The sequence below is a fragment of the Lysinibacillus sp. FW301-JW8 genome (assembly GCF_058788755.1).
This window is the reverse complement of record NZ_JBYTBB010000036.1, coordinates 1-53,348: the sequence shown is the minus strand read 5'-3', so window position 1 is coordinate 53,348 and position 53,348 is coordinate 1. Positions and strand designations below refer to the sequence as shown.

Below are 53,348 nucleotides of genomic sequence, written 5' to 3'. Positions count from 1 at the left end.
CCCTTCCAAAAAAAGTTTTGTATATATCTATACCACTTTTTAGAAGAAGTACACATTTCTTAAGTTGACAGCTATGGACCAAAGTACTTCCCGATTACTCAATCCAATCCCTCCATTACAAAAATAATATTACCTTAATTCTTTTTCGTAAAAATAGGTTCTTCAATTTGAATCGTCATTAAATAATAATGTTGTTTTTCTTCTTCATTGTTATCGCTAATTAAATCTTCTAGAAGAACTCTATATTTTTTGGTGAATTCCAGGAACTTTTCTTGGCTCACTGTAAATTCTTTTTGGAGGGATAGATTGTTCCATTCTTCAACATTTGAAGAATGTAGTTTGAATGTTTCATCATGTGGAGTTACACACGCGTTTTAGCACGACTTAACACTTCTAAAAATGATTGTCTTGTAGCTTCTTTAGACTCAACATAATTAAGCAAATGGTCTGCAGGGATAAACCCTCTTGCTATTGCTTGATAGTACTTTAATAAATTTCCTCCTCGTTCTTCGGTTCTTACTAGCTTGATAATTCCATGTTCAAGGTAGTATTTTTTCTAAGCCTGTTTCAGCTGCCAGCTTTGAGAAAATGCTTCAAAAGGGCTTTTTAACACCTCAGATCACAAAGGAGAACAAGAAACCAATTGTAGAGCGACGAGCTTATTATCGATTTAATTTTCCTGCCTATGTAGTGGGAACGATGACAATTATCGAGATTAATCAGAAGAAGGCAGACATTGGAAACACGCCGATACTAATCGAAAATATCAGTTTAGGTGGTATAAAAATCCGTTCTTCATTAAAATTACCGATAAATAGTAGGATGACATTTAAATTTAGTTTTGTATTAATGAAGCAATCCTTTGAGCTAGAAGGCACTTTACGGTGGACACTTGAGGAAAATTTTGAGGTGTACTCCTATGGTGTGGCGTTTAAAATAAAGCAAGAAGAGGAGGGGAGATTAGCTCCTATCATAAATCGTATGACTGCCTTGCACAATAATCATGAAAAAATACAGGATATACCATTTACCTTTGAAGATATAGAAGCTTTTTTTAATAAAATATAGAGCCTATATAAAAGATGGGGTTGGGACAGAACTCAATAATTTTTTTAAATAACGAAAATGGATAATAACTTTTCCGTTTCACTGAGCTGAGTGATCCTTCTTGGGTCAAAAAATGTTAGACCGAGATACAATCGATCTAACATTTTTTCTTTTGGTCCCAGACTCATCTTGTAGAGAATATATATATAGTTTCATTGAGAAGTTCGACTATACTTCAATGCAAGAAGCTCTTTAATCGTAGTTTTAATTACTTCATCATTTAATTCAATCAGAACAAAACAGTCTGTAGCATAGTCTGCGATTAACTCTCTACACATACACCACCCGAATACTCTATCTATTTCATCGGAATAAGGGTGTCTCACTGCTACAATTGTATCAAAATCCTTTTCCCCATTCGAAATTGCACTACCAATTGCAATAGCTTCTGCGCAAACTGTTACTCGTCCTATGTATGCTTCAATATGTACAGCCGAAATGATATCGCCTGCTTTTGTGCGTATGGCTGCACCTACATGATGTCCTGGTAAAGCGTTGTAATTTTTTTAGTTGCTGCTTCTACCAATTCTAAATCCTGCTGAGATATAAGAAATGTTTTCATATAATTTTGACCTCTGCTTCCAATATTTGAATCAAGTTCTTTCAACGTAAAATGGAATAATTATTTTTAAGCTGACAATCACTCTATCACTAATCATTCAAGATGGCAACAGCTCGTACAGGGGCACCATCAGCATTTTTAAACTTAATGGGCAGGGCACAGAAAGTGAAGAGTCCATCACCAATTTCCCCAAGTCTCGTTAAATTCTCAATAATAACAAAATCGACATCAGCTAAAACCTTTTTATGAATTGTTAAATTAGCATCTAACATCGAGTCAATGCTTATTACGTCGAGCCCAACACCTTTTTTCTTACTTTGCATCAAATAGTCTGCGACTTCTTCTGTCAAATATGGATAGTTTCCGAAATAAGTAGCTGTGCCCCAGTATTGATCCCATCCAGTAAAAAATAATAGGAAGTCCGCTTGATCAGCCTTTTCTTTTACCGCATTAATTCGATCCATTGCAATTTCTTGACCTTGTTGTAAATCGCTACAATCAATGACTAGCCCAGAACCTATAAATTGTTCGGCTGGTATGTTATCGAGTGTAGTTCTATCGGCAAATATGTGATTTGGAGCATCCATATGTGTTCCTGTATGAGAAGCCATCGTTAGGGAAGTTTCTTTAAATCCATCATTTTCGTGATTGCATATTATTTTTAATGATGGCTGATCTGTACCAGGGTAGACTGACATATTTTCAGTGATTGTATGCGTTAAATCAATTATTTTCATATATAAACCTTTCTTTCTTTTTTAAAGCTATTGTACCATTAAATCTCGACGTAACTAAGTTGCTGTTCGTTTGCATCACATTCATTTATAGAAAGAACGTAAAAGGAATACTGTAGGAATGCCAATCACAGCATTGGCTCAGCTATAAAGGAGATTTTTGAATTGCGATGTTTATTTCCATATAGAGACAATGTATTAGTATAGCCTATTTCAATAGGGAAAAGCTGAAAAATTAAAAGCTTCATCTATATCTTTTCATCTGCATATAGTAAAATAAAAGACTGTAAACAATAAGTAGTGATGCTACTATGGCTTTTAAGGAATAGGAGAATTTAAGTGAAACAACAAACAATCATTTTAACCGGTGGAGGGACAGCTGGTCATGTATCACTCAATCAGGCGATACTCCCTTCTTTACAAGAACTAGGTTATGATGTCCACTATATTGGCTCAGAGCAGGGCATTGAAAAGGAATTAATAGGCGAAGCATTTCCTAGTGTTCCGTTTTACGGAATTTCAAGTGGGAAATTGCGTCGTTATTTTTCGATGAAGAATTTTACAGACCCATTTAAAGTGCTTGCTGGGATGATGCAGGCTTTTCGTATTATCAAAAAAGTGAAACCACAAGTGATCTTTTCAAAGGGAGGATTTGTATCTGTCCCTGTAGTGATGGCTGCGAAATTTGCAGGTGTTCCAGTGGTTATTCATGAGTCAGATGTGACACCAGGGTTGGCCAATAAAATAGCCTTGCCCTTTGCCTCACATATCTTTACCATTTTTGAAGAGACATTACAGCATCTGCCAAAGGAAAGGGCGACTTGTACAGGTTCTATCATTCGCCAAGAGCTATTTATAGGAGAGAGAGCAGAGGGATTATCACTTTGTGGCTTTACAACATTAAAACCCGTTTTACTTGTGATGGGGGGAAGCTTAGGCTCAGTTGTCTTAAATGATGCATTGCGTCAAAATTTACCAGAGCTCGTAAAGCAATTTCAAATTATTCATTTATGCGGTAAGGGTAATTTTGATAAGGCATTGGCATCTATGCCAGGGTATAAGCAATTTGAATATGTAACAACAGAATTACCGGATTTATTGCATGCAGCAGACTTTATCGTTTCACGTGCAGGTTCTAATTCTATTTTCGAATTTTTAGCTCTTCATAAGCCGATGCTATTAGTGCCGTTATCTGCGCAAAAGAGCCGCGGTGATCAAATCTTAAATGCAAATTTATTTAAAAGGCAAGGCTATGCAGAAGTTTTAGAAGAGGAAGAACTTACAAAGGAATCCTTTAAAAAATCAGTACATGTTTTGACTGAACATAAAGAGGATATGGTAGCAACCATGAAAAAAACACAAAGACCAAAAACGCCAAAAGAAATGGCAGAATTAATCTTACATTATAAAAAGTAGTCTTTATGAATTGATAGACCAGATAACACCTATTCAACAATTACCACTAAAAAAGCTATGTGCCAGTCAAAATGACAGAACACATAGCTTATTTTATAGAGAAATTAATTTTTTTGAGTTACATTGCTTGTTCTTCGCCTTCTAGCATTTCGTTAGCTGTTGTCAGATAGAACAAGTCTTTTGGGATTTTATATAAATCAAATTGCGCTTTACCACTGTTCACCTGTGATAATAATGTAGGGTGACTTTCATTTGCACTCACGACATAAGGTAACTTTAAAGCTGCACGTTGTGATTTTTTATTTTCAACACGTATACGGAGAAAAACTGTATGGAAATTATAGTCAAAAAATAATTCGTTTAAAAATAGCATCTTTGCTTTTTGGTTATAACCTTTGCCTTGATAAGGGAGTCCAATCCATGTTCCTAAAAAGCCTGCACCTTCCTCAACATCATGAATGCTAATGGTGCCGATTGGTTGACCCCAATCATCAGTAATGGTCCTAGAAATAGCGAGTCCCTTCGCTTCTTCTTCAATCAGTTGTTTTGTCATAAACCAATATTCATCAGCAGATGTGGCTTTTTGACGAACAAATGGGAAAACAGAAGGGTGTGATAATAGCTCATAAAGCTCTGTACATTCATGTAGGTCTCGATGTTTAAGCATACGAAACGCCTCCTTTACTAGGGTAGTTAAAACAATTCCGTTGAAACATAAAGAAGAAAACTAAAATTCGTACTGGAATTAAAACCCAAAGAACTAGACGTTATAACTATGATAACCATAATTTCCCGCTGTCTTACTGATTTTCGACCATACCGAAAAAAGGCTAGTTTTTTTAATATAATATAACAATCCTACTGTTTAATGCAATCATTTTACTCGCTAAAACAAAAATTAAGTTTAATAGTCAGTTAATTCTGAAAAGTAAATAATGCTATAAATACTTAATTTTGTATGAAAATTTTTTAGGAAGATTAAGTCTATCATATCAATTTTTTCTAAAGTACAATAGTTATCCTATTTCTTTTGCATTATTTAATTTCTTGAAAAGAGGGAAACTATCAAAAAATACCCTGAAAAGGATATAATATCTGTAATTCAAACGAAGTATTTCATTGGAAATATGTTATAATAGTATTATTGATTTTTTTGTATAAATAAACATTAATATAATAATTCTTTTTCAATTTTAACGACTTTTGGGGGTGACAGCATGGAGTATCTTTTAAGCGAAGAATTATTTAATGAATTATTTATTGGCAAGGATTTTGTCTTTCTTATGAAAAAGGTAGGAGACGATTATCAATATATTCGCTTAAATCAAGCAGCTCAAGCTTTGTTATCAGATAAGGCGATTGGGAAAATGCTTTCTACCGTTACCTCAAGTCGCAATTTTTCAATAATTCAGGAATATTATTGTCAAGCCATTATGAAGCATGCTCAAATCGATTATGTGGATTATGCTTATTATAAATCGGAGATTCGAAAATATGAGACATCAGTTCGTCCGCTAAAATACATGGATGAGGACTATGTTTTAGCTATCACAAAAGAGATTCTCTATGACCGTAGTATTGAGGATAAGTTTTTATTTATGCGCTCAATGTTTGACCATGCCTTTTTCTCAACTGTCATTCTATCTGCAGAAGGGGCTGTTTATGAAGTTAATTCTAGCTTCATGGACGATTTTGGATTAGATAATGATGCGGTAAAACAGAAATTGTTTATTGATTTACCAATTGTCCCTAAAGATGAGATAGAAAATATTCAAACTTATCTACAAAGAGCAGCAATGGGTGAAAATATTGGAGAAAAACTTATCAAACTTCATACATTGGAGAAAAAAGAGCGCATTTATCTAATGTCTCTTTCTCCAGTGATGCAAGGAGATAATTCATTTGCGATATTTCTTATTATGAAAGATTTCACACAATTTACTGAGCAAAAGGCAGAATTACGTTCAAAATCGCATGGCTTAGAAGTTTTTAAGGCTGCTTTGAACTCTGCAACGGCCATTGCAATATGGGATGTTGATGGCATAATAAATGAAGTAAATGATCTATTTTTAAATGCGTCAGGCTTCACGGCGGAGGAGCTTATTGGTCAACCTTATAAGTTAATCGAACCTAGTTACCATACAGAGAATTTATTGCACCTAATTAATAAAACGCTTGGAGCGGGGAATATCTGGCGAGGTGAACTGTGTTACCGTACAAAATATCATGCAGATTACTGGGTAGAAGCAGCGATTGTTCCGTTAAAAAATGAATTTGGCAAGACAGAGCAATATTTATCCATTAACTATGATATTACGGACAAGAAAAGAATGTTAACGGAATTAAAAAATATTGAACGCACATTCCGTCTAATAACTGAAAATACAAATGACTTGATCGTTATTACGAACGAGGATGGTATTATTATTTATGCCTCGCCGTCCTATAGGATTTTCTTAGGCTATGAAAATGTAGATTTACAGGGACAGTTTTATAGTGATATTGTCGACGAGGAAAGTAAAATGGCATGGCAAACATTCTTAAATAACTATTCTGGTCAAACGGATACACAATTTGAGCTATTACTCAAGGCAAAGGATGGTACACCTGTTTGGACAGAAGGTAACGTAACCGTAGTACATGATCCTGAACGAGAAAAAGTTTCGCAAATTATGATGGTATCCCGTGAAATTACGCACCGAAAAGAACGGGAGAACGATTTATTATATTTAGCCTATCATGATACGTTAACACAGCTACCTAATCGACGTTATTTATTAAAGGAGTTTCCAAAGTTACTGGCAGAAGCGCAAGATGCGAATAATTGTTTGGCAATGCTTTATATTGATGGAGATGACTTTAAGGATGTAAACGATCATTTTGGTCATGACACCGGTGATGATTTTATCCAAAAGTTTGGGCAAGTTTTAATCAACTCTGTCAGAGGTCATGATTTAGTGATTCGTATTGGCGGAGATGAATTTATTGTTATACTTACGGGATTAACTAAAGATAATGAAAAGCGAAAGGCACAAATGATGCATATTATTCAGCGCATCCGAAATGAACTAAAAAAAGGATGGATTATTGAAAATAATTACTTTGCTCCGACTGCTTCGATTGGTGTAGCGTATTATCCCGATCATGGGAAAAATTTAGACGAATTACTGGATTTAGCGGATCAAGCGCTCTATAAAGCGAAGGAATTTGGAAAAAATAAACTTTATATTACGGAAGCTCATTGAAAAAAGTCTGTACAAACAAGTATTTGCTTGTGGTACAGACTTTTTATTTGATGTTATGCTATAACCGTGTTATGTAGGAGATACCTCCATTAAGTGATTATAGAATAGAAGGTGAAAGTAATGCCTAAGAAAATACTTTTAGTAGAAGATGAAAAGCATATCGCTCGCTTTGTAGAACTGGAATTAAAGCATGAAGGCTATGAAGTCTTGGTTGCTTTTGATGGCCGTGAAGGACTCGCCTATGCTTCAACTGAAAATTTTGATGTTCTCTTATTAGATGTGATGCTTCCAGGTATCAATGGCATTGAAATATGTCGCAGGGTTCGTACACAGTCAAATGTACCGATTATTTTATTAACTGCGCGAGATGCAGTAATGGATCGCGTAGCGGGCTTAGATGCAGGAGCAGATGACTATATTGTAAAACCTTTTGCCATTGAAGAGCTGTTAGCTAGAATTCGAACGATCTTACGTCGTGCTATGCCAGAGGAAAAAAATAGTGGGACAATACAATTACGTGATATTGAAATCGATTTAGCAGCTTATGAAGTTTCTGTCCAAGGATTAAAGCTAGATTTAACAAAAACAGAATTTGATTTATTGAAACTCTTAATTGAACATAAAAATAAAGTTTGTACAAGAGAGCTTATTCTAACTTCTGTATGGGGATATGATACAGATATTGAGACAAATGTGGTTGATGTATATATCAGACATCTACGAACAAAACTACCAGGTGAGATGAACGCCTATATAGAAACCGTACGTGGGGTTGGGTATGTGATGCGTGAATGAAAACTTTGAAAAAACATTTGGTGAATCAAACATTACAAAGAAAATGGATGCTCACATCTAGTGCCGTTATCTTTTTTAGCTATGCAATTATATGTATCGTTGTTTATATTTCCTTACATACATGGCTTTTAAATGATGAGGAAAGTAAAGTTACACGCACAAGCTATGATTTAGTATCTTTTTTAGAGTCACAAGGACCAAATCTTACGATACAGCAAATTCAACAAAACACGGGACTTTTAAATTCTATAGTAGATCGTGATCAAACTGTCAGATTATTTAATATGGATAATATTGAGATATTTAGTATTAATGATACTTCTCCAGCTGCACCGCTGACAACTTTACATGAAATTATAGAAATGACAATTGAAAAAAAGGATGTCTTTGTCATCAATGAGCCGATTCGACTCGGCTTCTTCCAGGGATATATCCAGGTGATTCATCCATTGTCAGGGTTCCAATCATTAATGCATTATTTATTGACAGCCATGCTAATAGCTGGGCTTGGAGCATTAGTGCTATCAGCTTCGATTGGCTATTATCTAGCCAACTATTTGATGAAACCGTTGCAAGAATTACGTTCTTCAATGAAAATGGTGATGGATAAGGGATTTAACGAGCCAATAAAGTTAACTTACACGTCTCATGATGAAATAGGTGATCTATTAAAAATGTATAATGCGATGATGAATGAACTGCAAATTTCATTTACCCAGCAGCAACAATTTGTTGCAGATGCATCCCATGAGCTGCGAACACCTATTCAGGCTATTGAAGGGCATCTATCATTATTGAAAAGATGGGGAAAAGATGATCCAGAAATTCTTGAGGAATCTATTAATACTTCATTAACTGAAATTGCACGGATGCGTAAAATGATTGAGGAATTACTAGAGCTTGCTCGCCGGGAAGAAAAAGACAGTAGTAGTGAGGCTAATGCAGTAGAAGTGATTGAAAGTGTAATCGAGGAAATGGAGCATCTTCATCCAGAAGCGCGAATTATGCTGTCTAAAAATGGAGAAATTGGTCTATTATTTATAACAGAAAATGCATTAAGTCAAATAGTTCGTAATCTAGTAGAGAATGCTATTCGTTATTGTGAAAAAATTCCGGAGATTCAAATCTCACTATCAGTCGCTGGAAATGAGGTACTAATGGAAATAGAAGATAATGGAATTGGTATTGCGCAAGAAAATATACCCTTCATTTTTGATCGATTTTATCGGATTGATGAAGCTAGAAATCGTCAAAAAGGCGGTACAGGCTTAGGTCTTAGTATCACAAAAATGTTGCTTGAAAAATATAATGGTTCTGTGGAAGTCAAGAGTGAGATCGATATTGGAACCGTTTTCTTCATTAAATTCCCGCTAAAATATTAAGAAAAATTCACGCTTTATTTAATTATTTTAGCCTTTGCGAAAAAAATTGCTTAATTTCCTAAAAAGAGTTGTATTTTTTGTGAAGAGTAGTAAGATTGAGATGGAAAAAACGTTCTTTAAAATATGGATAAGTTGTGTCAAACATCCTTTAAAAGAACGGAGAAATATTATATAATTAATTGTAATTTAATTAATGGAACTGCCGAAAGGCAAAATTTGGAGGTCATTTTTCATGTCGAACAACGTTACAACTGTAAGTTCTCCATGGTCAGCTTTCTCTGGTCCTAACCTAGGATATGTGATGGAGCAATACGACTTATTCTTACAGTCTCCTGAAGAAGTAGAACCGGAGTTAGTATTATTATTCCAACAATTTGGTGCACCAGTAGTAGTAGAAGGTGAAGTAGCGGTAGCTAGTAACACAGCGGCTCCTGCTGGCGATTACAAAAAAGTATTAGCAGCTGTGAAATTAGCAGATGCAATCCGTGAGCATGGTCATTTAGCGGCAGATATTTACCCTTTGAAAAACCGTGAACTACAAACAGCTCAAATTGAAGAAAGCGCGTTCAATCTAAGCGCTGCAGATTTAGCTGAAATTCCTGCAGCTGTCTTCTTCAAAGATGTGCCAGCAAACGTGAAAAATGGTAAAGATGCAATTGATTACTTAAAATCTGTTTATACAGATAAAGTGGCATTTGAATATAATCACGTCACAGCAATAGATGAACGTGATTGGATTCAAGCACAAATTGAAACAGGTTCATTTAAACAAGCACTAACTTCTGATGAGAAAAAAGCATTATTAGATCGCTTAACACGTGTTGAAAATTTTGAGAAGTTTATTCATAAAACTTTCGTTGGTCAAAAACGTTTCTCAGGTGAAGGTTTAGATACTCAAATCGTTTTATTTGATGAAATTTTAAAAACAGCAGAAGCTAATAGCGTAGAAAAAGTGCGTATTGGAATGGCACACCGTGGTCGTTTAAATGTATTAACACATATTTTAAACAAACCGTATGATATGATGTTCTCTGATTTCGCACATGTTTCCAATGAATTATTTATACCTAAGGATGGCCGACTTGAAATCACTAAAGGTTGGACAGGTGATGTAAAATACCATATGGGTGCTTCGTACAATCGCGAATCTGGTATGAATGTTAAACTTGCTTACAACCCTTCACACTTAGAAGTCGGAAATCCAGTTGTTTTAGGTTCTGCTCGTGCGGCTCAAGATGATACGTCTAAGCCAGGGCAAGCGACTTATAACCGTACAAAAGGATTAGGTATTCTTGTACACGGTGATGCTGCATTCCCAGGTCAAGGAATTGTAACAGAGGTTCTTAACTTTGCGAAAACAGAAGGATTCACAACTGGTGGTACAATCCACATCATTGCTAACAATATGATTGGATTTACAACTGAGCAGCAAGATTCTCGTTCATCTGTTTACTCTTCAGACCCAGCAAAAGGCTATGAAGTACCAGTTGTTCATGTCAATGCAGATAGTCCTGAGGCTGTAACATTAGTTGGTCGTTTTGCAGCCAGCTACCGTCAAAAATTCGGTAAAGATATTGTCGTTGACTTAATTGGCTACCGTCGTCACGGTCACAATGAAACTGATGATCCAACTGTAACAAACCCAGAGACATATAAATTAGTAGCTAAACACGAAACTGTTCGTGCTTTATATGGCGCACAATTAGTAGCAGAGGGAGTTGTTTCTGTAGATGATGTAGCAGCATTAGACACAGCAATTTATGCAGAAATGCAAACTTCTTATGATCATGTTAAAGAAATGGCTGCTAAAGATGAGCACAAACATTTAGAAATGCCAGAAGAATTAAAAGTAGAGTTCCCACAAATTGATACAGCAGTTGGTGTGGAACGTCTTGAAAAAATAAATGAAGAACTTTTAGTGTTTGAAGAGAAATTCGAGCCACAGAAAAAACTTGGTAAGATTTTAGAAAAACGTCGTGAATCATTTGCTTCTGCAAAAATTGACTGGGGTCATGCTGAAACATTAGCTTATGCTACAATTATTCAAGATGGTACACCAGTTCGTTTTACAGGGCAGGATGCACAGCGTGGTACGTTCTCACAACGTCACCTAGTGTTACACGATAAAAACAATGGTAATGTATTTACACCACTTCATCATATCTCTGGTGCAAGTGCATCGTTTACAGTACACAATTCTCCATTAACTGAAGCAGGGGTAGTAGGCTTTGAATATGGATATAATTTAGAAAATGGTAATATATTATCGGTTTGGGAAGCTCAATTCGGTGATTTTGCTAACATGGCTCAAGTAATGTTTGATAACTTTATTTCAGGTGCACGTGCTAAATGGGGACAAAAATCTGGTTTAGTGATTCTTTTACCACATGGTTATGAAGGTCAAGGTCCAGAACACTCTTCAAGCCGTATGGAACGCTACTTACAAATGTCAGCTGAAAATAACTGGTTCGTAGCAAACTGCTCAAATGCAGGTAACTACTACCACTTATTACGCCGTCAAGCAGCATTATTAGGTACAGAGGGTGTTCGTCCGCTTGTAGTAGTATCGCCGAAGTACTTACTTCGTCACCCATTAGCTGCTGCGAATGCTGAGCAATTAGCAACTGGTTCATTCCAAGAAATAATTGAGCAACCAGGTCTAGGGGCAAAATCAGACGCAGTAGAGCGCATTGTACTAGGTACAGGTAAAGTCATGATTGATATAGCTGATCACGTAAAAGATGGTGAAGGCTTCGATCACTTACACATTATTCGTGTAGAACAACTTTACCCATTCCCAAAAGAGCAAGTTGCTGGTATTATTGCTAAGTATCCGAATGTTAAAGAAGTAGTATGGGTACAGGAAGAACCGAAAAACCAAGGTACGTGGAATTATGCATTAGAGACATTATATGAACTTTCAGAAGGTAAAAAGCTTCGTTATGTAGGTCGCCCTGCAATGAGCTCAACTTCAGAAGGTGATGCTGATTCTCATAAAGCTGCTCAAGCGGCAGTTGTAGAAGAGGCAGTTGCTGAGCCTGTAAAGGTTAAATAATCACATATTAATTTTTGAAGCCGGGCTGCTTGCTTAGGCAGGTGGCCCTTCTATGTGCATTATGCACGTTAATTAAAGGAGGAAATGAAAGTGGCTGAAATTAAAGTCCCTGAATTAGCAGAATCGATTACAGAAGGAAGTATCGCACAGTGGGTAAAAAAAGTGGGCGATCGCGTTGAGAAAGGTGAATTCATCGTTGAACTTGAAACAGATAAAGTAAACGCTGAAATCATTTCAGAAGAAGCAGGTGTCTTAACTCAAATTTTAGCTGAGGAAGGCGATACTGTACTTGTTGGTCAAGTTATCGCAGTTGTAGAAGCAGGCGAAGGTGCAGCACCAGCTCCAGCGGCTCCAGCTGAAGCAACGCCAGCACCACAAGTAGCACCTGCTCCAGTTGCAGTAGCTCCAGTTGTGGAAGAAACTTCTGGTGAACGCGTAATCGCATCTCCAGCAGCACGTAAACTTGCTCGCGAAAAAGGTATTGATCTTGCTGCTGTATCTCCAGTAGACCCACAAGGTCGTGTACGTGTCCAAGACGTGGCAGCTCATGGGACAGCTCCAGTAGTAGCACCACAAGCAGCACCTGCTCCAGCAGCGCCAAAAGCGGTAGTAGCTGTTGATGAATCACGTGTGACTGTAGAAAAAATGAGTCGCCGTCGTCAAACAATTGCAAAACGTTTACTTGAAGTAAAACAATCTACTGCAATGTTAACTACATTTAACGAAGTTGATATGACGAATGTTATGGCTTTACGTTCTCGTAAAAAAGACCAATTCTTCGAGTCTACAGGCTCTAAACTTGGTTTCATGTCATTCTTCACAAAAGCTGTAGTAGCAGCACTTAAAAAATACCCTTATGTGAATGCACAAATCGTTGGTGACGAAATTCACTTAAACAACTTCTTTGATATCGGTGTGGCTGTATCTACAGAGGAAGGCTTAGTGGTACCAGTTGTACGTGACGCTGACCGCAAAAACTTTGCTGAAATTGAAGATGCTATTGCAGACCTAGCGAAAAAAGCTCGCGACAAAAAATTAGGTTTAGCAGATCTTCAAGGTGGCTCATTCACAATTACAAATGGTGGTGTATTCGGCTCATTAATGTCTACACCTATCATGAATGGTACACAAGCTGCTATCCTAGGCATGCACTCTATCAAAAAACGTCCAGTTGAAGTGAATGGTGAAGTAGAAATTCGCCCAATGATGTATCTAGCTCTTTCTTATGACCACCGTATTATCGATGGTAAAGATTCTGTAGGCTTCCTTAAAACAGTAAAAGAATTACTTGAAAACCCAGAAGATTTATTATTAAATTCTTAATGCCAAAGCCCTGCACATCGCAGGGCTTTTTCTTGTGTATAAAGGATAGAAAGTGGAAGAGACGGATAGAACGGTCGAATTAGCTGATAGAAAAGCCAAAGTGATGGATAGAACCGTATAGAGGCAAACACAACTGTGCTTATAAGGTACTTTTGGATTACTAGGCTTACTATCAATAGTAATAATTTGCGATTTTTTTCGCTGAAGCTTCAATATATTTGTTAACTTTGCAAAAGTAAATAATGAATTTAAGATAGATAAAACCCTAATATTGTCATTAATCAGAAAAATGATAAAATTACCTTGACGAATAGGCTAGTTTTATAGTAGTATCTAAATATCAATTAAATAAACAAACCTCACATTCATTCTATTGTGAGGTAGAGGCGCGGTATTTATTAGTTCATTGCTGAGTACAAGCAAGCGAAGACGCAATGGAGAAGGAAATATCGCCGAAGTATAAAAGGAGCTCGTACTTTTATACTGGGTCTGCAGTGAATAATTGCAGGACTGTCCTAGTAAATTACTTTCCACATTTACTAGGTTGTGCTATCTCAGAAACATGGAAATTATAGTGAGGATTTGGGCAACTGTCAATTAAAGGTAAGACCTAAGTTCAAAGCTTAGGTCTTTTTTAGTACAGTTGTCTTATTTTTTTACAGAAAAGGGGAGTTTTTCATGAAAAGAAAATGGTTGTTAGTAATGATCTCTATCATGACGGCAATTGTGCTAGCTGCATGTGGCACGAGCGACAAAAAAGAGGGTGGTTCAGGTGATGCTGGAGCCGACAAAGAAGAAGGCGGTGGCGAATTCCGTATTGGTATGGAGGCGGGCTATGCGCCATTCAACTGGACACAGCAAGATGATGCAAATGGCGCAGTAAAAATTGCAGATAATGCAGAGTATGCAGGTGGCTATGATGTTCAAATGGCAAAAAAAATTGCTGAGGGTTTAGGAAAAGAATTAGTGATTGTAAAAATGGAATGGGATGGTTTAGTACCAGCACTTCAATCCAATAAAATTGATGCTATTATTGCTGGGATGTCTCCTACTGAAGAACGTAAGCAAACAATTGATTTCACTGAAAACTATTATACTTCTGATTTTGTAATGGTTATTAAAAAAGGCAGTAAATATGAAAAAGCAAAATCAATCCAGGATTTCTCTGGTGCTAAAATTACTTCACAATTAAACACTTCAAACTACAAAGTGATTGACCAAATCAAAGATGTACAAAAGCAAACGGCTATGGATAGCTTCCCAGCAATGCGTGTAGCACTAGAGGCAGGAAAAATTGATGGCTATGTAGCAGAGCGTCCAGAAGGTATTTCAGCAGCAGCAGCTAATGATAAATTCACATATATAGCTTTTGAGGAAGGCTTTGATACAGATCCTTCTAATACATCCATTGCAGTTGGTTTACGCAAAGGTGATGCAGATCTTGATAAAATCAATGAAATTTTAAAAGGAATTTCAGAAGATGATCGCCAAACAATTATGGAAGATGCCATTCAGCAACAACCAGCAGCACAGTAACAGGAATGCACGGACTCTTCGCTAGTCCGTGCATGTCATTTCATCATTATTCAATGAGAACCTCTCTAAATAATGATAATGTCTTAGCTGCATTATTCATAAAATGGTAGAACAATCGTGTTCATCATGCTAGTTAGCTAGGAATATAAAGAAGAAACAAGCAACACAATGTTGTTAGGAGGAGCATCATGAGTCTTGAATGGATTATCTCTATTGTAGAGAATAACTGGCAAATGTTTTTACGAGGTGCGTATTATACCTTATTAATTTCGAGTATTAGTACAATTATTGGTGCATTTATCGGATTTTTCATCGGGATTATGCATACCATTCCGGTTCGTAAAAAGGGTGTGAAATTTTACAGTTTAAAGCTGATTAATTTTATACTTACATGCTATGTTGAATTCTTCCGTGGTACACCAATGATTGTACAAGCGATGGTTGTCTTCTTCGGATTGGATATAGCATTTGGTATCGACATGCATTTTATTACAGCAGGTATTTTAGTAGTTTCTCTGAATACCGGTGCTTATATGACGGAAATTGTGCGTGGTGGTATTGTTTCAATTGATAAAGGTCAATACGAGGCTGCTTCAGCTATTGGTATGAATCATTTCCAGATCATGCTACATGTTGTACTACCACAGGTTGCACGAAATGTATTACCTGCAACAGGGAACCAATTAATAATGAATATTAAGGATACTGCTGTTTTAAACGTTATTGGTGTAACGGAATTATTCTTCCAAACAAAATCAATTGCAGGGAATAACTTCCGCTATTTTGAATCATTCTTTGTAGCTTGTGTCCTTTACTTTATTATGACATTTACGGCATCACGAATTTTATTATATGTTGAAAAACGTCTTGATGGACCAGATGCCTATCAAAAAGAACAGAAAGAAGCAATATAGGGGGACGCACAAATGACAGTCATTAACATCAAGCATTTAAGTAAATCATTTGGTCGTAACCAAGTGTTAAAGGATGTCAATTTTCAAGTAGAAAAGGGTGAGGTAGTTTGTTTAATCGGCTCCTCTGGATCTGGTAAATCAACATTACTTCGTTGCATCAATTTATTAGAAACGCCAAGTGGTGGGCAGATTATCTACAAAGGTGAAAATATTCTTGATGATAAGCATAACATTCAAAAGTATCGTACACATTTGGGTATGGTTTTCCAGCAATTTAACTTATTTAACAACCATAATGTATTAAACAATTGTACAGTAGGTCAAATAAAAGTATTAAAGCGTTCAAAATCAGAAGCTGAAAAAATAGCTTTAGAATATTTAAAAATTGTTGGTATGGATCAATATGTAAATGCGAAGCCAAGACAGTTATCTGGTGGACAAAAACAGCGTGTGGCTATTGCGCGTGCACTATCAATGAGTCCGGATGTGATGCTATTTGATGAGCCGACATCTGCTCTCGATCCAGAAATGGTAGGGGAAGTATTAAAGGTTATGCGACAGCTTGCAGATGAAGGCAATACGATGTTAATCGTGACACATGAAATGGAATTTGCAAAAGAAGTAGCAGATCGTGTCGTATTTATGGATAAAGGTGTAATTGTAGAAGAGGGACCACCTTCACAAGTTTTAGTAACACCTCAGCATGAACGAACAAAAGAATTTTTAAAGCGTACTTTAAAATAAATTTCAAGTAGAAATGAAAAAAGTGAGTCCAATATAATTGGGCTCACTTATTTTCTAGAATTCCATTCTGCATATAAAATAAAGCAAATTGCAAATGCTACGGCAATGATAAAAAACCATTGCGGTACACCACCAAAGCTCATATGAACACCTCAAAGTAAAAATTTATAATAATAACGGATGTTTATCAAGAAAATATGGTCTTCTATGGTTTTTTTCTCCACAAAAGATCTAAAATAATATAAAATAAGCAGTAGACATTAGCTTCATGCTAGTAAAGAGAGGTAGAGATATTATGTTACATTTAAAATGGACAGATGCGCCAACACTTCGCACAGTCACGTGCAAGCATACAAATGCATCTAAATACTTAGTGTCCAATGTATTGACAGTTGGAAAAGATTATGAAGTTAAAAATGAAACGGAAGAGTTCATCTTTATTATCGATAATACAGGTAATATTGGCGGCTACTATAAAGACTATTTTGAATAGGCTTCACAAAAGTAGGGTGGTTCAGGGGATTTCTGAGCCACCTTTTGTTCATGAGAAAAATAGCGTTAGTCCTTCTTAAAGCCCTTTAATTCAGCAACATCCTGTAGATGCTGTTTTTCTTGCTCCGTAGCTGTATGAAGGGCAAAGACATCCTGAATAGCCGTCTTGAGCTCTTGCTGGGTTTCTCTGAATTTTGATACTTGCTGTTCGAAAGAGGGGCTCGCAAAGCGATCGTGTGTGCGAGACAAACGTTCCTCTAGCTGTGCATAGTGTTGATCCATATTCATGGATAACATCATGGCTAGCTGATTTTTCCAAAGCGGTATTAGGGTAACGATTGAAAATTCTATTTTTTCTGCAAGTGTTTGGTTAGCTTGCTGAATCATGCGTATTTGGGGTGCAGTTTGCAGAGCAACTTGCTGTGAAACTTGTAAGTCATAAATGCGTTGATCTAGACGTTCAATTTGAGCGGCTAAATCATTAAGTTGTTGGACTGCAAGAGGTTGCTTCGCTGCCTGTACATTTTGCACCTTTGTTGGCAGTTCTGTCTCAATGGCTTGCTGCTTTTTCATTTGCCCTGCTGCAATGGCAGTGGCAAGCTCCTCAAAAAATCCTCTATTATGTGAGTAAAGATCATCAAGCATCTCTACATCCTTTATCAGCTGAATCTGTGCACGTTCTAGTTGCACACCAATACGTTCAACTTGGATACTGATTCGTTCAAACTCCGTTAATGTTTGCTTAATTGGGCGCTCCGTTTTACTAAACATTTTTTTTAAGAAAGACTGCTTTTTTGGCTCTAATGCGTTAGGATCTACACGATCTAATGTTTGCATTAACGAATCTAGCATTTGTCCAATTTTGGTAACATCCTTCTGTTTCACCTGTGCAAGCATGCGATCAGCGAAGTGAGAAAGTGATCGTTGTGAATCTTGCCCTAAAGATAGTACAGATTCAAATTTTGCCAAATCGATTTGACTAGCATAAAGAAGTGCACGACTTTGTGCAAGAGGCGATAGCGTTTCATACGTCGCCATCGCCTCGTTATTTGATGTTTCTAAATAAGTATGTACAAGGGGGGAAAGCCCTTGTATCGTATTAAGTTGAAATGCATGATCATTTGCTGTCACTTATCATCGCCTCGCCACTCCAATTGTTCTCTTCTTCTATTATTGGAACGATTCGCGAATTCGATTTCCATTTGAAGGTGATCGATATCATTGGAAAGCGCATCCTTTAAATCAATCTGAATCGTATCATTTAAATCTGTCAATGTTTCCCTTGTTTTAGATAAAGTAATTTGAATTTCTGAATCCTTTACAGGCTGCTTCGATAGCATTGTGTATTTTTCTGTCAATTCTACAGCAGAAGGCAGATGTGCATAAAAAAATTGCTCTACATTATAAAATTTTCGGGGATCTGTCTTGACAATTTTTACAATATTTTTTGAAATACGCGTCATTTCAAGTAATTGCTTAAATGCTGCGACAGAGCGTACACGTAAGTAGTTTTGGCTCAATGTTTGAATCTGCTTATTTGCTGTTATAATTTGGGTTTCAATATGTTTATACTCTTCTTTTGTTATACCAGTTAATTGCATAACTTTCTTCTTCTGTCTATGTTTCAGCAACGCTGTACTCGTCGCGTAGGTTCCAGCAAAAAATAAACCACCAAGGAAGTATCCTGGATTTGCCACAATTGCTGAGATAGAAACAGTTGTTAGAGAAATAAAGAAGCTAGCGGTATGTCTAGTGAAAAACTGTTTGACACTAAGCATTGTTTCTTCCTCCTTGCTTTTCAATATGTCTATCTTCTTATACGAAATAATCGACATAAAGTTTCATTGAAAAATTAAACCTTACATAAATTTTACTGCTAATTGTTAAGTTTCTCAATGATAATACATTAAATACTGGCAATCTTTGGAGCCATATTAATAACTATCATAGATTAACGTTTTCCAATCGGATTGTGCTTATGTTTATTTTAATATGTATTTAATTTAGGTAAGCCTTTTTCTATGTTCCTATAACATCCGTTTTGATCGTTATAGGAAGGGAGGAGGCTCCGTTTTTAATGAAACCTCCTGAAGATGACAAAAAATGCCCCCAATTTGAAATAAGTACTGATGTCACTGTTATTAATGATACTTGTTAATGCTAAAGCTTAATAAATTTAATCATTTAATCCCTTACCATTAAGAATCTGCTGTGTATATTTTTCAATCCTTGATACTCTGGTTTTAGATTGTTTGGGTTGAGAAAAATATAGAATGTATGCTCTTTGCCGTCCAGGCGTTAATGCCTCAAAGGCAGTTTTCAAGGCGGGCTTTTCTTCGAATTTTTGTTGAAGTTCATCAGGAATACTCTCCGTATCCTTTTTTAACGCTACTTCTAAGCCTGCTTTTTCAACTGCAATTGCATCGGAGATATAGGCTTTTATGATTGCTTCCTTTTCAACTATTTCTTGAACATTCGTAAAGCGAATTTGGCGTGCTGCCTGAACATTTTCAGTTTGCTGAATGAGTATTCCGTGTGTATCCTGTAGCAGTGCACCCTTGTGAAATAGAAGCGCACAATATTCTTTAAATCCATGAATTAACACTATGTTTTTATTATCAAGCGTGTAACAAGGATGCATCCACTTAAATTCTTCAGTCAGCTCACAGTCAAGAACAATTTTTCTTAACGTTCTATATTCTTCTTGCCATTTTTTTGCCTTATTTAAAAATTCATCAACCTTAGGATTCATGCTATTCACTCAAGGAACACCTCTAATCAATTATTTAATCTAAAGTCAAGAAGGACCAAATCAATTTCATTAATTGATTTATAATAAAACATGAGATAGTGTCATGTCTAGCATAGCAACAAAATGTACTAGGGAGCTGCATTAAATTGGAAGCTAAAAAAGATTGAAGAATTAAACCTCAATCTTAAGAAAAATTTGCCTTAAGTAGCATTTCATTTTGAGAGTATCATCAAACTTATTATTAACTAGCTTTTGACCTAATTAAACAATATCTGACTCCATTCGCACATATCCTTTCAAATCATCATAAAGCTCTAAAGTAAATGAATTAGAATCTGCTTGCGGGCTTACGCCTTTTTGAACAAATACAAGGAATTCTTCTATTGCTTTTTTAGATCCTTCTACTTCAACTTCAATCTGTTCTTGGTCATTAAGCTTACAATATCCTTTTAATCCTAGCTCAATCGCTTTTTGTTTAATGAAAAAACGGTAGCCTGTACCATATACATCACCAAAAAATTTAATCAGCGCTCGCTTGTTCACGCTAAAACCTCCTACTAGTTAAGGAGGGGAAGGGTCCCCTCTAGTTAGTGCATTACACGTTCTTTTTCTAAATGAGCAATTAAGTTATTAATAAAGTAGAGTACCTTCTCAGATGCCTGGTCAACTTCTTTTAAATGAACTTCGGCTTGTTGTATATGACCAGCCTTATGAGCCTCTGCTGCTAATTTTGCTGACTCATGGACACGTATATGATAGGCGTCTAGATCACGATAATCTTGTAAGTGTCCAAAACGTTCCACAGAGCGTGGAGACGTATACCACTTACCAAGTCGACAATCTTTATGAGAAGATACATCACTCGGTTGTACATTTTCAAGTCCGAGGAACATATTATAAATTCGCCATTTCCATAAAATATGATCTGCCTTTGATAATTGTAATAATGCTATAGATGATAGCTGAACATTATTATTGGCAACGATATCATTACGGAAGCGGTTAATTTCTTTTCCTAATAAGTGTATATCACTAGATGTATTATGACTATAGTCTCGAATATCATCCTGTAAATTAGATATTTCTATCATTCTTGCAGATACTTCGTCAATTGCAGCTGCCTGTTCCTGTGAGATAGCAGCCGTATTTGTGACATCCAGATTAATACCTTCAATGGCGCTTACAATAGCGTTCAATAATGGCAACGATTCTTTCGCCTCAACGGTTGCATCTTTAATAATTTCTGTTGTTTCTGTAATGGAGTTTGATACATCATTCGAATAGCTTTTTAAATGATGAACGTTCGTGGAAACCTCACTTAGTGCTGAGACAGTGCCCTCAGCAAGCTTTCGAACTTCCTGTGCGACTACAGCAAAGCCTTTACCATGTTCACCTGCGCGCGCTGCCTCAATAGAAGCATTTAGAGCAAGTAAATTTGTTTGATCAGCAATTTGGTTAATCAAAGTTACTACATGCTCAATATCATTTACTCGCTTTTGTAATTCTGAAAAAGACTCAACGATTGTAGTAAATGTTTCTTCAGTTTTGAAGATTTCAGATAATGCATGCTCAATAGCATTTTTCCCTTTTACAGCATGGTCTACAGATTCTGTTGTTTTTTCAGAAATATGGGAAGACATACGGGCAACCTCATTGATAGAAGCGGCAATTTCTTCTGTTGCAGCGGTAGAGGATTGGATTTCTTCATTTTGTTTATCTAAACTGAATACTAAATCTTTCATGTACATAATTTTAGCGTTAACATCCATTAAAGAAGATACTTCTGCGACTACATTTTCAATAATTCGTTCTGTTAGGACTTCAACGAGTAGCTCTTGATCAACATTGACAGCAGATTGGAAGGATTTCATGTATTCAAAAGCCTTATTCGGTTTCATACCAAAATTATGCAAAATATATGTAGTAATATAAAAGGCAAACTGATTGAAAACAACAATTAATTTACCAGGCTCGTACTGATTTTTTCGAAATAAATTGAAAAACTTAACTGTTTCATCTACATACTCATCATCACGTGTAGCTAAGAAAAATTGTGTCAAATATCGATTAATATTTCCTTCACTGATTGTTTGCTGAGAGGAAGGGGAGATTTCACTTAAATAATTGTTAAAAATTGCATTCATAGATGGAGTGATATCTTTTAATTTATTGTAAAGAGCCTTTAAATTTTCCTCATCGTGAGAATTGAAGTGGTTAAATGCTAGTGTTTGATGGAAACGGCCAGTTGCATTTAAATTGGTGCCACGCTTTAATAATTCTTCGAGTTCTGCCTTCGGTCGAATACTTGAAAACATAAAAAAAATACCTCCCAAAAAGTATGAATAATAAGGTAATAATAGCATATTTCAGGGTGTTTTAATAGACATTTCAGGTGTGTTTGCTAAAATGAGAATATCTTATGACAGCAGGGAATGGGCAAATATGTATACAATACTTTACATGAAAGCTGATTATGAGCCTTGGTGGAAATTTGAAGGCTGGGAAGCTTTTATTCAAACGAATGAAACATTTGCAACAGAAGAGCAATTTAAATTGGCATTGGCGCAAAAATTAGAGCACTTTCGATTAACATACGACAATGAGGCGACAAAAGAAGAGCGATATTGGGCTTTTTGGTCAGAGGATGAGAGCTTTTATTGTGAAGCATGTGATGATGATGCACAAGTCTATCATGGTATTATAGCTTTAAAATCAGAAGAATTGAAATAAAATTTAGAAATTAAATAAAAAAACAATTTTCTTTATTTGACAAAATTATGAATGATGGTTATACTTAGGTTAACAATTTAATTGCTTCACCGGAAACATGAATTCACATATTACAAAAAGTGATCGCGTTAGTTCGGTACTCTTTGTAATATGTGAATTTTTTTCATTCGCTGAAGAAATTACATATTGTTCACTTTTATTTTTTTGGAGGTTTTCTTAAATGAAACAAGGTACAGTAAAATGGTTTAACTCAGAAAAAGGTTTTGGATTCATCGAAGTTGAAGGTGAAAACGACGTATTCGTACACTTCTCAGCTATCCAAGGCGAAGGTTTCAAAACTCTTGACGAAGGTCAAAAAGTAGAGTTCGAAGTTGTAGATGGCAACCGCGGACCACAAGCTGCTAACGTAACTAAACTTTAATTCTCAGTAATTAAAATTACTTTCGTTAAACTTAAAGCATCCTATTTCAATAGGGTGCTTTTTTTTGCATATTTCAAAGATTAAAGGTTTATTTGTTTGACTATATGTTTATTATGTAAACTAAAAAACCTACTTATCTCAAAAAATAGAGTATAAGCAGGAGCAAAGTGCTTAATTATTGATAATACGATGTAATTCTTGAACAGGTACAAATAAACCCACACGACCATATGGCTCTTTTTTCATCGTAGCAAAGACAATTCCGATCACCTCACCATCACTATTTAACACAGGACTTCCACTGTTTCCTCGATATACAGGTGCCTTCATCATCATCACAGGCTCCTTCCAATCCTCTAATTGTATTGATTCAAGTAAAGTACCTTCATTAGCAATGCCCGTAAAGGCTAATGGATTGCCAATAAAATAGACATGCTCATTTCGACTATAGGTTGGATCTCCAGCAAGGGGAAGGGATGGCAGTTTATCACCAGTTACTTTCAATATTGCTAAATCAACATCAGGGTAACTTTGCACTAATTTTGCTTGCATGATGCCCTCCTCAGGAAAAATAACCGAAAGAGTAAGGGCGTCTTCTACAACGTGTGCATTGGTGATTATAAGACCATCTGGTGAAATGGAGAAACCAGTACCTTTACTAGAACCAGTAGATACCTCCACCACCGATTTTTTATAGGTTTTTATATCCTCTTGCGCGGATAGCCTAGTAGATACCTTCAAAAATTCAATAGCTGGGATGGAGTAAATTTGAAAGATCACAGCAAATGTATTAATAAATAACACAAGTGCCATACTCCAGACAACCCATTTGATAATCGGTTTTTGTTTTTTAGGCCTTTTACCTTGCTGGCGTTCCTCTTGTTCTTGTGTTAACGCCTTTTGCTGTTCAGCAAGGACTAGCTCAATCAATTCTTCTTCCGTTAGTTCTTCCTCAGTTGACCTATGTATATCATGCATTCATACTACCCCCTTACCCAAATTAAAAGGCGCCGCAGCAGGACGCCTGTGAAGTGGATCTTATTCGGTTTTCTGTAAGGTCGATGTAATAATAAACGATTCCTCGTTATTCGTCACCATCGTATCCTCTATACGGATTAGTCCAATGCTTTTGGCAAAATATTTCGTAGTCGTTAGCGTATCTACAGTACGTGTTAGCTGAATAACATCACGATAGTCAGTAGTGCCAATCTTGATTGAAGCGGTAGTTGATTGGACTGCCCAGCCACTGAAGTGATGACCGACTGTTAAGGGCTTCTGTAAGATAGTTTCTATCACTGGTAAAGAAGCTACTTCTTGGGAGGTGAGTTGTTTGGGATTACCAACTACCACTTCCTTATAGACAAGCTCAATAGCCATATCTGTAATTCGATAAATCTTTAATAATGAGACACCACCGTTATCTTCTACCTGAGCAATATGCTGGGTATCGATGTAGGTTGTTTGGAGTGTGAAACTGGCAAATTCATTACCTTCTCCCTGAAAGTAAGCCATCGAACCATCTGGTGGGAAATAGGATGCAAGCATGACTCCTTCAGTAGTTTGTTGTTCAACTACAGGTGTTTTGTTCACCGACTCAGTATTGCTTATGTCACTACAGCCAACGAGGAATAGTGCAAGAGAAAGTATAAGTACCTGTTGTCTCATAGGCAAAACTCCTTCAGCTATTTACTTTTATTATACGTGAAGTTTAACAGGCATACGAATGTTATGAGTACCAGCTTTCTAAAAAGCTAATTTGTTTTTTTGATGTATCAACACGTATACGTAAACCAAGAGGCATGGCATGAAGGGGGTGCGTATGGCAGCAATCAACCTCCGCAATAATAGGAATATCGTTGCCATCCAGTACCTCTAGCAAGATATCATAAGGCTTTCTCCCAGTACCTAAATCATCAAATTGTTCATGTTTGCCTAAAATAATTGCAGCCGCTTTGTCAAAAATGCCATGTAATTTAAGCATGGTAAAGTTTTTCTCGACAACTGCAATGGTTTTGGATGTATCTTCAAGTAATAAAATATCTCCTTCTTTTACTTGTGGAAAAAAGGGGGTTCCAATAAAACCGTACATCGTATTGATATTTCCACCTATTAGACGTCCCTCAGCAACACCAGCCTGCACTGTAATCCAAGAATTATGATGCTGTGTTTTTTCAGATGTTTTTTCTAACCAATTTAATCGGTCATCTGTCCAAATGGGTGGCATTGGCATACTGTAGGGAATGGATAGGGAGTGCATAAATATATCTTTAAAATATTGTTCCGTATATTGCACAAATGGTGGGAACTCACCAAAAGTTGAAGCAACAGAGGGACCATAAAAAACGGGGATTTCCGTCTTTGCATACATGCCAAGTAATATAGCGGTCACATCAGATAAACCAACAAGTATTTTTGGGTTTTGCTGGAATGCCTGATAATCTAAATAAGGCAACATGCTATTAGCATTTGTACCACCCATTGTCGGTAAAATCATTTTGATTTGAGGATCATGTAGAAGGGCATTGAATTCTTGAGCTCGTTCTTTGGGTGTACCAGAGCGATAAAAATCAACTTTATCTGTTAAAGAACCCTCACGAATTTTTAAGCCAAGAGCTTCCAGACGCTTCTTTCCACGTTCATAGCGAGCTTTTGCAGTTACAGTAGCTGGTTTTGAAGGCGAGTATATGCCGATCATATCGCCTTTTTTTAAAGGGGAAAACATAAAATACCTCTTTCTTTTTGTTGTAAGTCAAATGTTATTATACATGATTTTACAATTTGATGTGCAACTACTTTTACATCATAGGATTTTTTCATATAATATTATTATGTAAACTAATTTAGAAACTTGTACAAGTGGGCAGAATTTAATATGATAGAATTGAAATGATCAAAAAGGGGGCGCTTAAATGTATCGACAAGTAGATGATTTTTTACAAGAGTGGGTAGCAGCATCACAAGGTACGATTCAAGTGTTAAAGGCTGTATCAGATGAGAAGCTAGGACAAAGCATCGTAGAAGGTCATAGTACATTAGGCTGGATAGGCTGGCATTTAGTTGGTGCAGCAGGTTATTTTAGTTATTTAGCAGGTTTAAAGGTGCCGATGATTCGACAAGAAGACCCGATTCCGTCTTCAGCTGCTGAGATTGCCGCAACTTATGAGAAAATTGCTAGTAGTGTACAAGAGGAAGTCGCGAAGCTATCGAATGAAGATTTGCTAGAAGAAGTGAATGGCTTTACTAAACCTATGCCTAGAGGTGCATTATTACGTGTATTAATCGATCATCAAACACATCACCGTGGACAGATGACTGTGCTGCTACGTCAAGCAGGTTTACCAGTGCCAGGTGTGATGGGACCAACAAAGGAAATGCAATAAATTATAAGGCAGCAATCAGACATATTCTGATTGCTGCTTTTTTATTTGACACTTACCTACTAGTAAGTTAGTATATAGCCATGACAAATCGTAAATTACAAATTATCGAATTAGCCTTGAAAAAAATTCAAGAAAAAGGATTTTCAGCTTTTAGTTATGATGATCTAGCCAAAGAATTAGGTGTCACAAAAGCAAGTATTCATTACCATTTTGAAAAGAAAGGAGACTTAGGTATTACTGTTTGCGAAAGGATACAAAATGGACTTGAGGGGGCGTACACAAATATTAAAGAAGCCACTATAGAGGCTGACGAAAAGCCTTTCGCATTTATTTTACAACGCGTCAAATTTCTAGAACAGGACGGTGTTTGCCCAATTTCTGCATTACAGGCTGACTATAATGATTTACCACTGCAAATGCAGGAAAAAATTCAACAGCTCAGTCAAATGGAAATCGATTGCTTTGTGGATTTACTGAAAGATGCAAAGCAAGAGGGCTCCTTGCAAACAACTGAGGATTTAGAGGCGCTGGCAATTCTGCTTATTGCAAGTACGAAGGGAGCACTACAATATAAGCGCGTATTAGGGGAAGGCTTCTTTACTAAAATGCTTGACCAATTAAAGGGACTTTTACAATAATTCATGAAAACAGTTGAAGGAGAGTCATTCATGGTACGAAGAGTAGTGATAACGGGATATGGTGTTATATCACCATTAGGTAATTCAGTGTCAGATTTATGGACAAATATTACAGAAGGAAAATCAGGAATAAAAAAGATACAATCAGAGGCATTCTCTACTATTTCTACCCAAATTGCAGGGTATATCACTAATTTTGATGCGGCTAAGTATATGGATAAAAAGGAAATTAGTAAATATGATGTCTTTATTCAATATGCACTAGCTGCTACCCAGCAAGCTTTGGAGCAAGCAAACTTAGATATGGAGAATATTGATAAAACTCGCTTAGGCGTTTATATAGGCTCAGGTATTGGTGGTATTGATACCATTTTAGCAAATCATCAAAACATGTTGGATAATGGTCCACGTAAGGTTTCCCCCTTTATGGTACCAATGATGATTAGCAATATGGCTGCAGGTATTGTAGCAATTAAAACAGGCTTTAAAGGTCCAAGCTTTTCACCGGTTTCAGCCTGTGCAACAGGGAATCAAGCAATTGGAGAGGCATTCTTAAATATTAGACATGGTTATGCAGACGGGATTCTGGCAGGAGGAGCAGAGGCGCCAATTAATCCACTTAGTTTTGCTGGGTTCTCTCGTATGAAAGCAATGTCAACAAGGAATGATGAGCCAGCAAAGGCAAGTCGACCATTTGACAGCCAACGTGATGGCTTTGTGATGTCAGAAGGAGCAGGTGTAGTATTTCTTGAAGAGTATGAACATGCGAAAAAAAGAGGCGCAACAATTCTCGGTGAAATTGTAGGCTATGGCGTAACAACAGATGCATATCATATAACGTCTCCTGATTTTACAGGGGCAGCAAATGCGATGAATCTAGCCTTAAAAATGGCTAATATTGATTTGTCAGCTGTGGATTATATTAATGCGCATGGTACTAGTACACCAGAGGGAGATAAATCAGAAACAAGGGCAATAAAAAGCGTTTTTGGTGAACATGCCTATCAATTAAAGGTGAGCTCTACAAAATCAATGACAGGTCACCTCTTTGGAGCAGCTGGTGGGATAGAAGCCATCATTACGTTAAAAAGTATAATGGATAGTATTGTACCGCCAACAATCAACTATGAAGTACCAGATCCAGAATGTGATTTAAATTATGTACCAAACAAGGCGATACATCAACCAGTCAATATTGCCTTGTCTAATGGCTTCGGCTTTGGCGGCCATAATGCCGTATTGGCTTTTAAAAAGTTTGAGGAATAGTTTAGTAAATTTTTCGGAATGCTTGTATATTATAAAGATGGTATGAAATGGGATTTTCATACCATCTTTTTATGTGTAATTTACCAATAAGTTTTTCTTATGAATCTATAGTGAAAATTCATATTTATGCTTATGTTCATTGTGTGTTAAATTTAGGTGTAGAAGGAGAGATGGATGATGAGAATTTTTGATGCACATTTTCATATTATTGATTTTGATTTTCCGATAATCGAAAACCAAGGATACACACCACCAAGCTATATTGTTGAAGATTACCAAAATGAAACTGCCGATTTCAACGTCTTAGGTGGGGCGATTGTATCAGGATCGTTTCAAGGATTTGACCAGGAATACTTATTGAAAGCTTTGAAACAAATGGGACCAGCTTTTTGTGGTGTTACTCAATTGCCTTTTACTGTGACTGATGATGAAATTATTTATTTACATAATAATGGGGTACGAGGATTACGGTTTAATATTAAACGAGGAGGTTCAGAAGATCTATCAAAGCTAAATACCTTTGCAAGAAGAGTTTATGATTTAGTTGGCTGGCATAGTGAACTTTATATGGATGCAAAAGAGTTACCAGAGATTGCATCGACTATTGAAAAGTTACCGGCTATTTCCATTGATCATTTAGGTTTATCTGAAGAAGGGCTACCACATTTATTAAGATTAGTTGAAAAAGGGATACATGTAAAAGCGACTGGCTTTGGTCGTGTGGAACTGGATGTTAAGAATGCCTTAAAATCGATTTATGAAGTAAATCCAGATGCACTTATGTTTGGAACAGATTTACCGTCTACCAGAGCAAAGCGACCTTTTGAACATGCAGATATTGAATTGATTCAACAGCTTTTTGATGAACAGGCTACTGATAAGATCCTCTATAAGAATGCGATTCAATGGTATTTTAAATAAACAATAAAATCCCCTACCAAAGCTTTCGGTAGAGGATTTTATTTGGAATTAGCTTAAACCTTGGCTATCTTTCCACTCTAAGAATTCATCATATGTTAATTGCTTATCTAAAATTGAGCCGTCTTCACGGATTTTGATGACACGATTCGCAATTGTTTGGATAAATTGATGGTCATGAGATGTGAAGAGCATCGCACCTTTGAAGCGCATAAGTCCTTCATTTAGTGCCTGAATAGATTCAAGGTCAAGGTGGTTTGTTGGTTCATCTAATAAAATAACGTTTGCTGTAGCAAGCATCATTTTCGATAGCATACAACGTACTTTTTCTCCCCCTGATAGAACAGAAGGGGATTTCTTTACTTCCTCACCAGAGAATAGCATACGACCTAGGAAGCCACGTAGGAAGCTTTCTGTTTCGTCGTCTGGAGAATATTGACGAAGCCATTCAACTAATGTTTTTTCTGAGCCTTCAAAATATTTATCGTGATCATTTTCAAAGTAGCTTTGAGAAGTTGTCACGCCCCATTTGAATGATCCTGCATCCGCTTCTTTTTCTTCCGTTAAGATGTCAAGAAGAGCTGTTTTTGCCATCGGGCTACCAAGTAAAACAATTTTATCGTCTTTATTCATAGAGAAGCGAATGTCTTTAAATAAAGTTTCACCTTCATTGCTTGCTGTAAGACCTTCCACTGTCAACACATCATTACCGATCTCACGTCCAGTTTGGAAGTTGATGAATGGATATTTTCGGCTAGAAGGTTTAATGTCGTCAAGCTCGATTTTATCCAACATTTTCTTACGAGAAGTCGCTTGGCTTGATTTCGAAGCGTTCGCAGAGAAACGAGCAACGAATGCTTGTAGCTCTTTAATCTTTTCTTCTTTCTTCTTATTTTGGTCTGCCATCATTTTTTGTGCTAATTGGCTAGACTCATACCAGAAGTCATAGTTCCCAACATATAATTGGATTTTAGAGAAGTCTAAATCCGCGATATGCGTACACACTTTATTTAAGAAGTGACGGTCATGGGATACGACAATAACCGTATTTTCAAAATTAATTAAGAATTCTTCTAACCATTGGATTGCTTTTAAGTCAAGGTGGTTGGTAGGCTCATCTAGTAATAGAACGTCTGGTTTACCAAATAGAGCTTGTGCTAATAATACTTTGACTTTGTCAGAACCTTCAAGGTCAGCCATTAGCATATAGTGAAGCTCGTCGCCAATCCCTAATCCGTTTAATAATGTTGCTGCTTCTGAGTCAGCTTCCCAACCATTTAGGTCAGCGAATTCACCCTCTAATTCAGCAGCACGCATGCCATCCTCATCAGAAAAGTCTTCTTTTGCGTAGATAGCGTCTTTTTCAGCTTTTACTTCCCAAAGACGTTTGTTCCCCATAACAACTGTATCTAATACATTGAATTCATCATATTCAAAGTGGTTTTGTTTAAGGACAGATAAACGTTCGTCCTTCCCCATTGATACATGACCTTCCTGTGCTTCAATTTCACCAGAAAGAATTTTTAAAAATGTTGATTTACCGGCACCATTTGCCCCGATTAAACCGTAGCAATTCCCCGGTGTGAATTTTATATTTACGTCTTCAAATAGTTTACGATCGCCATAGCGAAGACCTACATTACTTACTTGAATCATGCAAGTTCCTCCTTTTTTCACAATGGCTCTAGTATAGCATGAAATATGTTCCATAGTCTATAAACATTATTAAATCAAGGTTTAGCATCATTATAAAAGGCATATTAGCCACAATAAATACCCCAGCTTCCAAAGAGTCTATTATCAAATAAATGATTTTCTTCGATAAATACTTAGTGCAAAGCCAATCGCAACGCTTCCAAGCAGCATCGGGAAAACACCATGGCTAATGAATGGGATTGGCATTGACATAAGTGGCACAAGTCCAAATAACATAAGTATGTGATAAACAATTTGCGTTGTTATATAGGCAAGCCCACCTACGATTAATAATCGCCCGTATTCATTTTGAATGAAGGAAAGTGTACAGGCTATACGGTAAATAATGAAGGCGAGAAGACTTAAAATAACTACCCCTGCAACAATCCCGTACGTTTGTAAGATTGTCAGTAATACAAAATCAGTATGGGCTCCACCAGCAAACGGTTGACTGCTAGTGCCAAACCATGTGAGCTGTTTCATCATATTTGAAATATAAATGACAGTAGAAGTATCCTCTAAACCTGGTGTATAGATTGTCTGCATTCGTGTAAGTTGGTATGACTTTAATGGTGCAATCAACAAGTATCCGATTACGCATATTAACAGGAAACTAAAAGCAGCAGTACATGCTAGCTTTAGCCTGCGAGAAAAGTTGCTTGCATAAAATAATGAGGCAACAATCGCTGTGTATGTAAAGAATAGTGAAATGTCTGGCAAAAGGATGTAAAAGTACACACCGATAGAATAAAGAATAAGCAGCCACCAAAATGATTTTTTTTGTTTAGCAAAAAGCCCTGCAAACGCAATTAAAAAGAGAGGCAATGTCATCCAACCTTTAAGCTCAAGTGGACCAGCTTTAAAAAAGATAACACCATTCATCACTTGATTACCATTTAAGATAATGAGAAATAACACACTTACCAGTACATACAAATGCATAGAATAGCCCTCTAGCTTTCGAAAATCGAGTCGCATTAAGACAATCGTCGCAACAATGCCACCAACAACAATCACGATATTGCGGACAATAAAATCTCTTAACAAGAACTCAGCTGGAAAAAGTGGTAAGAAGCTACAAAGTGACGCTAGCAGAAATGAAATAATGAGCATCCAATCGATTTTTGGCTGATGAATCTGATTAAGCGATATACCAAGCTTTGTAGCATTACCCATTTCACGCACAGCCTGTTGTTCTGCATCGATATCGCTATATCCCTTTTCCAGCCAAGCATGCTTCGACTTCTCTAAATGATAGGTCAGCTCCTTTTCAACTACATCATGTGCCTCCTTGTTATGAATATGTCTCTTTGTATGTTGAATATATTGCTTAATCGTTTGCATAACGTGCCTCCTTCAATAATTGCTGAATGGAAGGGGGTTCATGCATTTCTTTGTTGAGCTTTGTCAGTAGCTTAATTCCTTTATGTGAAAGAACATATCGCTTTTCATTTTCGTACCATTCACTAACAATGAGTTGTTGCTGTTCAAGGCGATGTAGCATAGCATAAATCATTCCCTCGTTAAAATGAACTACTGCTTTGTTTTTTGTATAAAGAAGTTGTGTAAGCTCATATCCTGAACGCATCGTTTGCAGCATCGGTAATAGCACTTGATCCGAAAATTCCTCTTGAATACCTTTACGTACAACTTCTCGATGCTTCTCTGTAAACTGCACTTTTTGAAACTGACTTTTCATAGCTTGTTTAAAACGTGATTCCGTCAAATGGATTCCCTCCTAATGTTTTTTGTAACAAAGAACGTGCCTTACGAAGTCTCGTTTTGACTGTATTTTTATTTAACGCTAGAAGGCAGGCAATCTCCTGTACCGAGTATTCCTCAAAATAATAAAAGTAAATAAGTTCACGATATTTGACAGGAAGTGCCATCACTAAGTCAAATAATGCCTCCTCCTCACTATTTTTTACAACTTGCTCAAGCAAATCACCCGTTTCTAATGTTTGAGCTAAGACATTCGTTTCAGTGACATAAACATTTTTTTTGTACCAGCTCTTTAGATAGTCTTTTGTATGATTGATAGCAATACGCCACAACCATGTCTTCAAACTAGCATTTCCCTGGTAAGTGGACAATGCCTTATAGCATTTGATAAAAATTTCTTGTGTTAAATCCTCTGCAAGTGCGACATCATGTACATATGTATAAACAAGCTGTAGAACTTCCTGACCATAATCAGTCATAAGCTCCTTAATCAACTGATTTCGCGATAATCCACTGATAGATATCACTTCCTCCATCTTCATACCTCCTTCCTGTTCATATATTAGACGAGTACCACATAACACCGGTTTTATTTTTTCTATACTAATTTAATCCTGCCAAGTATTCTATCGTAAGTTCTTAAATCAAAAGTTGACTTTCATTTTAAGCTACTGTAAAATATTTTGAAATTACAGTTAAATTCAATGAAAAAGAGAGTAGTTTATGGATAACTGGAAAGCGAATTGGGGGTAGTGTAAGCCTAATGCAGGAGCCATAAATGAAACGCACTTTGGAGAAGATTCTCGAAAAAGAAGTAGAGAATATCGGGGAGTCACCTCGTTAACAATGGAAAGTGGTCATTTGAAAATGGCAACTAGAGTGGTACCACGGGATAACTATGCTCTCGTCTCTATCTATTAGAGACGGGAGCTTTTTTATTTTTATTAGAGGAGGAAGATGAAAAATGAACATGAAGGAACAAATAGCCAAAAGCATTGCTGTTGCATTAAAGGATCAGCTCACAGTTAAAGACATTCAACATTTATTAGAAAAACCAAAAAAATTAGAGCTAGGGGATGTAGCTTTTCCGTGCTTTACTCTTGCTAAAAAATGTAGAAAATCACCTCACAATATCGCCGAAGAGATAAAAAACAATTTGACATGTGAAATCATAAAGGATGTTCAAGCAATAGGAGGATACGTAAATATATTTTTTAATCAGTCAATCGTTACAAAACAGGTGCTTACTAAAATTTTAATAGAACAACATTTATATGGAAGCCAGCAGGAATCGAAAGGGAATGTTGTCATTGATTTTTCTTCTCCTAACATCGCGAAGCCATTTTCTATGGGACATTTACGTTCTACTGTAATTGGCAACGCTTTAGCTAATATTGCCGAAAAAAATGGCTATCAAGCAATTCGCATCAATCATTTAGGAGACTGGGGAACACAGTTTGGTAAGTTAATTGTTGCCTATAGACGATGGGGCAATGAACAGGCAATTGCTAATGCGCCGATTGAAGAATTATTAAGAATTTATGTGAAATTTCATGAAAAAGCAGAACAGGATGAAACCCTTAATGAAGAGGCACGTGCTACATTTAAAGCATTGGAGGATGGGGATGGAGAGGCATTAGCGCTGTGGCAATGGTTTAGAGATGCATCATTAGACGAATTCAATACCATCTATCAACTTCTTGGAATTCGCTTTGATTCATACAATGGGGAAGCCTTCTACAACGACAAAATGGCAACGATTGTCAAGGAGCTAGAAGAAAAAAAGCTACTTATAAAATCTGATGGGGCATTTGTTGTGGAAGTTGAACAGATGCCACCTTGTTTAATTACAAAAACAGACGGTGCGACACTTTACGCAACTCGTGATTTGGCAGCTGCATTCTATCGTAAACAGCACTATGACCCTAAAAAAATATTTTATGTGGTTGGCAATGAACAGTCCCTACATTTTAATCAGCTATTTTGGGTTATAGAGAAAATGGGGTATGGATGGGCAAAGGATTTACAGCATGTGCCTTTTGGGATGATTCTAAAAGACGGTAAAAAAATGTCAACTCGTAAAGGTAAAATAGTTCTATTAGGTGAGGTGCTGAAAGAAGCGATTACTACCGCAAAACGCAATATAGAGGAAAAAAATCCAAAGCTAGAGCAGAAAGATAATATTGCCTATCAAGTTGGTGTTGGAGCGGTTATATTTAATGATTTAAAAAATGATCGTCTACATGATATAGAGTTTTCTCTTGAGCAAATGATGAATTTCGAAGGGGAAACAGGTCCATATATTCAATACACTTATGCACGTATATCATCCCTCTTGGAAAAAGTAAATGAACCTGGCAATGAAGTATCTTTTGAAAAGTTAGGTGAGCAAGCATGGCCAGTTATTTTACTACTAGAACAGTTTCCAAAAGTAATTTCTAATGCTTTTGAGCAGGCAGATCCGTCACAAATTGCTAGATATGCCTTAAACTTAGCTCGTTTATTTAATAAATACTATGCTCAAAATAAAATATTAGCTGAAGATCATATTAGAGCATCACGCTTAGCTTTCTGTCAATGTGTCGCTATCATTTTAAAAGAATCATTAGCATTATTGGGTATTGCAGCACCAAAGAATATGTAAATGAAACACATCTACTATACTGTGGTAGATGTGTATTTAAATTGACCAGTACTGGAAAAAATGATAAAAGGGAATAGAAAGAAATCAGAGGTCTGACAATAATGGTAGATTTTACAGATTAGAGAGAAGGTTTAACAGAATATGATGAAAAAGCAATGGACGGTTTCCTCGGTGCTTATGGTTGTATGTATTTTTTTCATTGCCCTCAATATGCGTCCAGCCGTAACCGCAATTGGACCACTCTATAATGTTTTATTGGAGTCGTTACATATATCTAATACAAAAATGAGCTTTTTAACATCCATTCCAGTATTTTGTATGGGACTCTTTGCACCCATTGCTGTACCATTACAAAAAAAATTTGGCACAAAAACAGCTATTACGTTCTTAATTCTAATTCTTGCTTTAGCAAATGGATTGCGTTTTTTAAAAGAAAGTTATGGGTTACTTGTGATCACAAGCTTTCTTGCAGGATTTGCAATTGCGCTTATTGGTCCAATGCTAAATGCCTACATCAAGAAGAAATTTCCAAATCGTTTCACTACAGTTGTCGGAATTTATTCATTTGGAATAGGAACAGGTGCAACATTGAGCGCAGCACTAACCGTAACGTTTTATAGTCATTTTTATGGCAGCTGGACAATAGCTCTAGGTAGCTGGTCAATCCTAGCACTTTTCGCCCTATTGATGTGGTATCTGTTGATACAAAAAGAGGAGCTGGAGCTATCAAGGAACGATGAAAAGTCTGAACATTTAACCCGAAATCCTTGGAAAAGCATCCAGGCTTGGACAATGCTAATTTATTTTGGCTTACAAACATCACTATTTTTTTCAATAATGTCCTGGTTAGTACCAATTTTGCAGGATAAGGGCTATTCACTTGGTGCAGCAAGCACAATTTTAACATGTATGTCTTTCATACAAATGATTGGTAATATTGTAGTTCCAATACTGATGGAAAAATGGACGAGCCGGATAGCTTGGCTTTTTGCTTTAGGCGTTTTAGGCATCTTAGGATTTGCATTATTATGGGTGGGCTCAGGTATGTGGCTATTATTTGCGGTACTTATCATCGGAATCGTCTTAAGTGGTTTATTTCCAATTGGGTTATTATTGCCATTGGATGAGGCAAGAACGAATGAGGAGGCGAATAGTTGGTCGTCTATGGTGTTGTCTGGCGGATTTATAATAAGCGCCATCATCCCAATTGTGATAGGCTATTGCTATGATATTACTGGTAATCACACAGTGACTTTTGCTATTTTCATGACCATAATGCTTGGTATTATGGCAACAACTTTTAGTTTAAAGAAAAATTCTCTCTAAGACATGCAAAAGCATGTCTTTTTTAAAAATTATTTTCGCCACAAATTATAAGTCAAATTTCATAACAAAGATATAAAAGAAACACTTTTTATAGGTAAAATGAATTGATTAAAAGATGCAGGTAATATTTTTATAGTATAGCTCCACTAATAATATTATTATGTAAACTTGAAACGTATATAAACCTTGTTTATGATAGAAAAGAAAGAAGCTGAAAGAAAGTATTGGTGAAGCTATGCGGAAGAAGATGCTCATTTTGGGAGCGACAGCTATTCTATTAGCAGGCTGTGGTAATCAAACAGTGGCAGAACTGTTTCAGACAAAAAAATCAGAGACAAAATCAGAAAAAGCGGTAACAAAACAGGAAGAGAAAATTGTACCAGAGGTAAAAGTTGTTGGTGAAAACGGTATTGGTGCAGGGCTTATTGTCAGTCAGGATAAGGATAAGCTTTACATAGTCACAAATGGTGCGCTCGTAGCCTCTAAGCCAGTTGCATTCATTGAATTTGCGAATAATAAACTTATGGAAGCGACTGTGCATTATATGTCTACAGCACATAATATCGCCATCTTACAAGTATCCTATAAAAGCTCAGTAAAGGTACCGACAGTATATAACGGAGATTTAAATCAGCTTTCGGTTTATGTCGATGGTTTGCCACACATCATTCATAAATACAGTGATAAAGTTGCTGCTTATTATATTGATGTAGAACAACCATTACCTTTAGGGAGCCCTGTACTGGAGGCTGAGAATGGTGAGTTTGTAGGTATCTACTTTAATAGACAGCAAAACGATGTTTCACAGCCATACATATTGCCATTTAAAGACATAGCTCAGCTAGTTGATGAATGGATTGAAGAGGGAATGAGAGTTAGTGATCGACTTTCTCAATCCAAAAATTTGTACCCCTATATAGAGCAGGGTGATCAAGCAGCTGTAAAGCAAGCTATAGAAAAGTACGGGAAAAATATTTTTGCTTATAATGAAGATGAAATTAAGCAATTTTTAGATGTATTCCATAAGCATTTAAAAGCTGCTGTCGATATACAGGACGCTAGTGTAATGGAATCTATAGTTGGAGCAGATAATTTACAGGAAACGTTGAAAAATATGGTCTCTTACTATGCCTCTAAACAGGCAAAAATTAATTTTTCCAAGACTACTATAAAAAACATTGAAGTGGTAGAGCAGCATATGGTGGTGCGTGCAATAACAGAATATTTACTGACGAATTCTGCAGGGCAGGAGGCACTTGCTAACTCAAAGATGCTTTATGAAATTAAAAAAAATGAACAGGGCGAGTATAAGCTTATTCGTCTAACTACTGAGGAGTGAAAAGTTGGATGGAGCAGGCAAGACAAATGTTACAACATCATTTTGGCTATGATTCATTCCGTAATGGACAGGCACAAATTATTCAGCAGACATTACAGGGACAATCAAGTCTTTGTGTCATGCCAACTGGTGGCGGGAAATCAATTTGCTATCAAATTCCGGCTCTTATGCTAGAAGGCTTAACTGTTGTGATATCCCCTCTTATTTCTCTTATGCAAGATCAGGTAGAGGCATTACGTGCGGCAAATATCCCAGCGGCTTATATTAACAGTACCTTATCCGTACAGGAAGTGGATGAAACAATGCAGCTTGCAAGTGCGGGTTATTTAAAGCTGCTTTATATAGCACCAGAGAGATTGGAAAGTGCTGCGTTTTTACAGGCACTATCCTATTTGTCAGTACCGCTTTTAGCTGTAGATGAGGCCCATTGTATTTCTCAATGGGGGCATGATTTTAGACCAAGCTATCGAGCTATTCAAAAATTATTTACATTGTGGCTACAAAAGCCAACAGTCTTAGCACTTACAGCAACAGCAACGCCAGCGGTATGTGAGGATATAAGACAGTTATTAGAGATTGACGAGCAATCAGCAGTCATTACAGGCTTTGCGCGTGATAACCTAGCTTTTTCAGTATTAATTGGTGAAAATAAAGAACGTTATATTAAAAATTACCTCACCAAGAACAAGCAGGAAGCGGGCATTATTTATGCGGCAACCAGAAAGGCTGTGGATGCAATATATGATGTCTTAAGTCGTTCTGGCGAATCTGTGGCCAAGTACCATGCTGGACTAGCAGAGGAGATGCGCATGTCAGAGCAGGAACGTTTTATAAAAGATGAGGCGCGTATTATGGTGGCGACCAATGCATTTGGCATGGGTATAGATAAGAGCAATGTACGTTTCGTTATTCACTATCAAATGCCCCGCAATATGGAGAGCTATTACCAGGAAGCAGGGCGAGCAGGACGCGATGGTTTACCAAGTGCCTGCATTTTACTATATGCATCAGGGGATGTCCAAACACAGCGTTTCTTAATTGAACAAACACAGGATGAATCTCGAATTACCCAAGAACTAGTAAAGCTACAAACGATGGTGGATTATTGTCATACAGAGGGATGCTTACAAAATGCAATTCTCCTGTATTTTGGTGAGAAGGCAGGAGAACCTTGTGGTCGTTGTGGGAATTGTAATGATGGGCGAGAGGTCAAGGATGTAACGGTAGATGCGCAAAAAGTGCTTGCCTGCGTCGTACGGATGGGACAAAAATTTGGTAAGACAATGGTGGCCCAAGTGCTAATTGGTTCTAAAAATCAAAAGATGACGGAATTTGGCTTTGCACGTTTATCTACTTATGGCATTTTAAAAGGGCAATACTCTTCAAAAGATGTCTCCAGTTTTATTGAATTTTTAATTGCGGAAGGATTACTAGCTGTAAAGCACGGTACGTATCCAACCATCTATGTATCAGAGGAAGGCAAAACAGTCTTACTTGGAAATCGTAAGGTGATGCGGAAAGAAGCTGTCATTGTACGAAAACTGGCAGACAATGATCCGCTATTCGAGCATTTAAGAGTATTGCGAAAAGAGATTGCAGATGAAGAACAGGTACCACCATTTGTGGTGTTCTCTGATAAAACATTACGAGAATTATGCGAGCAAAAACCAATGGAGCTTGAAGGCTTACGACATGTTAGTGGGATTGGTGAAGTAAAGTTCGAAAAATATGGCAAACGATTCTTCGAGGCACTCCAATCATTTTTGAAAGCAGCTTCTGATCATTAATTATATAGAGAGGCTAGGACAAAGCTGGTCAAAAACTAAAAGCGTGAAAAATCAATGTTTCTAAATTGATTTCTCACGCTTTTCTAACTTTAATTTTTGTCCGAAACTAGTTTTATATTTATTTTTTCCAATGCTCTGTAATAAACTGATCTCTACCCGAAATCGCTCGGTCCTTCTGATAATGCTCAGGCTCTTTTTTATAATAATCCTGATGATAATCTTCAGCAGGATAAAAGTGTTGAGTATCACGAATTGTGGTTACAATAGGCTTATCAAAGCGTCCACTTTTTGCTAATTTTTCTTTGGATGCTTTGGCAATGCGTTTTTGTTCTTCTGAATAGGTAAAAATTGCCGTTGTATAGGATTCACCGCGGTCATGAAATTGACCGTAAGCATCTGTTGGATCAATTTGCATCCAGTAGATATCTAGAAGCTGCTCATAGCTAAAGATACCAGGGTCAAATTCAATTTCTACAACTTCTAAATGGCCAGAATTGCCTTTTTTAACATCCTCATAAGTTGGATTTTCTAAATGGCCACCCATATAACCTGAAGTAATTTTATGTATGCCATCCCATTCTATAAATGGCTTGACCATACACCAAAAACAACCACCCGCAAATGCAGCTTTTTCTATCATAGTTTATCATCCTTTCTAACGTGAAAATATTATAGCATTATTTTGCTCTCGACTGACACTTTAGGTGTAAAATAACGATTAGATGGATAATTATAGCAGGAACAATATTTTGATGAAACTTTCCTTATGGTGAATCGTTACATTAACTATATTACAATAGAGGAGTTATGAAGTATGGAAGAGCAAGAGTATTCAAGACGCTCACAACGTCCCAAAAAACGTCGATTGCGTAAAGGTAGAGCATTAGTTTCATTGCTATTGTTATGTGTCATTGCCCTGGCTGGTTATTCAGTGATGCAATATCGAAGCGGGCTTGAGCTAGCAAATGACACAAAAGTAGCGCAGGAGGATTTTAGCGGTGATACGGTTAAAGGGGATATTGAAAATTATTTATTATTAGGCGTTGATAGTCGTGGAGAAGAAAAATCACGTACGGATACCATGATGGTTTTATCATGGGATAAGAAAACAAATGATATCAAGCTTGTATCATTAATGCGGGATATATATGCAGATATTCCCGGTTACCAATCGTATAAGCTCAATACAGCTTATTATCTAGGCGGTGTGCAATTATTAAAGGAAACAATCAGCAATATGTTTAGTCTTCCTATTCATCATTATGCCATTATAGATTTTAAAAATTTTGAATCACTAGTAGATATTTTAGCGCCAAATGGGGTTGAAATAAATGTTGAAAAAGATATGTCTGAAAAGATAGGTGTTTCCTTAAAGCAGGGTGTGCATAACCTAAACGGGAAAGAATTACTTGGTTATGCTCGTTTCCGACACGATGCAGAGGGAGATTTTGGCCGTGTGGCGCGTCAGCAAAAGGTTATTGAAGCCATAAAGAATGAAGTGCTAGCACCTCAAAATATTTTGAACTTACCAAAGTTTGTTGGAGCAGCACAAGGGTATGTAACAACAGACTATTCCTCCTCTGGGGAAATTCAGCAGGTTCTCAAAATGGTGTCAAAAGGAAAGGTCAAAATTGAAAAGGCCACCATCCCAATTGAGGGAAGCTATCAATTCCAGAACTTTAGTCATGCAGGGGATTCAATTGTTATTGATGTTGAAAAAAATAAAGCCTTTTTAAGTGAATTTTTGGGTATGCAGCTGGAGTGATGGTTCGCATAAGTCAACATTATCCTGTAATATAAAGGTAAAGCATTTGGATTGGGGTGGGTATATGGAAAAAGAAAGACCAAAAGAGCGGTCTAATTTGTTTTCAACCAAGTTTATCCGCTTTTTAGGTGGTAAAAACTTATTTTTTACACTCATTACTTTATTATTGTTGGCATGTGTAATTTTTATGTTCCAAAAGGTTTCCTTTATATTTACCCCGCTGAAAGTATTATTTGAGGTAGTGATTTTACCAGGGGTACTTGCCATCATCGCCTATTATTTATTGCGCCCATTATTAGGAATTTTAGAAAATTGGCGTATTCCAAGAATTTGGGGTATTTTGATTTTATATATCGCTGTCATCGGTTTCATTACATTACTAGTAGTACTTGTTTATCCGTTTCTGCGGGATCAGTTTACAAATTTATTGCAGGAGTTTCCTGGATATTTTATGGCACTGACGCAAAATATTGTTGAGTACTTAACACATTCTCGCTTCAATGAGTATTTAGATAAAATAGACTTTAACTATGACGAAGTTGTTAAGAATGTCACAACGGATTTATTTGAAACGGTGAAAGATACAGCGACGAACTTAGCACAGGGTGTGGCATCTGGTATTACAGGCTTCCTTTCAACTTTAACAGGCATCATCCTGTCATTAGTAACAGTACCATTTATTTTATTTTATTTACTTAAAGATGGTGAAAAGTTACCAAAGTTTATGTTAAATATCTGTCCACCTCGTATGCGTAAAGAGGTGCATGAAATTTTTCACGATATGGACAAACAAATTAGCTCCTACATACAGGGTCAAATTTTAGTGTCGATGTGTATTGGTGCCATGGTAACGATTGGTTTTTTAATTATTGGCATGAAATACGCCTTATTACTTGGATTCCTTGCAATGATTACAAGTGTGGTTCCCTATTTAGGGCCTGTTATTGCGATTACACCTGCTGTAATTATCGCCCTAGTAACATCACCGTTTATGCTGATTAAGCTCGCAATTGTTTGGACGGTGGTACAGCTCATTGAAGGAAAATTCATATCTCCACAAATTATGGGGAAATCTCTAAGTATCCATCCAATCACCATTATTTTTGTATTATTAACGGCTGGTTCTTTATTTGGTGTCCCTGGTGTTATTTTAGGTATTCCAGGCTTCGCTATCTTTAAAGTGCTTGTAACCCATTTATTTAAGCTATTTAAACAGCGTTATAATCGCTATGAGGACGAGGAACATCAGCAATATGAAGTATGAGCAAAAACAGTTACTGCTTTTTCGAAGGGCACTGAAAAACTAAAAAAATTCACTTTTTTATATTAGAAATTTGTCTTTTGTTAGATTTGAAAACTTAAAAAAGTCGATTTGCATCACAATTTTTGTGGCAAATCGACTTTTTCAGTGCCCTCGCTTTTTCGCAGTAACTGTTTTTTTATGTGGGAATGTATGGGGCAAAAGACCAAATACCAGGACAATCCCTTTAAGACTGTGCTGCAAATTGTACTTGTGCTAATTGATCAACAGCTTCCTGTAGTACTTCTTTTGGCTGTACTAATGCTAAACGTAAATAGCCTTGTCCCGCTGTGCCAAATACTGTGCCTGGAACAGTCACAACGCCAACTTGCTCAATCAGCTTAAAGGCTAATTCTGTACAATCAATATCGTATGGATATTTAGCCCATACAAACATCCCTCCATCTGAAGGTGCTGCATCCCATCCGATAGCACGTAGGCCATTCATTAATGTTTTATGACGCTCTGAAAATGTTGCTCGTAAACTCGCTGTAATTTCCTCAGCGTTATCAAGCGCAACAACGGCTGCATCCTGAATCGGCTCGAATATGCCAAAATCTAAATTTGATTTTAATTGCTTTAAAATGGCGATCATCTCATCGTTTCCTGCGATATAAGCGATACGTGTACCCGCAAGGCTAAAGCTTTTTGATAAGGAGTTAATTTCCATTCCAACTTCTTTGGCACCAGGAGCGGCAAGGAAGCTAATTGGGCCATCGCCTGTAAAGTAAAACTCGGAATAGGCCGCATCATGTAGGACGATAATGTTATATTTTTTAGCAAAGGCAATGACTTTTTCGAAATAGGCTAATGATGGCATTGCAGGGACTGGATTGCCTGGTAAATTTAAAATCAATAGCTTTGCTTTTTGGGCGATTTCTTCAGGAACTGCATCTAAATCTGGTAAATAGCCATTGTCAGCTGTTTGGGGCATATAATAGGATGTTGCGCCTGCAAGATGAATTCCTGCATCATAGGCAACGTAAGCTGGATTCGTAGATAACACAATGTCACCTGGGTCACAAAATGCGATTGGTAAATGCACTAATCCTTCTTGAGAGCCGATTGTTTGAATAATTTCAGAAGCGGGATCTAACTCTATATTGCTACGACGTTTATAATAGCGGCTTACTGCATCGTAAAAGCGTTGCGTACCTGTTAATGTATAACCATAGGACTCTGCTAAACCCGCTCTATAGGATAAATGCTCACGAATTTTAGCATGTGGGGGAAGGTCAGGACTTCCTAAGCTTAAGTCAATCATCTTCATGCCTTTTTCTTGCTGAAGCTTGGCATGGTTTTTTAAATCTCCAAAAATAGCTGGTGTGAATAATGACATTTTTTTAGACGGGACAATTTTCAAACTAGTACACTCCTTATAGTTGTATAACAGAATAGTAGTTCACATTTTATCATACTAAAGCATAGAAAGGGAAAGTTATTCTGAAAAAAGAATATATTTCTGAAAAGGAGAAGATGTTTGCGTGGGCTAGCGGAAACCTTTTAGAGAATATTGGAAATAGAGATATTGACGGAAAATTGGAAACATTTCTGCTATCATAAAAACAGAAAGGGAGATGAACAATATGGAAGTGTATTCTTTAAGTGGACCAAGTGGGACAGGGAAAAGTACAAGCGCACTTGTTTTTGCGCATAAAATAGGGGTAGAGGCAATTATTGATGATGGTCTATTGATTGTAGACGGTATGAAAGTAGCAGGACTCTCCGCAAAATTTGAAAAAAACACAATAACAGCTGTTCGTCGTGCTATTTTTACTGATGATGCTCATCGTGAAGAAGTAAAAATAGCACTTAATACATATAAGGTACAATCTATTTTATTGATAGGTACGTCTGATAAAATGACAAAAACAATTGCCCGTCAGCTTGAACTTGGATCAATCGAAAGATATTACTATGTAGAGGATGTGCGTTCTCAAAAAGAAATCGACAAAGCACGCTTTATACGTCAAACCCAAGGCAAGCATGTGATGCCAATACCGTATCGTCAAGTTGAGCAAAATTTTTTTAAACGCTTAGTGCAAAGAGGCATGGAAATTTTTTCGCCAAAGCGTGAAAAAATAGGGGAGACAACGATTGTTCGTCCAGATTTCCAACAAGAATATATAGAAATTGGTAAGCATGTCTATGTGCAGCTATTGACGTATTGCTGTGCACAGCATGACATTGTACACAAGGTAGAGCAAGTGCAATTAACATTAGGGGAGCAAGCGTTTACTACGATAACATTACAGCTAAAGGTACCAATTGATTATTCATTACCAGATCAATTATATGCATTACAAAAGAATGTGCAGTCCGAGTTTTTCCAGCATTTTGGTTATGAGCTAGACGCCATTCATCTTCACATAAAATTAGCAGTTGTAAAGAGAAGAACATAATAAAACAGGTACTCCACTCGCCATTACGCGTATAGAGTACCTGTTTTTTATTTCTGTTGGCGTGTAAATTTAGGCTGACGTTTTTCGACAAATGCACGGCAGCCCTCTGAAAAATCATTTCCGACAAATGGTGAAGAGCTTTTCCATAATGCTGGCACACTGTCTACGCATTCTTGGACAGATTGTTTAACCGCTAATAATGATTCGGGTGACATTCCTGCTACAAGCTTACCCATACGAATCATGTATTTATTAATATCTTTTGCAGCGACTAAATAATTAAGCATACCGAGCTTGAACGCTTCCTCTGCTTTAAACATACGACCTGTAAAAACTAGATCCTTCGTTGTAGAAGGGCCAACAAGTTGTACTAAACGCTGTGCAAATTTGTTATTTAAAGTAATGCCTAATTTGCCAACGGGGATTCCAAGTTTTGCTTTTTCTGAGCCGATGCGAATATCACAGGCCAAGGCCAGTTCTAAGCCTGCCCCCATAGCAGGTCCATTAATAACGCCAATTGTTGGAATCGGCAAATGCTCAATCGTAGAGATGGTTTTTTCCATATGTACAAAGGCTTCCTCAGCTTTTTCGAGAGAAATAGCGTTAAATTCTTTAATATCGGAGCCCGCCGTAAAATTTTCACCGGATCCGCGTAAAATTAATACTTTGTTTTTAGGATTGTCTAATACCTGTAAAGCAATCTTAGCCAATTGATCCCACATATTTGCAGTTAGTGCATTCTTCGCCTGTGGTCGATGAATTGTAATAATCGCTAACCCTGCTGTTTCTTGATAAATTATTTTTGCATCTTCTGCCTCTAATCGAGTTGTTTTCACTTGCATACTCGAAACGCCCCCTACATGATAAGTTCATACACTTATTATATAACACAAACGGTGATAAACACTAAATTATACGAATTTTCATGTAAATTTGCTTTGTGTTACAAGAATAATAGCATTTTAAAGAAATTGTACTACAACAGGAAAGAGGGGAGTTGCTATTGTAAGAAAGTAAAAGAGAGAGGTTACTTATGTTAAAAAGAGCTTTATAGTTTGAGGAGCGGTATTTTGTCTGTTTATTACAGATTATCCGACATTATCATTATAAAAATAAATATAACCTACGCACCCATAATATAGTAAAATAAAACAAATCACGCACAGCAAATAAGGAGGGAGTTAACTTGATCACATTAGAGGAGGCATGGAACAGCTATTTATTACTCTTAAATTCTTTAAAGAAAAGTGCTGCAACAAAAAAACAGTATAATTTAGATGGGAAGCAGTTTTTAGCGTTTGCCCATGAGAAAAACTACTTGAATGTGGATCATCAGTTTAAAGAATTATTATTTATATATAGTAATTACTTAAAGGGAACGTACGTAAATATCAACACATTTAATCATAAAATTGCTACATTACGAGGCTTTGTTGATTTTGTTTTTTTACGAGAGTGGGTGGAATCATTTGATTATGAGGTCATTTTACAGCCAAAGAAGAGACAAAAAGAGGCATTAAAATTACTGACAACGAAGCAATTGATGAACATTATAAATGTCTGGCCAACTTATTTTCAATATGCGAAGACTCAAGAGCATGCTTGGTTGGCAAGGCGTAATGGTTGCATTGTGCAAATGCTACTTGAAACAGGTTGTAAGCCAGCGGAGCTTGTACGTATGAAATGGACGCATATGCATACTAATTCAACATTCATTTTTATTGCTAACCACAATGGTCGCCGAGAAATTAAACTTTCTCCAATTTTAGTGGACATGCTGAAGCATTATAAAGTAGCAACCGAAGAGCTGCATCAGCAAGAACCGGGGGAATGGATGTGGGTCAGTGAGGCTAGCCAATCAAAATCAATCTCAACAAAGACCGTTGAACGAATTTTTCAGGCTATTTCAAAGGATATTGGTCTAAATGTCAGAGCAACAGATTTACGCTATACAGTCATGCAAAAGGCGTTTCAGAGTGAAAAAACAATTGAACATATTCAGCAAACAATGGGCTATGTACGAAAATGGGTGTTAACAGAAAGACAGGGTCGTTTTGAATAAACCGCGCAGTATTTTACTGCACGGTTTATCATAGATGATTTAATGCTCTGACGTTTACTTTAACAGTTAAGTCATGCTTTCCTCCTGTATAAACTCCTTCTACAGGACTAATATCTGAATAATCTCTACCAATACACAAAATGATGTGATTTTCCAGCACTTCTACATTATTCGTTGGATCTAGGCCAATCCATCCGATGCCTGGAATCATTACTTCCACCCAGGCATGTGTGGCAATATCACCAACTAAAGCTGAGTGTTCATCAACGTATAGATAGCCGCTAACATAACGAGCTGGAATCCCCTTGGCCCGCAATACTGCAAGCATGACATGTGTGAAGTCCTGACATACACCACGTTTAAGTACAAAGGCTTCATTTGCGGTTGTTGTTACATCCGTTGCACCAGGGTCATACTCAAATGTTGAATATAAATATTGCATTAAATTAAGCGAAAAAAGGACAGGGTTTTCAGCATGACCGATGGCATGATACACTTCCTCTAATTGATTTTCTGTCATATACGTAAAATGGGTGAATTTTAAAAAAGGCAGATAATGTTCATAAAATAGCTGAGAATGAAAGATCGTTTGCATTTCCGGTGAATATTGAATGCGATGAATAAATGGCGCACGTTGAATACTAACGATAGAAGTAGTTTGAATTTCTAATTCCTGATGCTGCTCTGGAATATAGAAAGTACCAACTGTATTACCCCAAATATCCGTATGCTCACGTGTTAAGGATGAGGGGGTAATTGCAATTCGATAGGATAATAAGCGCTGACGCTCATCGCTTCTTGGCTTTAAGCGGATTGTATTTAAGCTTTGGTCAACCTCAGACTCATACTGAAACTTATTAATATGATGAATTTCAAATTTCATTGTGTCCGCTTCCTTTTGTTTACTGACTTGCTTGTTGAAAGGGAGCTGTATTTGATTCCCTTCAAGGTTGTATGCTGGGTTCATATAAATAATAAACTGTCGCGAATGTATGACTAAATTCAATACATTGGCGCAATCTTTCCTCCATTAATAAATTGATTTCCTCTAAAGTAAAATTCCATAAATCCATATTCATCATAGCAAAGATTGAACTTTTCAATGGGGGATGAAGCTCTAAAAACCTTCCTGAAGGAGAATCTTTTTCAATATGGATAAACGCTTCCTCTAATTTTTGTAGACAAAACATGAATGATCGAGGGAAATGTTTATCCTGTAATAAATACTGAATAACGCAGAGTAAATTTGTTTGACGATGCTTGCGTAAATAGGATTCTGTTGCCTCTGATAATTCAAGTAGAAAAGTACCATCTACTTCATTCATTGGTAACGTAACGTGTTTATGTTGCTCCAATACGATTAATATCATTCGAATCGTTTTTTCTGCCCGTTCCATCCATTTTCCAACCTGCATAAAGTAAAAAGGTAAATCACGATTCATGGAGCCCTCAATCAATCCTGTTATCGTTAAAGAAGTTTTACGAACATTTTGTAAAAAAGAATTCAGCACAATAATTGGAATAGGCTTTTGCCTTCCCATTATTTCCTCTTTAAGAGACAAATAAAATGCATTTTGCAATTCCCAAAGTTCAGTAGGGATACTATCACGAGTAACACGTGCATTTTCCCGAATGGCACTTACAGTTGCTAAAAGTGCATTACAATTCTTTTCCGAAAAAAGTAAATATTCAATTAGAGGATTTACTCGAATTATTTCAAAGCTGGACAAGTACTCTTCCTTTGAGGCACAAATATTTAATATAGCTTCCCAATGATCAATATACTCATGCTCTTTCCCAGATTGCTCCAACATATTCAACAGCTGTCCCTGTAATATATGTGCGTTTGTTTGCGTTCGTTCACTATATCTTGCCATCCAATAAAGTGCATCGGCTACTCGGCTTAGCATGCTGCCATTCCTCCTTTAATATCCATGTATCTTTTGCCCCACCGCCCTGAGACGAATTCACCACTAAAGAGCCTTCCTTGAGTGCTACACGAGATAAACCACCAGGTAACACATTAATATCCTCACCCTTCATTACATATACACGCAAGTCTACATGGCAAGGGTAGAACCTGCTATCCTGAAAGGCTGGAGCTCTAGATAATTTAATGGTTGGCTGTGCAATATATTGAGATGGTTTTTCATTAATTTTTTGTTTAAATCTAACAATTTCTTCCTCATTTGCATGAGGACCAATAAGCATGTCATAGCCACCAGACGCGCTCACATTTTTGATCACTAGCTCATCCATATGCTCCAGGACCCAAGTTCGCTGGCTGTCATCACTTAAATGATAGGTCGTGACATTCTGTAAAATAGGCTCTTCTTTTAAATAGTAGCGAATCATATCAGGTACATAGGCATACATCGCCTTATCATCAGCAACACCATTCCCAACAGCATTTAAAATGGCGATATTTCCGGCTTTATAAGCAGACATTATATGAGGAACGCCAAGTAATGAATCTTCTCGAAAAACACAGGGATCTAAGAAATCATCATCAATTCGACGATAAATTATATCAATCTGCTCTAACCCATAAATTGTTTTTATATACACTTTATCATTTTGAACAACTAAATCACGACCTTCTACAAGCTGAATATTTAGTTGCTGCGCTAAAAAAACATGATCGTAATAAGCTGAATTATACATACCTGCTGTCAATAACGCTGCCTTAGGCTCAGCATCAGGCGGCAAGCAGCGTGGTCGGTGAGCAAGGAGTGCCTTTTTCATGTAGGCCATTTGCTTCTCAAGTGATTGAATGGCATGCTTTGAGAAAAATTCAGGATACACTTCCTTCATCACATAGCGATTTTGAAAAACATAGGATATACCTGATGGATTACGTAAATTATCTTCCAGCACAAAATAAGTGCCATGCTCATCTCGAATTAAATCGATCCCAGCTAAGAAAATATGATTATTGATTGGAACCTTTACTCCAAGCATTTGGTAATAAAAATAAGGATTATTTTCTATGAACTGCCTCGGAATTAATCCATCATTAATAATAGTCTGTTTATGATAGATGTCATGTAAAAAACAATTTAAGGCCTCCACACGTTGCTTGACACCTGCTTCAATCATTTCCCATTGTTTATTAGGAATAATAATAGGTACAAAATCAAAGGGCATTGTACGTTCTGTTCCACCTTGAGCTCCATAAACGGTAAAGGTAATTCCTTGTCTTAGAAAACTTGATTGGGCTTGCTGATATTTCTCTTCTAACTGCGCCTTCGAAAAAGCATTCAGCCTTTGATAAAAAGATCGATAATGAGGCTTCGGCTGATTGCCATCTAACATTTCATCAAAAAACATACCAGATTCATATAAATTCATCATATGGATCGCCTCCGAATTTAAGTAATAAAGAAAAAATGTTAAACTAATAGCGAATACATAAAAGGAGCAGGTAAAATGACAATCATTAACTTAATGCAAGCATATGAGCTAGATAAGCTTTCAAAATTAGATTTCACAGATGAGGAAATTGTACAAATATTGCACACAGGGGATGTGTCAGTTTGGAAAGAAAAGGTACCTAACTACGAATTTTTAGAAACAATAGCACTTTTCAAAGAAGGAGAACAGGTGTTCTTAGATGCCTTACATGGTAACTATCGTATTAAATATGTAACATTGCCAGGCATTCAACGTTTACTCCATCTTCGCTTTCAATTAGAAGAGGGGGAGGACTATCAATTAATAGAAACAGGCATACAGAATTTAACTTGTCATGAAGAAACTATCGCTAAGCTTCAACAAATGCTATCAACAAACTGGACATTGTCAAAACATGTGGATGGAACATACAGCATATTTGTTAAGTAGAAGATATGATCTACATTAAAAACCAAATAATTCCATGCGCGTTGTGAGACGAATCGACATGTATAATACCCCATCTCTTCTTTTTTTGAATCGTCTCATTGCAATTAAGTATACTAAATTTAAATATTCATTTTTCTAACGCTTTATGCATGAAACAGGTAACTTTCTTAAAAACATTTTTTAAAGATGATTTTCTTTCTGTAGAGAATCATCTTTTTTTAACGTTTTGTACAGGAACGAACGTTCTAGATGCTGAAAATGGGCATTTTTTTCATCATAAAGTTCCCAAATTTATATTTGGGAACGTTTTTTCATGGTAAAATAGAGAAAATGGGGGGATTTTGATGCAAAAGACCAAGCTACCGAAATTTATGAAAGACTTCCTTGTTTATTTAACAACCATTAGAGGAAAGTCTCAGCGCACAAGAAAAGAATATGAATATGATCTGACATTATTTTTCAGATTTCATTTAGCTGTCCAACAAGATTTAGATATAAGCAACATTACTTCTATCGATATTTCTACTATTACAATAGAAGAAATACGTGACATCACACTAGAAGATCTCTACTTATTTATGGAATATTGCGAGGTGCAGCGTGGAAATTCAGCATCTGCAAGAGCAAGGAAGGTTGCTACTTTAAAATCATTTTTTAAATACTTAAAAGGTAAACGTCGTCTTCTCGAAGAAAATCCGGCTGATGAATTAGAAACACCAAAGATTGGGCGAAAACGACCAATATATATGAATATTGAGGAAGCTAGGCAATTTATGGACGGCATTCAGTCGAATCATGCCTCACCTAGAAATTATTGTATGATGGTATTTTTCTTGAATTTAGGAATTCGTGTATCAGAGCTTTGTCAGTTAAATAAATCATCCATACAAGGTCGATATTTGACCGTTATTGGTAAAGGTAATAAGGAACGGACAGTTTATTTAAATGATAGCTGTATGCAGGCTCTCACAGACTATGAAGCTTGTGGAAAAACAGCCTATAAAGGTGAGGGAGATGAGCCCCTATTTGTTTCTCAAAAGGGAACACGCTTTACTCGGCAAACCGTAGCTAAAATAGTGAAACAGATTAATCAGCAATCAGGACTTCAAAAGGAAAGATTGACACCGCATAAACTACGTCATACCTCAGCTACCATGATGTATAAAGTAGGCGCAGACATCCGCAGTCTTCAGCACATACTGGGGCATTCAAGTGTTGCGACAACGCAAATTTATACGCACATTGAAGATGAACAGCTTCAACAGGTTCTCGAAAATAACCCATTTAATATCGTTCGTGACAGATAACATGCTAGTCATCGTACGAATTTAAAGGAATTTTAGGACGCTTAAGAGAATATGTCATAATAGAACATATGCTGAATAGAGTTCAATAAATACAAAGTAAGGGGAGAGGCTTTTGAATCAATTTATAACAGATCAGCTAAGGGAAACTAGAAATAATTTAGTGGCTGAAATCGAGCTATTAAATAATGCTCAATTGAACGGGAAGCACGAAGCAAACAGTTGGAGTATAGCTCAGGTTTGCCATCACCTAGTCTTAGTGGAGGAATCCTCTATTAAAGCAATTGCATGGGGATTAAAGCAAACAGATCTCAAAAAAACAAATCGAAAAAATGTTCAACTAATTGTTGACAGATCCAATAAAATTACAGCACCAAAAATTGTTGAACCGGCTGAAGACTTATTTACCGTTCAGCAAATAATAGAATTATTGAGCGAATCAAGAAAAAAATTTATTACCTTTCTTGACACAATTAAGGATAAATCTATATTACCAGAGAAATCCGTGAAGCATCCAGCTCTTGGTGAATTGCCACTTGATCAATGGATTGAACAAATATATTTACATGAACAGCGACATATTGAACAAATAAAAGAGATTAAAGGTACATTAGAGTCTACCTCCAACACTTTATAGAACATCCAATATCCCCATTTGTAGATGGGGATATTGGCATAGTGTTGAAAAACTAAATGGTCAAGGGACTCTTTGTGAACACTACTAAGTCAAATGAAGGTGATTTCCGTTC

The 53,348-nt window shown here is 36.7% G+C and carries 49 protein-coding genes, 1 riboswitch and 1 other annotated feature; of the genes, 28 read left to right on the top strand and 21 right to left on the bottom strand.

Annotated features, from left to right (window positions below; translation table 11 throughout):
• Window positions 1-588 precede the first annotated feature (588 nt).
• Window positions 589-1,068 (top strand): PilZ domain-containing protein, encoded by a 480-nt coding sequence (locus tag AC3WOM_RS15255; protein WP_492447455.1) that lies wholly within the window; start codon window positions 589-591, stop codon window positions 1,066-1,068.
• Between the two features lie 191 nt (window positions 1,069-1,259).
• On the opposite strand, the gene AC3WOM_RS15250 is transcribed toward AC3WOM_RS15255, so the two are convergent.
• Both AC3WOM_RS15250 and AC3WOM_RS15245 read right to left on the bottom strand, forming a co-directional pair.
• Window positions 1,260-1,547, bottom strand: coding sequence for a cytidine/deoxycytidylate deaminase family protein (locus AC3WOM_RS15250; RefSeq protein WP_492447460.1), 288 nt, complete (start codon window positions 1,545-1,547; stop codon window positions 1,260-1,262).
• Between the two features lie 211 nt (window positions 1,548-1,758).
• Window positions 1,759-2,406, bottom strand: coding sequence for a cyclase family protein (locus AC3WOM_RS15245; protein WP_492447454.1), 648 nt, complete (start codon window positions 2,404-2,406; stop codon window positions 1,759-1,761).
• A gap of 336 nt (window positions 2,407-2,742) precedes the next feature.
• Between AC3WOM_RS15245 and murG the strand changes: the two genes are divergently transcribed.
• Entirely contained in the window at window positions 2,743-3,819 is a 1,077-nt protein-coding gene (murG, locus tag AC3WOM_RS15240) for an undecaprenyldiphospho-muramoylpentapeptide beta-N-acetylglucosaminyltransferase (RefSeq protein WP_492447452.1), read from the top strand.
• 118 nt (window positions 3,820-3,937) lie between these two features.
• Here murG and AC3WOM_RS15235 read toward each other — a convergent pair whose 3' ends face one another.
• Complete coding sequence (locus tag AC3WOM_RS15235; protein ID WP_427549456.1) at window positions 3,938-4,486, bottom strand: GNAT family N-acetyltransferase; 549 nt, start codon at window positions 4,484-4,486, stop codon at window positions 3,938-3,940.
• Between the two features lie 550 nt (window positions 4,487-5,036).
• Here AC3WOM_RS15235 and AC3WOM_RS15230 point away from each other — a divergent pair.
• The 9 genes from AC3WOM_RS15230 (at window position 5,037) to AC3WOM_RS15190 (ending at window position 17,306) form a co-directional block, all read left to right on the top strand.
• Window positions 5,037-7,064: a diguanylate cyclase domain-containing protein gene (locus AC3WOM_RS15230; protein ID WP_492447451.1), complete on the top strand. Its 2,028-nt coding sequence runs from the start codon at window positions 5,037-5,039 to the stop codon at window positions 7,062-7,064.
• Window positions 7,065-7,184: 120 nt separating this feature from the next.
• Entirely contained in the window at window positions 7,185-7,859 is a 675-nt protein-coding gene (locus AC3WOM_RS15225) for a response regulator transcription factor (protein ID WP_427549462.1), read from the top strand.
• Window positions 7,856-9,241 (top strand): sensor histidine kinase, encoded by a 1,386-nt coding sequence (locus AC3WOM_RS15220; protein ID WP_492447450.1) that lies wholly within the window; start codon window positions 7,856-7,858, stop codon window positions 9,239-9,241. Before AC3WOM_RS15225 ends, AC3WOM_RS15220 begins: the two co-directional genes overlap by 4 nt.
• 232 nt (window positions 9,242-9,473) lie before the next feature.
• Window positions 9,474-12,296 (top strand): 2-oxoglutarate dehydrogenase E1 component, encoded by a 2,823-nt coding sequence (locus AC3WOM_RS15215; protein WP_492447449.1) that lies wholly within the window; start codon window positions 9,474-9,476, stop codon window positions 12,294-12,296.
• Between the two features lie 90 nt (window positions 12,297-12,386).
• Window positions 12,387-13,619: a 2-oxoglutarate dehydrogenase complex dihydrolipoyllysine-residue succinyltransferase gene (gene odhB, locus AC3WOM_RS15210; RefSeq protein WP_492447448.1), complete on the top strand. Its 1,233-nt coding sequence runs from the start codon at window positions 12,387-12,389 to the stop codon at window positions 13,617-13,619.
• A gap of 373 nt (window positions 13,620-13,992) precedes the next feature.
• Window positions 13,993-14,179, top strand: a riboswitch (Lysine riboswitch).
• 118 nt (window positions 14,180-14,297) lie between these two features.
• Window positions 14,298-15,155 (top strand): transporter substrate-binding domain-containing protein, encoded by an 858-nt coding sequence (locus tag AC3WOM_RS15205; protein WP_492447447.1) that lies wholly within the window; start codon window positions 14,298-14,300, stop codon window positions 15,153-15,155.
• Between the two features lie 188 nt (window positions 15,156-15,343).
• Window positions 15,344-16,069: an amino acid ABC transporter permease gene (locus tag AC3WOM_RS15200; RefSeq protein ID WP_427549475.1), complete on the top strand. Its 726-nt coding sequence runs from the start codon at window positions 15,344-15,346 to the stop codon at window positions 16,067-16,069.
• A 12-nt stretch (window positions 16,070-16,081) separates the two neighbouring features.
• Window positions 16,082-16,813, top strand: a complete 732-nt coding sequence (locus AC3WOM_RS15195) for an amino acid ABC transporter ATP-binding protein (RefSeq protein ID WP_427549477.1) — start codon at window positions 16,082-16,084, stop codon at window positions 16,811-16,813.
• A gap of 295 nt (window positions 16,814-17,108) precedes the next feature.
• Complete coding sequence (locus AC3WOM_RS15190; RefSeq protein WP_492447446.1) at window positions 17,109-17,306, top strand: DUF6501 family protein; 198 nt, start codon at window positions 17,109-17,111, stop codon at window positions 17,304-17,306.
• 65 nt (window positions 17,307-17,371) lie between these two features.
• Here AC3WOM_RS15190 and AC3WOM_RS15185 read toward each other — a convergent pair whose 3' ends face one another.
• The 5 genes from AC3WOM_RS15185 to AC3WOM_RS15165 all read right to left on the bottom strand — a co-directional run bounded on the left by AC3WOM_RS15185 (window position 17,372) and on the right by AC3WOM_RS15165 (window position 22,372).
• A complete protein-coding gene (locus AC3WOM_RS15185; RefSeq protein WP_427547756.1) occupies window positions 17,372-18,436 on the bottom strand; it encodes a toxic anion resistance protein in 1,065 nt (354 codons plus the stop codon).
• Complete coding sequence (locus AC3WOM_RS15180) at window positions 18,433-19,083, bottom strand: 5-bromo-4-chloroindolyl phosphate hydrolysis family protein (protein ID WP_427547754.1); 651 nt, start codon at window positions 19,081-19,083, stop codon at window positions 18,433-18,435. Before AC3WOM_RS15180 ends, AC3WOM_RS15185 begins: the two co-directional genes overlap by 4 nt.
• 398 nt (window positions 19,084-19,481) lie before the next feature.
• A complete protein-coding gene (locus tag AC3WOM_RS15175) occupies window positions 19,482-20,057 on the bottom strand; it encodes a YdeI/OmpD-associated family protein (protein ID WP_492447458.1) in 576 nt (191 codons plus the stop codon).
• 261 nt (window positions 20,058-20,318) lie between these two features.
• Window positions 20,319-20,600, bottom strand: coding sequence for an acylphosphatase (locus AC3WOM_RS15170; protein ID WP_492447445.1), 282 nt, complete (start codon window positions 20,598-20,600; stop codon window positions 20,319-20,321).
• A gap of 44 nt (window positions 20,601-20,644) precedes the next feature.
• Complete coding sequence (locus AC3WOM_RS15165) at window positions 20,645-22,372, bottom strand: methyl-accepting chemotaxis protein (RefSeq protein ID WP_427547751.1); 1,728 nt, start codon at window positions 22,370-22,372, stop codon at window positions 20,645-20,647.
• A gap of 91 nt (window positions 22,373-22,463) precedes the next feature.
• On the opposite strand from AC3WOM_RS15165, the gene AC3WOM_RS15160 reads away from it, so the two are divergent.
• Window positions 22,464-22,787: a DUF1033 family protein gene (locus tag AC3WOM_RS15160; RefSeq protein WP_427547749.1), complete on the top strand. Its 324-nt coding sequence runs from the start codon at window positions 22,464-22,466 to the stop codon at window positions 22,785-22,787.
• A gap of 220 nt (window positions 22,788-23,007) precedes the next feature.
• Window positions 23,008-23,208: a cold-shock protein gene (locus AC3WOM_RS15155; RefSeq protein WP_004230088.1), complete on the top strand. Its 201-nt coding sequence runs from the start codon at window positions 23,008-23,010 to the stop codon at window positions 23,206-23,208.
• Window positions 23,209-23,379: 171 nt separating this feature from the next.
• Here AC3WOM_RS15155 and AC3WOM_RS15150 read toward each other — a convergent pair whose 3' ends face one another.
• The 3 genes from AC3WOM_RS15150 to AC3WOM_RS15140 all read right to left on the bottom strand — a co-directional run bounded on the left by AC3WOM_RS15150 (window position 23,380) and on the right by AC3WOM_RS15140 (window position 25,930).
• Window positions 23,380-24,186, bottom strand: a complete 807-nt coding sequence (locus tag AC3WOM_RS15150) for a S1C family serine protease (protein WP_492447443.1) — start codon at window positions 24,184-24,186, stop codon at window positions 23,380-23,382.
• Window positions 24,187-24,246: 60 nt separating this feature from the next.
• Window positions 24,247-24,873: a hypothetical protein gene (locus tag AC3WOM_RS15145; protein WP_492447442.1), complete on the bottom strand. Its 627-nt coding sequence runs from the start codon at window positions 24,871-24,873 to the stop codon at window positions 24,247-24,249.
• Window positions 24,874-24,934: 61 nt separating this feature from the next.
• Window positions 24,935-25,930 (bottom strand): S66 family peptidase, encoded by a 996-nt coding sequence (locus AC3WOM_RS15140; protein WP_492447441.1) that lies wholly within the window; start codon window positions 25,928-25,930, stop codon window positions 24,935-24,937.
• Between the two features lie 187 nt (window positions 25,931-26,117).
• Between AC3WOM_RS15140 and AC3WOM_RS15135 the strand changes: the two genes are divergently transcribed.
• From AC3WOM_RS15135 to AC3WOM_RS15120, 4 genes are all read left to right on the top strand, one after another.
• Entirely contained in the window at window positions 26,118-26,588 is a 471-nt protein-coding gene (locus tag AC3WOM_RS15135; RefSeq protein ID WP_492447440.1) for a DinB family protein, read from the top strand.
• A gap of 80 nt (window positions 26,589-26,668) precedes the next feature.
• On the top strand, window positions 26,669-27,226 hold the full coding sequence (locus tag AC3WOM_RS15130; RefSeq protein ID WP_492447439.1) for a TetR/AcrR family transcriptional regulator: 558 nt from the start codon (window positions 26,669-26,671) through the stop codon (window positions 27,224-27,226).
• A 30-nt stretch (window positions 27,227-27,256) separates the two neighbouring features.
• Window positions 27,257-28,492, top strand: coding sequence for a beta-ketoacyl-ACP synthase II (gene fabF / locus AC3WOM_RS15125; RefSeq protein ID WP_492447438.1), 1,236 nt, complete (start codon window positions 27,257-27,259; stop codon window positions 28,490-28,492).
• 177 nt (window positions 28,493-28,669) lie between these two features.
• The gene (locus AC3WOM_RS15120) at window positions 28,670-29,413 is read left to right on the top strand and encodes an amidohydrolase family protein (RefSeq protein WP_492447457.1); all 744 of its coding nucleotides are present in this window, start codon (window positions 28,670-28,672) and stop codon (window positions 29,411-29,413) included.
• Window positions 29,414-29,461: 48 nt separating this feature from the next.
• On the opposite strand, the gene AC3WOM_RS15115 is transcribed toward AC3WOM_RS15120, so the two are convergent.
• The 4 genes from AC3WOM_RS15115 to AC3WOM_RS15100 form a co-directional block, all read right to left on the bottom strand.
• On the bottom strand, window positions 29,462-31,066 hold the full coding sequence (locus tag AC3WOM_RS15115) for an ABC-F family ATP-binding cassette domain-containing protein (RefSeq protein ID WP_492447437.1): 1,605 nt from the start codon (window positions 31,064-31,066) through the stop codon (window positions 29,462-29,464).
• A gap of 144 nt (window positions 31,067-31,210) precedes the next feature.
• Window positions 31,211-32,449 carry an FtsW/RodA/SpoVE family cell cycle protein gene (locus AC3WOM_RS15110; RefSeq protein ID WP_492447436.1) on the bottom strand — a complete coding sequence of 413 codons (1,239 nt, stop codon included), beginning with the start codon at window positions 32,447-32,449 and terminating at the stop codon, window positions 31,211-31,213.
• Window positions 32,436-32,831 (bottom strand): helix-turn-helix transcriptional regulator, encoded by a 396-nt coding sequence (locus AC3WOM_RS15105; protein ID WP_492447435.1) that lies wholly within the window; start codon window positions 32,829-32,831, stop codon window positions 32,436-32,438. Before AC3WOM_RS15105 ends, AC3WOM_RS15110 begins: the two co-directional genes overlap by 14 nt.
• On the bottom strand, window positions 32,812-33,363 hold the full coding sequence (locus tag AC3WOM_RS15100) for a sigma-70 family RNA polymerase sigma factor (RefSeq protein WP_492447434.1): 552 nt from the start codon (window positions 33,361-33,363) through the stop codon (window positions 32,812-32,814). The genes AC3WOM_RS15105 and AC3WOM_RS15100 overlap by 20 nt, the downstream gene beginning before the upstream one ends.
• 159 nt (window positions 33,364-33,522) lie before the next feature.
• Window positions 33,523-33,742, top strand: a binding site (T-box leader).
• A 49-nt stretch (window positions 33,743-33,791) separates the two neighbouring features.
• Between AC3WOM_RS15100 and argS the strand changes: the two genes are divergently transcribed.
• The 4 genes from argS (at window position 33,792) to recQ (ending at window position 39,923) form a co-directional block, all read left to right on the top strand.
• The gene (argS, locus tag AC3WOM_RS15095) at window positions 33,792-35,471 is read left to right on the top strand and encodes an arginine--tRNA ligase (RefSeq protein ID WP_492447433.1); all 1,680 of its coding nucleotides are present in this window, start codon (window positions 33,792-33,794) and stop codon (window positions 35,469-35,471) included.
• A gap of 141 nt (window positions 35,472-35,612) precedes the next feature.
• On the top strand, window positions 35,613-36,797 hold the full coding sequence (locus AC3WOM_RS15090; RefSeq protein ID WP_492447432.1) for an MFS transporter: 1,185 nt from the start codon (window positions 35,613-35,615) through the stop codon (window positions 36,795-36,797).
• A gap of 247 nt (window positions 36,798-37,044) precedes the next feature.
• Window positions 37,045-38,136, top strand: coding sequence for a TcaA NTF2-like domain-containing protein (locus AC3WOM_RS15085; protein ID WP_492447456.1), 1,092 nt, complete (start codon window positions 37,045-37,047; stop codon window positions 38,134-38,136).
• Between the two features lie 8 nt (window positions 38,137-38,144).
• Window positions 38,145-39,923: a DNA helicase RecQ gene (recQ, locus tag AC3WOM_RS15080; protein ID WP_492447431.1), complete on the top strand. Its 1,779-nt coding sequence runs from the start codon at window positions 38,145-38,147 to the stop codon at window positions 39,921-39,923.
• A gap of 118 nt (window positions 39,924-40,041) precedes the next feature.
• Here recQ and msrA read toward each other — a convergent pair whose 3' ends face one another.
• Window positions 40,042-40,563 carry a peptide-methionine (S)-S-oxide reductase MsrA gene (gene msrA / locus AC3WOM_RS15075; protein WP_492447430.1) on the bottom strand — a complete coding sequence of 174 codons (522 nt, stop codon included), beginning with the start codon at window positions 40,561-40,563 and terminating at the stop codon, window positions 40,042-40,044.
• Between the two features lie 174 nt (window positions 40,564-40,737).
• On the opposite strand from msrA, the gene AC3WOM_RS15070 reads away from it, so the two are divergent.
• Window positions 40,738-41,688: an LCP family protein gene (locus tag AC3WOM_RS15070; RefSeq protein WP_492447429.1), complete on the top strand. Its 951-nt coding sequence runs from the start codon at window positions 40,738-40,740 to the stop codon at window positions 41,686-41,688.
• Between the two features lie 64 nt (window positions 41,689-41,752).
• Window positions 41,753-42,952: an AI-2E family transporter gene (locus AC3WOM_RS15065; protein ID WP_427547714.1), complete on the top strand. Its 1,200-nt coding sequence runs from the start codon at window positions 41,753-41,755 to the stop codon at window positions 42,950-42,952.
• A 223-nt stretch (window positions 42,953-43,175) separates the two neighbouring features.
• Here the strand turns inward: AC3WOM_RS15065 and AC3WOM_RS15060 are convergent, their stop codons facing one another.
• On the bottom strand, window positions 43,176-44,351 hold the full coding sequence (locus tag AC3WOM_RS15060; protein WP_492447428.1) for an aminotransferase class I/II-fold pyridoxal phosphate-dependent enzyme: 1,176 nt from the start codon (window positions 44,349-44,351) through the stop codon (window positions 43,176-43,178).
• Between the two features lie 223 nt (window positions 44,352-44,574).
• Between AC3WOM_RS15060 and AC3WOM_RS15055 the strand changes: the two genes are divergently transcribed.
• Complete coding sequence (locus AC3WOM_RS15055; RefSeq protein ID WP_492447427.1) at window positions 44,575-45,390, top strand: hypothetical protein; 816 nt, start codon at window positions 44,575-44,577, stop codon at window positions 45,388-45,390.
• A 47-nt stretch (window positions 45,391-45,437) separates the two neighbouring features.
• On the opposite strand, the gene AC3WOM_RS15050 is transcribed toward AC3WOM_RS15055, so the two are convergent.
• Window positions 45,438-46,232 carry an enoyl-CoA hydratase/isomerase family protein gene (locus tag AC3WOM_RS15050; protein WP_492447426.1) on the bottom strand — a complete coding sequence of 265 codons (795 nt, stop codon included), beginning with the start codon at window positions 46,230-46,232 and terminating at the stop codon, window positions 45,438-45,440.
• Between the two features lie 344 nt (window positions 46,233-46,576).
• On the opposite strand from AC3WOM_RS15050, the gene AC3WOM_RS15045 reads away from it, so the two are divergent.
• Window positions 46,577-47,452: a tyrosine-type recombinase/integrase gene (locus AC3WOM_RS15045; protein ID WP_492447425.1), complete on the top strand. Its 876-nt coding sequence runs from the start codon at window positions 46,577-46,579 to the stop codon at window positions 47,450-47,452.
• Window positions 47,453-47,480: 28 nt separating this feature from the next.
• On the opposite strand, the gene AC3WOM_RS15040 is transcribed toward AC3WOM_RS15045, so the two are convergent.
• The 3 genes from AC3WOM_RS15040 to AC3WOM_RS15030 form a co-directional block, all read right to left on the bottom strand.
• The gene (locus AC3WOM_RS15040) at window positions 47,481-48,335 is read right to left on the bottom strand and encodes a transglutaminase family protein (protein ID WP_427547705.1); all 855 of its coding nucleotides are present in this window, start codon (window positions 48,333-48,335) and stop codon (window positions 47,481-47,483) included.
• Between the two features lie 61 nt (window positions 48,336-48,396).
• Window positions 48,397-49,362, bottom strand: coding sequence for an alpha-E domain-containing protein (locus AC3WOM_RS15035; RefSeq protein WP_492447424.1), 966 nt, complete (start codon window positions 49,360-49,362; stop codon window positions 48,397-48,399).
• Window positions 49,316-50,806, bottom strand: coding sequence for a circularly permuted type 2 ATP-grasp protein (locus AC3WOM_RS15030; RefSeq protein WP_492447423.1), 1,491 nt, complete (start codon window positions 50,804-50,806; stop codon window positions 49,316-49,318). Before AC3WOM_RS15030 ends, AC3WOM_RS15035 begins: the two co-directional genes overlap by 47 nt.
• Window positions 50,807-50,881: 75 nt before the next feature.
• Here AC3WOM_RS15030 and AC3WOM_RS15025 point away from each other — a divergent pair, with 75 nt between their 5' ends.
• The 3 genes from AC3WOM_RS15025 (at window position 50,882) to AC3WOM_RS15015 (ending at window position 53,236) form a co-directional block, all read left to right on the top strand.
• Window positions 50,882-51,295 (top strand): hypothetical protein, encoded by a 414-nt coding sequence (locus AC3WOM_RS15025; RefSeq protein ID WP_492447422.1) that lies wholly within the window; start codon window positions 50,882-50,884, stop codon window positions 51,293-51,295.
• 344 nt (window positions 51,296-51,639) lie between these two features.
• Window positions 51,640-52,602 carry a tyrosine recombinase XerC gene (locus tag AC3WOM_RS15020; protein WP_492447421.1) on the top strand — a complete coding sequence of 321 codons (963 nt, stop codon included), beginning with the start codon at window positions 51,640-51,642 and terminating at the stop codon, window positions 52,600-52,602.
• Window positions 52,603-52,714: 112 nt separating this feature from the next.
• On the top strand, window positions 52,715-53,236 hold the full coding sequence (locus tag AC3WOM_RS15015) for a DinB family protein (RefSeq protein ID WP_492447420.1): 522 nt from the start codon (window positions 52,715-52,717) through the stop codon (window positions 53,234-53,236).
• Window positions 53,237-53,348 lie beyond the last annotated feature (112 nt).

Coding starts and splice junctions, on each gene's coding strand:
- AC3WOM_RS15150 (WP_492447443.1), bottom strand. CDS start 24,186: ATGCATGATATACATAGGTCAACTGAGGAAGAACTAACGGAAGAAGAA.
- recQ (WP_492447431.1), top strand. CDS start 38,145: ATGGAGCAGGCAAGACAAATGTTACAACATCATTTTGGCTATGATTCA.
- AC3WOM_RS15255 (WP_492447455.1), top strand. CDS start 589: ATGCTTCAAAAGGGCTTTTTAACACCTCAGATCACAAAGGAGAACAAG.
- AC3WOM_RS15165 (WP_427547751.1), bottom strand. CDS start 22,372: ATGTTTTCAAGTATTCGACCGAAGGCAGAACTCGAAGAATTATTAAAG.
- AC3WOM_RS15175 (WP_492447458.1), bottom strand. CDS start 20,057: ATGAATCCTAAGGTTGATGAATTTTTAAATAAGGCAAAAAAATGGCAA.
- AC3WOM_RS15055 (WP_492447427.1), top strand. CDS start 44,575: ATGGAAGTGTATTCTTTAAGTGGACCAAGTGGGACAGGGAAAAGTACA.
- AC3WOM_RS15115 (WP_492447437.1), bottom strand. CDS start 31,066: ATGATTCAAGTAAGTAATGTAGGTCTTCGCTATGGCGATCGTAAACTA.
- AC3WOM_RS15235 (WP_427549456.1), bottom strand. CDS start 4,486: ATGCTTAAACATCGAGACCTACATGAATGTACAGAGCTTTATGAGCTA.
- AC3WOM_RS15135 (WP_492447440.1), top strand. CDS start 26,118: ATGTATCGACAAGTAGATGATTTTTTACAAGAGTGGGTAGCAGCATCA.
- AC3WOM_RS15050 (WP_492447426.1), bottom strand. CDS start 46,232: ATGCAAGTGAAAACAACTCGATTAGAGGCAGAAGATGCAAAAATAATT.
- AC3WOM_RS15065 (WP_427547714.1), top strand. CDS start 41,753: ATGGAAAAAGAAAGACCAAAAGAGCGGTCTAATTTGTTTTCAACCAAG.
- AC3WOM_RS15100 (WP_492447434.1), bottom strand. CDS start 33,363: ATGGAGGAAGTGATATCTATCAGTGGATTATCGCGAAATCAGTTGATT.
- AC3WOM_RS15225 (WP_427549462.1), top strand. CDS start 7,185: ATGCCTAAGAAAATACTTTTAGTAGAAGATGAAAAGCATATCGCTCGC.
- AC3WOM_RS15155 (WP_004230088.1), top strand. CDS start 23,008: ATGAAACAAGGTACAGTAAAATGGTTTAACTCAGAAAAAGGTTTTGGA.
- AC3WOM_RS15140 (WP_492447441.1), bottom strand. CDS start 25,930: ATGTTTTCCCCTTTAAAAAAAGGCGATATGATCGGCATATACTCGCCT.
- AC3WOM_RS15220 (WP_492447450.1), top strand. CDS start 7,856: ATGAAAACTTTGAAAAAACATTTGGTGAATCAAACATTACAAAGAAAA.
- AC3WOM_RS15215 (WP_492447449.1), top strand. CDS start 9,474: ATGTCGAACAACGTTACAACTGTAAGTTCTCCATGGTCAGCTTTCTCT.
- AC3WOM_RS15130 (WP_492447439.1), top strand. CDS start 26,669: ATGACAAATCGTAAATTACAAATTATCGAATTAGCCTTGAAAAAAATT.
- AC3WOM_RS15190 (WP_492447446.1), top strand. CDS start 17,109: ATGTTACATTTAAAATGGACAGATGCGCCAACACTTCGCACAGTCACG.
- AC3WOM_RS15205 (WP_492447447.1), top strand. CDS start 14,298: ATGAAAAGAAAATGGTTGTTAGTAATGATCTCTATCATGACGGCAATT.
- argS (WP_492447433.1), top strand. CDS start 33,792: ATGAACATGAAGGAACAAATAGCCAAAAGCATTGCTGTTGCATTAAAG.
- AC3WOM_RS15110 (WP_492447436.1), bottom strand. CDS start 32,449: ATGCAAACGATTAAGCAATATATTCAACATACAAAGAGACATATTCAT.
- AC3WOM_RS15025 (WP_492447422.1), top strand. CDS start 50,882: ATGACAATCATTAACTTAATGCAAGCATATGAGCTAGATAAGCTTTCA.
- AC3WOM_RS15040 (WP_427547705.1), bottom strand. CDS start 48,335: ATGAAATTTGAAATTCATCATATTAATAAGTTTCAGTATGAGTCTGAG.
- AC3WOM_RS15120 (WP_492447457.1), top strand. CDS start 28,670: ATGAGAATTTTTGATGCACATTTTCATATTATTGATTTTGATTTTCCG.
- msrA (WP_492447430.1), bottom strand. CDS start 40,563: ATGATAGAAAAAGCTGCATTTGCGGGTGGTTGTTTTTGGTGTATGGTC.
- AC3WOM_RS15030 (WP_492447423.1), bottom strand. CDS start 50,806: ATGATGAATTTATATGAATCTGGTATGTTTTTTGATGAAATGTTAGAT.
- AC3WOM_RS15195 (WP_427549477.1), top strand. CDS start 16,082: ATGACAGTCATTAACATCAAGCATTTAAGTAAATCATTTGGTCGTAAC.
- AC3WOM_RS15200 (WP_427549475.1), top strand. CDS start 15,344: ATGAGTCTTGAATGGATTATCTCTATTGTAGAGAATAACTGGCAAATG.
- AC3WOM_RS15085 (WP_492447456.1), top strand. CDS start 37,045: ATGCTCATTTTGGGAGCGACAGCTATTCTATTAGCAGGCTGTGGTAAT.
- AC3WOM_RS15020 (WP_492447421.1), top strand. CDS start 51,640: ATGCAAAAGACCAAGCTACCGAAATTTATGAAAGACTTCCTTGTTTAT.
- AC3WOM_RS15035 (WP_492447424.1), bottom strand. CDS start 49,362: ATGCTAAGCCGAGTAGCCGATGCACTTTATTGGATGGCAAGATATAGT.
- AC3WOM_RS15145 (WP_492447442.1), bottom strand. CDS start 24,873: ATGAGACAACAGGTACTTATACTTTCTCTTGCACTATTCCTCGTTGGC.
- AC3WOM_RS15160 (WP_427547749.1), top strand. CDS start 22,464: ATGAGAATATCTTATGACAGCAGGGAATGGGCAAATATGTATACAATA.
- AC3WOM_RS15245 (WP_492447454.1), bottom strand. CDS start 2,406: ATGAAAATAATTGATTTAACGCATACAATCACTGAAAATATGTCAGTC.
- AC3WOM_RS15230 (WP_492447451.1), top strand. CDS start 5,037: ATGGAGTATCTTTTAAGCGAAGAATTATTTAATGAATTATTTATTGGC.
- AC3WOM_RS15090 (WP_492447432.1), top strand. CDS start 35,613: ATGATGAAAAAGCAATGGACGGTTTCCTCGGTGCTTATGGTTGTATGT.
- AC3WOM_RS15180 (WP_427547754.1), bottom strand. CDS start 19,083: ATGCTTAGTGTCAAACAGTTTTTCACTAGACATACCGCTAGCTTCTTT.
- fabF (WP_492447438.1), top strand. CDS start 27,257: ATGGTACGAAGAGTAGTGATAACGGGATATGGTGTTATATCACCATTA.
- AC3WOM_RS15070 (WP_492447429.1), top strand. CDS start 40,738: ATGGAAGAGCAAGAGTATTCAAGACGCTCACAACGTCCCAAAAAACGT.